The 57,671-nt window shown below is 26.3% G+C and carries 64 protein-coding genes, 1 pseudogene, 1 riboswitch and 2 other annotated features (2 of these 68 cut by a window edge); of the genes and pseudogenes, 45 read left to right on the plus strand and 20 right to left on the minus strand.

What is annotated here, in order from left to right:
• Positions 1-1,025, minus strand: partial view of an AI-2E family transporter gene (locus KGF46_RS05600; protein WP_227850327.1) — the 5' portion only. The gene continues 61 nt to the left of window position 1, outside the view; the window shows 1,025 of its 1,086 coding nt (coding positions 1-1,025); its start codon is at positions 1,023-1,025; its stop codon lies beyond the left edge, outside the window.
• Positions 1,026-1,216: 191 nt separating this feature from the next.
• On the opposite strand from KGF46_RS05600, the gene KGF46_RS05605 reads away from it, so the two are divergent.
• From KGF46_RS05605 to KGF46_RS05615, 3 genes are all read left to right on the plus strand, one after another.
• Complete coding sequence (locus KGF46_RS05605) at positions 1,217-1,933, plus strand: pseudouridine synthase (RefSeq protein WP_227827938.1); 717 nt, start codon at positions 1,217-1,219, stop codon at positions 1,931-1,933.
• A gap of 42 nt (positions 1,934-1,975) precedes the next feature.
• Positions 1,976-2,557: a class I SAM-dependent methyltransferase gene (locus KGF46_RS05610; protein ID WP_227827939.1), complete on the plus strand. Its 582-nt coding sequence runs from the start codon at positions 1,976-1,978 to the stop codon at positions 2,555-2,557.
• A 378-nt stretch (positions 2,558-2,935) separates the two neighbouring features.
• Positions 2,936-3,808 carry a MurR/RpiR family transcriptional regulator gene (locus KGF46_RS05615; protein ID WP_227435034.1) on the plus strand — a complete coding sequence of 291 codons (873 nt, stop codon included), beginning with the start codon at positions 2,936-2,938 and terminating at the stop codon, positions 3,806-3,808.
• Positions 3,809-3,994: 186 nt separating this feature from the next.
• Here the strand turns inward: KGF46_RS05615 and KGF46_RS05620 are convergent, their stop codons facing one another.
• Both KGF46_RS05620 and KGF46_RS05625 read right to left on the minus strand, forming a co-directional pair.
• Positions 3,995-4,195, minus strand: coding sequence for a cold-shock protein (locus KGF46_RS05620; RefSeq protein ID WP_021384215.1), 201 nt, complete (start codon positions 4,193-4,195; stop codon positions 3,995-3,997).
• A gap of 217 nt (positions 4,196-4,412) precedes the next feature.
• Positions 4,413-4,589: a hypothetical protein gene (locus KGF46_RS05625; protein WP_227827940.1), complete on the minus strand. Its 177-nt coding sequence runs from the start codon at positions 4,587-4,589 to the stop codon at positions 4,413-4,415.
• Between the two features lie 171 nt (positions 4,590-4,760).
• On the opposite strand from KGF46_RS05625, the gene KGF46_RS20285 reads away from it, so the two are divergent.
• Positions 4,761-5,297, plus strand: a complete 537-nt coding sequence (locus KGF46_RS20285; protein ID WP_413840398.1) for a hypothetical protein — start codon at positions 4,761-4,763, stop codon at positions 5,295-5,297.
• The gene (locus KGF46_RS20290; protein ID WP_413840396.1) at positions 5,234-5,677 is read left to right on the plus strand and encodes a hypothetical protein; all 444 of its coding nucleotides are present in this window, start codon (positions 5,234-5,236) and stop codon (positions 5,675-5,677) included. The genes KGF46_RS20285 and KGF46_RS20290 overlap by 64 nt, the downstream gene beginning before the upstream one ends.
• Before the next feature lie 48 nt (positions 5,678-5,725).
• Here KGF46_RS20290 and KGF46_RS05635 read toward each other — a convergent pair whose 3' ends face one another.
• Together KGF46_RS05635 and KGF46_RS05640 are read right to left on the minus strand one after the other, a co-directional pair.
• Positions 5,726-5,941, minus strand: a complete 216-nt coding sequence (locus KGF46_RS05635) for a helix-turn-helix domain-containing protein (protein ID WP_227827941.1) — start codon at positions 5,939-5,941, stop codon at positions 5,726-5,728.
• 10 nt (positions 5,942-5,951) lie between these two features.
• Complete coding sequence (locus KGF46_RS05640) at positions 5,952-6,419, minus strand: DUF2975 domain-containing protein (protein WP_227841609.1); 468 nt, start codon at positions 6,417-6,419, stop codon at positions 5,952-5,954.
• 139 nt (positions 6,420-6,558) lie between these two features.
• Between KGF46_RS05640 and KGF46_RS05645 the strand changes: the two genes are divergently transcribed.
• A complete protein-coding gene (locus KGF46_RS05645) occupies positions 6,559-7,047 on the plus strand; it encodes a DUF2975 domain-containing protein (protein WP_227840546.1) in 489 nt (162 codons plus the stop codon).
• 380 nt (positions 7,048-7,427) lie between these two features.
• On the opposite strand, the gene KGF46_RS05650 is transcribed toward KGF46_RS05645, so the two are convergent.
• Complete coding sequence (locus KGF46_RS05650; RefSeq protein ID WP_227827944.1) at positions 7,428-8,126, minus strand: alpha/beta hydrolase; 699 nt, start codon at positions 8,124-8,126, stop codon at positions 7,428-7,430.
• Between the two features lie 264 nt (positions 8,127-8,390).
• Here KGF46_RS05650 and KGF46_RS05655 point away from each other — a divergent pair, with 264 nt between their 5' ends.
• On the plus strand, positions 8,391-8,948 hold the full coding sequence (locus KGF46_RS05655; RefSeq protein ID WP_227827945.1) for a TetR/AcrR family transcriptional regulator: 558 nt from the start codon (positions 8,391-8,393) through the stop codon (positions 8,946-8,948).
• A 158-nt stretch (positions 8,949-9,106) separates the two neighbouring features.
• On the opposite strand, the gene KGF46_RS05660 is transcribed toward KGF46_RS05655, so the two are convergent.
• On the minus strand, positions 9,107-9,586 hold the full coding sequence (locus tag KGF46_RS05660) for a GNAT family N-acetyltransferase (RefSeq protein ID WP_227827946.1): 480 nt from the start codon (positions 9,584-9,586) through the stop codon (positions 9,107-9,109).
• Between the two features lie 300 nt (positions 9,587-9,886).
• Here KGF46_RS05660 and KGF46_RS05665 point away from each other — a divergent pair, with 300 nt between their 5' ends.
• From KGF46_RS05665 to KGF46_RS05710, 10 genes are all read left to right on the plus strand, one after another.
• Positions 9,887-10,645 (plus strand): N-acetyltransferase, encoded by a 759-nt coding sequence (locus KGF46_RS05665; protein ID WP_227827947.1) that lies wholly within the window; start codon positions 9,887-9,889, stop codon positions 10,643-10,645.
• 213 nt (positions 10,646-10,858) lie between these two features.
• Entirely contained in the window at positions 10,859-11,293 is a 435-nt protein-coding gene (locus KGF46_RS05670; RefSeq protein WP_227841611.1) for a hypothetical protein, read from the plus strand.
• Positions 11,294-11,324: 31 nt separating this feature from the next.
• A complete protein-coding gene (locus KGF46_RS05675; protein ID WP_227841097.1) occupies positions 11,325-11,519 on the plus strand; it encodes a hypothetical protein in 195 nt (64 codons plus the stop codon).
• 164 nt (positions 11,520-11,683) lie between these two features.
• Complete coding sequence (locus KGF46_RS05680; RefSeq protein ID WP_227827950.1) at positions 11,684-12,184, plus strand: GNAT family N-acetyltransferase; 501 nt, start codon at positions 11,684-11,686, stop codon at positions 12,182-12,184.
• An 80-nt stretch (positions 12,185-12,264) separates the two neighbouring features.
• Positions 12,265-12,478, plus strand: a binding site (T-box leader).
• A 266-nt stretch (positions 12,479-12,744) separates the two neighbouring features.
• The gene (gene argC / locus KGF46_RS05685) at positions 12,745-13,779 is read left to right on the plus strand and encodes an N-acetyl-gamma-glutamyl-phosphate reductase (RefSeq protein WP_227856363.1); all 1,035 of its coding nucleotides are present in this window, start codon (positions 12,745-12,747) and stop codon (positions 13,777-13,779) included.
• A 41-nt stretch (positions 13,780-13,820) separates the two neighbouring features.
• Positions 13,821-15,038 carry a bifunctional glutamate N-acetyltransferase/amino-acid acetyltransferase ArgJ gene (gene argJ, locus KGF46_RS05690; RefSeq protein ID WP_227850329.1) on the plus strand — a complete coding sequence of 406 codons (1,218 nt, stop codon included), beginning with the start codon at positions 13,821-13,823 and terminating at the stop codon, positions 15,036-15,038.
• A gap of 13 nt (positions 15,039-15,051) precedes the next feature.
• A complete protein-coding gene (gene argB, locus KGF46_RS05695; RefSeq protein ID WP_227861860.1) occupies positions 15,052-15,912 on the plus strand; it encodes an acetylglutamate kinase in 861 nt (286 codons plus the stop codon).
• 52 nt (positions 15,913-15,964) lie between these two features.
• Entirely contained in the window at positions 15,965-17,158 is a 1,194-nt protein-coding gene (locus KGF46_RS05700) for an aspartate aminotransferase family protein (RefSeq protein WP_255611308.1), read from the plus strand.
• A gap of 106 nt (positions 17,159-17,264) precedes the next feature.
• Positions 17,265-18,287: an ornithine carbamoyltransferase gene (gene argF / locus KGF46_RS05705; protein WP_227827954.1), complete on the plus strand. Its 1,023-nt coding sequence runs from the start codon at positions 17,265-17,267 to the stop codon at positions 18,285-18,287.
• Between the two features lie 124 nt (positions 18,288-18,411).
• Positions 18,412-19,020, plus strand: a complete 609-nt coding sequence (locus tag KGF46_RS05710) for a DUF4878 domain-containing protein (RefSeq protein ID WP_227841615.1) — start codon at positions 18,412-18,414, stop codon at positions 19,018-19,020.
• Between the two features lie 383 nt (positions 19,021-19,403).
• On the opposite strand, the gene KGF46_RS05715 is transcribed toward KGF46_RS05710, so the two are convergent.
• The 4 genes from KGF46_RS05715 to KGF46_RS05730 form a co-directional block, all read right to left on the minus strand.
• On the minus strand, positions 19,404-20,621 hold the full coding sequence (locus KGF46_RS05715) for a M20 family metallo-hydrolase (protein WP_227841092.1): 1,218 nt from the start codon (positions 20,619-20,621) through the stop codon (positions 19,404-19,406).
• Between the two features lie 211 nt (positions 20,622-20,832).
• Positions 20,833-21,471, minus strand: a complete 639-nt coding sequence (locus tag KGF46_RS05720; RefSeq protein ID WP_227827957.1) for an ABC-2 transporter permease — start codon at positions 21,469-21,471, stop codon at positions 20,833-20,835.
• Positions 21,471-22,334 (minus strand): ABC transporter ATP-binding protein, encoded by an 864-nt coding sequence (locus tag KGF46_RS05725; RefSeq protein ID WP_227841091.1) that lies wholly within the window; start codon positions 22,332-22,334, stop codon positions 21,471-21,473. Before KGF46_RS05725 ends, KGF46_RS05720 begins: the two co-directional genes overlap by 1 nt.
• Complete coding sequence (locus KGF46_RS05730; protein WP_227827959.1) at positions 22,331-22,705, minus strand: GntR family transcriptional regulator; 375 nt, start codon at positions 22,703-22,705, stop codon at positions 22,331-22,333. Before KGF46_RS05730 ends, KGF46_RS05725 begins: the two co-directional genes overlap by 4 nt.
• Before the next feature lie 423 nt (positions 22,706-23,128).
• On the opposite strand from KGF46_RS05730, the gene KGF46_RS05735 reads away from it, so the two are divergent.
• The 5 genes from KGF46_RS05735 to KGF46_RS05755 all read left to right on the plus strand — a co-directional run bounded on the left by KGF46_RS05735 (position 23,129) and on the right by KGF46_RS05755 (position 28,362).
• Positions 23,129-23,473, plus strand: a complete 345-nt coding sequence (locus tag KGF46_RS05735) for a replication/maintenance protein RepL (RefSeq protein WP_227840955.1) — start codon at positions 23,129-23,131, stop codon at positions 23,471-23,473.
• Positions 23,474-23,489: 16 nt separating this feature from the next.
• The gene (locus tag KGF46_RS05740; RefSeq protein WP_227827961.1) at positions 23,490-24,086 is read left to right on the plus strand and encodes a hypothetical protein; all 597 of its coding nucleotides are present in this window, start codon (positions 23,490-23,492) and stop codon (positions 24,084-24,086) included.
• Positions 24,087-24,122: 36 nt separating this feature from the next.
• Complete coding sequence (gene clpB, locus KGF46_RS05745) at positions 24,123-26,717, plus strand: ATP-dependent chaperone ClpB (protein WP_227856362.1); 2,595 nt, start codon at positions 24,123-24,125, stop codon at positions 26,715-26,717.
• 293 nt (positions 26,718-27,010) lie between these two features.
• On the plus strand, positions 27,011-27,481 hold the full coding sequence (locus KGF46_RS05750) for a methylated-DNA--[protein]-cysteine S-methyltransferase (RefSeq protein WP_227841616.1): 471 nt from the start codon (positions 27,011-27,013) through the stop codon (positions 27,479-27,481).
• A gap of 740 nt (positions 27,482-28,221) precedes the next feature.
• The gene (locus KGF46_RS05755; protein WP_227435245.1) at positions 28,222-28,362 is read left to right on the plus strand and encodes a hypothetical protein; all 141 of its coding nucleotides are present in this window, start codon (positions 28,222-28,224) and stop codon (positions 28,360-28,362) included.
• Here the strand turns inward: KGF46_RS05755 and KGF46_RS05760 are convergent.
• Entirely contained in the window at positions 28,359-28,730 is a 372-nt protein-coding gene (locus KGF46_RS05760) for a helix-turn-helix domain-containing protein (protein WP_227827964.1), read from the minus strand. The two genes, KGF46_RS05755 and KGF46_RS05760, sit on opposite strands and share 4 nt — an antisense overlap.
• Positions 28,731-29,381: 651 nt before the next feature.
• On the opposite strand from KGF46_RS05760, the gene KGF46_RS05765 reads away from it, so the two are divergent.
• Positions 29,382-29,639, plus strand: coding sequence for a hypothetical protein (locus KGF46_RS05765; RefSeq protein WP_227827965.1), 258 nt, complete (start codon positions 29,382-29,384; stop codon positions 29,637-29,639).
• Between the two features lie 272 nt (positions 29,640-29,911).
• On the opposite strand, the gene KGF46_RS05770 is transcribed toward KGF46_RS05765, so the two are convergent.
• Positions 29,912-30,589 (minus strand): VanZ family protein, encoded by a 678-nt coding sequence (locus KGF46_RS05770; protein WP_227827966.1) that lies wholly within the window; start codon positions 30,587-30,589, stop codon positions 29,912-29,914.
• Positions 30,590-30,820: 231 nt separating this feature from the next.
• Here KGF46_RS05770 and KGF46_RS05775 point away from each other — a divergent pair, with 231 nt between their 5' ends.
• The 6 genes from KGF46_RS05775 (at position 30,821) to KGF46_RS05800 (ending at position 36,349) form a co-directional block, all read left to right on the plus strand.
• Positions 30,821-31,120 (plus strand): hypothetical protein, encoded by a 300-nt coding sequence (locus tag KGF46_RS05775; RefSeq protein ID WP_227827967.1) that lies wholly within the window; start codon positions 30,821-30,823, stop codon positions 31,118-31,120.
• A 322-nt stretch (positions 31,121-31,442) separates the two neighbouring features.
• The gene (locus KGF46_RS05780; protein WP_227827968.1) at positions 31,443-31,688 is read left to right on the plus strand and encodes a DUF5071 domain-containing protein; all 246 of its coding nucleotides are present in this window, start codon (positions 31,443-31,445) and stop codon (positions 31,686-31,688) included.
• A 221-nt stretch (positions 31,689-31,909) separates the two neighbouring features.
• Positions 31,910-32,587: a TVP38/TMEM64 family protein gene (locus tag KGF46_RS05785; protein ID WP_227850330.1), complete on the plus strand. Its 678-nt coding sequence runs from the start codon at positions 31,910-31,912 to the stop codon at positions 32,585-32,587.
• A 156-nt stretch (positions 32,588-32,743) separates the two neighbouring features.
• Positions 32,744-34,399 carry a dihydroxy-acid dehydratase gene (gene ilvD, locus KGF46_RS05790; protein ID WP_227841621.1) on the plus strand — a complete coding sequence of 552 codons (1,656 nt, stop codon included), beginning with the start codon at positions 32,744-32,746 and terminating at the stop codon, positions 34,397-34,399.
• 358 nt (positions 34,400-34,757) lie between these two features.
• On the plus strand, positions 34,758-35,696 hold the full coding sequence (locus tag KGF46_RS05795; RefSeq protein WP_227827971.1) for a S8 family peptidase: 939 nt from the start codon (positions 34,758-34,760) through the stop codon (positions 35,694-35,696).
• 224 nt (positions 35,697-35,920) lie between these two features.
• Positions 35,921-36,349, plus strand: a complete 429-nt coding sequence (locus tag KGF46_RS05800) for a flavodoxin (protein ID WP_227827972.1) — start codon at positions 35,921-35,923, stop codon at positions 36,347-36,349.
• A gap of 213 nt (positions 36,350-36,562) precedes the next feature.
• Here the strand turns inward: KGF46_RS05800 and KGF46_RS05805 are convergent, their stop codons facing one another.
• Entirely contained in the window at positions 36,563-37,357 is a 795-nt protein-coding gene (locus KGF46_RS05805; RefSeq protein ID WP_227840964.1) for an HpcH/HpaI aldolase family protein, read from the minus strand.
• A 160-nt stretch (positions 37,358-37,517) separates the two neighbouring features.
• Between KGF46_RS05805 and KGF46_RS05810 the strand changes: the two genes are divergently transcribed.
• The 8 genes from KGF46_RS05810 to KGF46_RS05840 all read left to right on the plus strand — a co-directional run bounded on the left by KGF46_RS05810 (position 37,518) and on the right by KGF46_RS05840 (position 43,339).
• Positions 37,518-37,886: a MerR family transcriptional regulator gene (locus KGF46_RS05810; protein ID WP_227856361.1), complete on the plus strand. Its 369-nt coding sequence runs from the start codon at positions 37,518-37,520 to the stop codon at positions 37,884-37,886.
• A 314-nt stretch (positions 37,887-38,200) separates the two neighbouring features.
• The gene (locus tag KGF46_RS05815; protein WP_227827975.1) at positions 38,201-38,563 is read left to right on the plus strand and encodes a metal-dependent transcriptional regulator; all 363 of its coding nucleotides are present in this window, start codon (positions 38,201-38,203) and stop codon (positions 38,561-38,563) included.
• A gap of 11 nt (positions 38,564-38,574) precedes the next feature.
• A complete protein-coding gene (locus tag KGF46_RS05820; RefSeq protein ID WP_227861861.1) occupies positions 38,575-40,239 on the plus strand; it encodes a helix-turn-helix domain-containing protein in 1,665 nt (554 codons plus the stop codon).
• A gap of 62 nt (positions 40,240-40,301) precedes the next feature.
• Entirely contained in the window at positions 40,302-41,054 is a 753-nt protein-coding gene (locus tag KGF46_RS05825) for a sulfite exporter TauE/SafE family protein (RefSeq protein ID WP_227827977.1), read from the plus strand.
• 368 nt (positions 41,055-41,422) lie between these two features.
• Positions 41,423-41,557: a hypothetical protein gene (locus KGF46_RS19995; protein WP_255287792.1), complete on the plus strand. Its 135-nt coding sequence runs from the start codon at positions 41,423-41,425 to the stop codon at positions 41,555-41,557.
• A 267-nt stretch (positions 41,558-41,824) separates the two neighbouring features.
• A complete protein-coding gene (locus KGF46_RS05830; protein ID WP_227827978.1) occupies positions 41,825-42,118 on the plus strand; it encodes an autorepressor SdpR family transcription factor in 294 nt (97 codons plus the stop codon).
• Complete coding sequence (locus tag KGF46_RS05835) at positions 42,099-42,740, plus strand: SdpI family protein (RefSeq protein WP_227827979.1); 642 nt, start codon at positions 42,099-42,101, stop codon at positions 42,738-42,740. Before KGF46_RS05830 ends, KGF46_RS05835 begins: the two co-directional genes overlap by 20 nt.
• Positions 42,741-43,006: 266 nt before the next feature.
• Positions 43,007-43,339 carry a carboxymuconolactone decarboxylase family protein gene (locus KGF46_RS05840; RefSeq protein WP_227827980.1) on the plus strand — a complete coding sequence of 111 codons (333 nt, stop codon included), beginning with the start codon at positions 43,007-43,009 and terminating at the stop codon, positions 43,337-43,339.
• A 386-nt stretch (positions 43,340-43,725) separates the two neighbouring features.
• Here KGF46_RS05840 and KGF46_RS05845 read toward each other — a convergent pair whose 3' ends face one another.
• Positions 43,726-44,265, minus strand: a complete 540-nt coding sequence (locus KGF46_RS05845; protein WP_227842007.1) for a GyrI-like domain-containing protein — start codon at positions 44,263-44,265, stop codon at positions 43,726-43,728.
• Between the two features lie 237 nt (positions 44,266-44,502).
• Positions 44,503-44,706: pseudogene (locus KGF46_RS05850) on the minus strand (MerR family transcriptional regulator); the annotation flags it as partial.
• 570 nt (positions 44,707-45,276) lie between these two features.
• Here KGF46_RS05850 and KGF46_RS05855 point away from each other — a divergent pair.
• The 4 genes from KGF46_RS05855 to KGF46_RS05870 all read left to right on the plus strand — a co-directional run bounded on the left by KGF46_RS05855 (position 45,277) and on the right by KGF46_RS05870 (position 48,417).
• Positions 45,277-45,441, plus strand: coding sequence for a hypothetical protein (locus KGF46_RS05855; RefSeq protein ID WP_227435106.1), 165 nt, complete (start codon positions 45,277-45,279; stop codon positions 45,439-45,441).
• 291 nt (positions 45,442-45,732) lie between these two features.
• Positions 45,733-47,115 (plus strand): PLP-dependent aminotransferase family protein, encoded by a 1,383-nt coding sequence (locus KGF46_RS05860; RefSeq protein ID WP_227827982.1) that lies wholly within the window; start codon positions 45,733-45,735, stop codon positions 47,113-47,115.
• A gap of 281 nt (positions 47,116-47,396) precedes the next feature.
• Positions 47,397-48,098 (plus strand): AzlC family ABC transporter permease, encoded by a 702-nt coding sequence (locus tag KGF46_RS05865; protein ID WP_227827983.1) that lies wholly within the window; start codon positions 47,397-47,399, stop codon positions 48,096-48,098.
• Complete coding sequence (locus KGF46_RS05870; protein WP_227827984.1) at positions 48,091-48,417, plus strand: AzlD domain-containing protein; 327 nt, start codon at positions 48,091-48,093, stop codon at positions 48,415-48,417. Before KGF46_RS05865 ends, KGF46_RS05870 begins: the two co-directional genes overlap by 8 nt.
• Positions 48,418-48,713: 296 nt before the next feature.
• On the opposite strand, the gene KGF46_RS05875 is transcribed toward KGF46_RS05870, so the two are convergent.
• The 3 genes from KGF46_RS05875 to KGF46_RS05885 all read right to left on the minus strand — a co-directional run bounded on the left by KGF46_RS05875 (position 48,714) and on the right by KGF46_RS05885 (position 52,921).
• Positions 48,714-49,538, minus strand: a complete 825-nt coding sequence (locus KGF46_RS05875) for a hypothetical protein (protein ID WP_227827985.1) — start codon at positions 49,536-49,538, stop codon at positions 48,714-48,716.
• A gap of 271 nt (positions 49,539-49,809) precedes the next feature.
• Positions 49,810-50,577, minus strand: coding sequence for an ABC transporter ATP-binding protein (locus tag KGF46_RS05880; RefSeq protein WP_227827986.1), 768 nt, complete (start codon positions 50,575-50,577; stop codon positions 49,810-49,812).
• 10 nt (positions 50,578-50,587) lie between these two features.
• Positions 50,588-52,921, minus strand: coding sequence for an FtsX-like permease family protein (locus KGF46_RS05885; RefSeq protein WP_227827987.1), 2,334 nt, complete (start codon positions 52,919-52,921; stop codon positions 50,588-50,590).
• 496 nt (positions 52,922-53,417) lie between these two features.
• Positions 53,418-53,511, plus strand: a riboswitch (cyclic di-GMP riboswitch).
• 85 nt (positions 53,512-53,596) lie between these two features.
• Here KGF46_RS05885 and KGF46_RS05890 point away from each other — a divergent pair.
• Positions 53,597-54,079, plus strand: coding sequence for an SH3 domain-containing protein (locus KGF46_RS05890; RefSeq protein ID WP_227827988.1), 483 nt, complete (start codon positions 53,597-53,599; stop codon positions 54,077-54,079).
• Between the two features lie 245 nt (positions 54,080-54,324).
• On the opposite strand, the gene KGF46_RS05895 is transcribed toward KGF46_RS05890, so the two are convergent.
• Entirely contained in the window at positions 54,325-54,855 is a 531-nt protein-coding gene (locus KGF46_RS05895) for a PadR family transcriptional regulator (RefSeq protein ID WP_227827989.1), read from the minus strand.
• A 373-nt stretch (positions 54,856-55,228) separates the two neighbouring features.
• On the opposite strand from KGF46_RS05895, the gene KGF46_RS05900 reads away from it, so the two are divergent.
• The 3 genes from KGF46_RS05900 to KGF46_RS05910 form a co-directional block, all read left to right on the plus strand.
• Positions 55,229-55,723: an AAA family ATPase gene (locus tag KGF46_RS05900; RefSeq protein WP_227827990.1), complete on the plus strand. Its 495-nt coding sequence runs from the start codon at positions 55,229-55,231 to the stop codon at positions 55,721-55,723.
• 320 nt (positions 55,724-56,043) lie between these two features.
• A complete protein-coding gene (locus tag KGF46_RS05905) occupies positions 56,044-56,442 on the plus strand; it encodes a hypothetical protein (RefSeq protein ID WP_227850333.1) in 399 nt (132 codons plus the stop codon).
• A gap of 282 nt (positions 56,443-56,724) precedes the next feature.
• Positions 56,725-56,989 (plus strand) — a binding site (T-box leader).
• A 150-nt stretch (positions 56,990-57,139) separates the two neighbouring features.
• Positions 57,140-57,671: the 5' portion of a tryptophan transporter gene (locus tag KGF46_RS05910; RefSeq protein WP_227827992.1), read on the plus strand. Its footprint extends 20 nt past the window's final position; the window shows 532 of its 552 coding nt (coding positions 1-532); it begins with the start codon at positions 57,140-57,142; its stop codon lies beyond the right edge, outside the window.

Genomic DNA, 57,671 nt, shown 5'->3' on the forward strand with positions numbered 1-57,671 from the left:
ACTGAAAGAAAAACACCTATAAAACCAAAAAGAGACTGTCCTATTAAAATCGCAGAAATTATCCATATAGCTCCTATTCCAACTTGATTGCCCATAACCTTTGGTTCTATGAAATTTCCATCTAGTTGTTGTAATATAAATATAAATACGATAACCCATATGGTTTTTTGTGGACTGTATAAAATTGTCATAGCTACTGGAGGTATAGCTCCAATAAATGGGCCTAGATAAGGTATTATATTTGCTAAAAATATTATTGAAGCTAAAAATAAAGCATTTTCTATTCGAATGATAAATTGAAATCCTATAAATGCAATTATACCAATAATAAGAGAGTCTAAAATTCTACCAATTAAATAATCATAAAAAATATCATGGGTAGTTCTAAAAAATTCTATAATGTCATCAGCTTTGTTTCTAGCAGTAGAAGAATATAGTAATCTTTTAAATCCTAATGCAATTTTTTCCTTATCATATATAATATATATAGATAATATAAAGCCCATTACCATACTAAATAGCATAGATGATATGCTAAGTGTATAGATTAAAAAGTTTTTAGGAATTCTACTAATAAAATTACTAGCTTCTTTTAATGCATTATCTAAGCTATGTTGTATATGAGGAATTAGAGCTTTTAAAAAATCTATGTTTGACATATTTTTTTCTATAAAATTATTTATATAATCAGTGTAAATAGGCATTTCATTTATCAATCTATTTAATGTATTGGCTATTGAAGGAATTAGCAATCTAATACCAAAAGCTAAAATAATACCTATCAATATATAAGATAAAAAAATGGATAAAAGCCTATGTGTTTTAAATTTTATTTCAAAAAGCATTACAAGAGGATTTAAAAGCAAAGCAAGTAAAATAGCTAGTAAAAATGGACTAAAAAAGCTTAATAATCCTTCAATGCTAGATATAAAATCTGCTGGAGTATTAATAAATTTAAAAAATAAAATTCCAATAAACACGACTATTAAATAATATTTTACATTTTCTTTTGAAATAATAATCACTTCCTTAAAATAGTGTTTAATCAGCTATTACATATTAATAGTATGTGAAAAGAAATTACAATTATTTAGGAAAATTAAATAATTTTTTGGCTTGTTTTTAATTAAGGTCTAGTATAGTATAATAATGTAACAAAATTAACATTGATAAAAATATTAAATAACATATAATTTAAGATAAGAAAGGATTATGTATGAGAATTAATAAATATATAGCTTCTTGTGGAATTGCATCTAGAAGAAAAGCAGAAGAAATCATTCTTGAAGGAAGAATAAAGGTAAATGGAAATATAGTAAAAGAACTATCTTTTAATATTGATGAAGAAAAAGATATAGTAGAATTTGATAATAAAGCAGTAAAGCCAAGCGAAAATTATGTCTATATAGTATTGAATAAGCCAGAAGGTTATATAACTACTGTAAAAGATCAGTTTAATAGACCAAGTGTAATAGATATATTAAAAGATGTAAAGGAAAGAGTATATCCAATAGGAAGGTTAGATTATGAAACAAGTGGGCTTTTGATACTTACTAATGATGGAGATTTAACATATAAACTTACTCATCCAAAACATGAAATTAATAAAACTTATGTGGCAAGTGTAAAAGGAATTATAAATAAGGATGAAATAAGAAGTTTTGAAAAAGGACTAAAAATAGAAGATTACACAACAGCACCTGCTAAAATTAGAGTAACTAAGGAAAATAAAGAAAAGAATTATTCAGTATGCGAAATAACAATACATGAAGGAAGAAATAGACAAGTAAGAAAAATGTGTAAAGCTATAAATCATCCAGTTTTAAACCTAAGAAGAATTTCTGTAGGGAAAATAGTATTAAAAGATATAAAAATTGGCGAATATAGATATTTAACGGAAGACGAAATAAAATATTTAAAATCAATAAAATAGCATGAAAATGAAATGAAGTTAATAGCAGGGAGAAATGATATTATGGCATATGCAAAACATTTAACTAAAATTACAGATATAAATAAATTTTATTTAGAAAATATTATTAATAAAGGTGATATAGCAATAGATGCTACCATGGGAAATGGTTATGATACAAAGTATTTGGCTGAAAAGGTTGGAGAAGAAGGCTTTGTGTATGCATTTGATATACAAGAAGAAGCTATAAAATCTACAAGAAAAAAATTAGAAAAAGAAGGATATATAGATAGAGTAAAATTAATACTTGATGGTCATGAAAATATAAATAAATATGTAAAAGAAGAAGTTTCATGTGTTTTATTTAATTTAGGATATCTTCCAAGAGCAAAACATCTAATTATAACTAAACCAGATACAACTTTAAAAGCTATAAAGTCTAGCTTAGAAATATTAAAAGAAAATGGAATAATAAGTATTGCTATATATACAGGACATGATGGAGGTCAAGAAGAAAAAGATAGTATATATAATTTTGTAAATAATTTAAATCAAGATGAATTTAATGTTTTAGAATCTAAATTTTTAAATCAAGTCAATAACCCACCACAATTGATTTTAATTGAAAAGAAAAAATCACAATAAACACTAAAAAAAACTTGACAAGATTCTATTAAGAGTTAATATATATATTGTAACCTTTTAAAAATACTTTAAATAATAAGCATATGATAATTTGCTTTCGAAGTAAGAGATATTCTTAAATATGCAGAATAAAATATTTAACTTTTAAATGAGTAAAAATTGAAAATTTTAAAAGAAATATTGAACAAATCTTAAAAAATGCAAGGAAAAATGGTATAATAAATTTAATCGAAAATACTATGTGAAGTATAAGGTACAGAAAAGTTAGAATTTTATGAGTTTAAGAATCTGAGATAAAAACTAAAATAATAAAATTTTTAGAAAAAATAGTAGTAGTCATAAAAAGAAAATAGTTTAGATAACTAAAAGGAGAAAAAAATGGAAGAAACAAATGAAATGAAAGATAGTAAACATTTGATATCAAATATACAATCTCAATATACGAGGTTAAGTAAGGGTCAAAAACTTATAGCACAATATATTTTAAATAATTATGATAAGGTTGCATTCATGACTGCATGCAAATTAGGTGAAACTGTAGGAGTAAGTGAATCTACTGTTGTAAGATTTGCAAATGCTCTGGGCTATAGTGGGTATCCAAAATTACAAGCTGCACTTCAAGAACTCATAAAAAATAAATTAACTACAGTACAAAGAGTTGAAATGGCACATGATTATTCCGATGATTTTGCAATATTGAACAAAGTTTTAAAGAGTGATATAGATAATATAAGATCAACATTAGAAGAAATTGATGAAAAAGCATTTAAAGAAGCTTCGAATAAACTTTTAAAGGCAAGAAAAATATATATACTTGGTATGAGAAGCTCTTTTGTAGTAGCTCAATACCTAGGTTTTTACTTAGATATAATACTTGATAATGTCCATATAATTAGAATGGATATGGGAGATGCTTTTGAACAGATTGTAAGAATAAACGAAGAAGATGTTATAGTTGCAATTAGTTTCCCACGTTATTCAAAAAAATCTTATCAAATTGTCAATTATGCTAAGGAAAAAGGAGCACATGTAATTTCATTAACAGATAGTTTATTTGCACCAGTGGCAGCACTTGCAGACAATACTCTTTTGGTTAAGAGTAATATGGCTTCATTTGTAGATTCACTAGTTCCAGCACTTAGTATTTCAAATGCTCTTGCTATATCTGTTGGAATGAAAGAAAAAGAAGATATTAAACAGCACTTCGATGACTTAGAGCAAATCTGGAAGAGATATTCTGTATATGAGTAAAGCTTGTATATTAATAAGTAGGATTAATTATTAAAAGTCTCAAATCTAGCAGTGTTTGAGTAAAAATTCTATAAAAAAACTGACTGACATTTAACTGGCAGTCAGTTTTTTTATTTAAATAAGATTTTGCTTAAATTATCAATAAAAAAAGACCCTCAAAAGAGTCTTTCCCGAAAAATCTATATATTATAATATAGTTATATTTTCTGCTTGAGGACCTCTAGCGCCTTTAACTATATCAAAGCTTACTTGTTGACCTTCTTCTAATGATTTAAATCCTGAAGTTTGTATAGCTGAGAAATGAGCAAATACATCATCTCCACCTTCTATTGATATAAATCCAAATCCTTTTTCATTATTAAACCATTTCACTATTCCATTATTCATTTAAAAATACTCCTATTAACCTATATCAAGATATACTTGATTTAATTGTGTATTACTACAAATACTATTGTATCATAGATTAATAGAAATGTCTATTCAATTATATTTTTTAGTTAACATTTTTGGTTATTATTAATCTTAAAAATATATTTAAGAGCTTTGTATTAATATAAAAGTAGATAAAACTAAAAAGGGTTTTCTAGAAAATAAAGCCTATCTAATTATACTTACTTACCAATACCATAACTTGATGCAAGCAGGATTCTACCACATTTTCTCCATACTCTAGTATAAAATCATCTAACTGTGTATCTATAAAATCACAATAATCATATGAACTGCCAATATAAGCAGTTAACATATGTGTACATCTACCCATTTTATCTCTAAACATATATTATTATCCCCCTAAAAAACTTTCATAAAAACAAAAAGAAAATATCTTTTTGGCAACTGGCTGAATAATTTAGGAGTCCCCCTTAAATTTACTTACTTTCATTATAAAGAATACTTATAATAGTATATACATTTTGTAAATAATGAATATGCTAAAAGAGCTGGAATAATGTTTGATGAAAGTTTAAACCCTGATATACATTCACTAAGAATGACAATACTTTATGGATTAAAAGGAATAAGTGCTTATGGGCATCAGGCTAGAGAGCTTGTATATTATAATAATCAAGTAGATGAATTTTATTTTAGAGCACTATCAGCAATTACAGATGATGATATTTCTTTAGAGAACTTAATAACATTAACTCTTAAGACAGGTGATATGAGTGTTGCTGTAATGCAAAAATTAGATGAACCTAATACTACCATTTATAAAAACCCAGAACCTCATAAGGTAAATGTAAAGATAAAAAAAGGACCTTTTATAATAGTTTCAGGACATGATTTAAAAGATTTAGAAATGTTACTTAAACAAACAGAAGGAAAAGGGATAAATATATATACTCATGGAGAAATGATTCCTTGTCATGGATATCCAGAATTAAATAAATATACTCATTTAGTAGGTAACTTTGGAGGAGCATGGCAAGACCAGGAAGAAATTACTATACCGAGTTTGCTAAACAAGTTCCTAAAGATTGTATAATTTTAACACTTGCATGCGGAAAATATAGATTTAATAAGTTAAACTTTGGAGAAGTAGCTGGGTTTCCTAGGTTGCTAGATGTTGGTCAATGTAATGATGCTTATTCAGCAGTAAGAATAGCTTTAGCTTTAGCTAATGCATTTGATACAGATGTGAATAGTCTTCCTCTTTCAATAATATTATCATGGTATGAGCAAAAATCTGTAGCAGATTTATTAGCATCATTATCACTAGATATAAAAAATATTTATTTAGGGCCAAGTTTACTAGCATTTATAAGTCCAAATGTACTACAATATTTAGTTGATACATTTAATTTAATACCTATTAGTACACCTGAAAAAGATTTGGCAACATGTCTAAATGTTCCAGCAAAATAGTAAAGACTATAGGTGATAATCAAAAAGAGTGTTTTAGACACTCTTTTCTTAATCATCATCATCTTCTACATATTCAAGTATATCACCTGGTTGGCAATCTAAAGCTTTACAAATTTCATTTAGAGTGGTAAATCTAATAGCTTTTGCTTTACCAGTTTTTAAAATTGATAAATTAGCATTTGTAATATCTATTTTTTCAGCCAAATCTTTAAGTGATATTTTTCTTTTTGCCATCATTACATCTAGATTAACTATAATTGCCATAATATCACCTCTATATCGTTAAATCATTATCTTCTTTTATTTTTATAGCTTTATTAAATGTTTCAGCAATTACAAAACACATTAGTGCAAATATAAAAGAGATGACCATAAGTGGTGAAATTCCTCCACTATCAGCTCCAAAAACTCTTATATTACTGGTATTCAAACTATAACCATTGATACATTCAATTATAGTATTTATCAATAAGCAATATCCCATTATTTTAAATCTCTTTACATTTTCAAGCATGAAAGGTGAGTATTTAGTACTATTAATTATAAAAGTTAAGCATAAGATAACTATGAAATAGTTAGAAAAATACATTATTCTAACAACTAAAATAAATAATTTTTCAAAGTTAAAATCATATAAAAACATAGGTATCATACACATGAATAGTATACCAGATACACTTAAAATTACTAGTATAAAGTATAAAAATACTGATAGAATCTTGTTAAAAAGTCTTGTAATCATTAAATATCATCTCCTTAATATAATGTATATTATTGATTATAATATATAATTTATTGTTTTTCAATAATAAATTATTGACATAGAATATAAAAATATTATAAAATGTATATAAATAAGAATATTAAGGTGGTAAGTTTATATGAAAAAGAATATAAGTTCTAAAATATTGAATAATATTGTGCTAGTTGGAATAATTTTGACTTTATTATCACTTATTTTAACACCATTAGCACTGACAGCGTATTTTAAAAGTAGTTTGGAAATTACAAATACAAATATGCCAACTATAATGTCAATAGCTATATATATATGTGCTATTCCGTATGTTGTATCATTATTTATGTTAAAAAGATTATGTAAGCTAGTGGCAATAAATAATCCATTTTCAGAAGAGATACCTAAAAACTTAAAAAAAATATCCATCTGTGCATTTAGTGAAATTTTTATATTCAACTTTGTAGTGATAATATTATATTATTGTTATGATATATACTTATATGCAATTACTATAATACCTGTAGTTATAGTATCATTTGTTTCATTATCAATAGGATTTCTAGCTTTAGTTCTATCAATTTTATTCAATAAAGTTATTGAAATAAAAGATGAGAATGATAAAACAATATAATAAATTTATACACTAATATGTTTATTAAAAATATTTTAGGTTGATTTTATTAGATTTAATTTTAATTAATACTATAGCTGTAAAGTATATTAATAATACATAAGAGATTAGATTTTATAGATAATTAGATTTTATTAGTAAAAATAAGCTAAAAGTATACAACACAGAAAGAAAAAATAGTGATAGAATGTTCTATCACTATTTTTTCTTTCTATGTTAATTTGAGTATACAATACTTTTTTCTAGATTAAGAGTTTTAAAAGTATCTTTTATAATAATTAATTTATTGCTTACCTGCTTATTTTAATAATACTAAGATAAAGTGAATTGATATAGTAATTGCTCTAATTTATATGAAAACAGTAATGATAAGATTATCTTTACTTAAACAAAGTATTTATCCATTCATTTAATACTTTTAATTGCTCTTGTGTATTAAACCAATGCTCGCCGTTTTCTATAACTGTTAAATTGCAATTAAAATGGTGTGTAAATTTCTCTACCACACTTAGTTCTGTAAGTTCATCGTGTTTACCATATAGTATTCTTGTTGTAGTATTCCATTTAGTAATAGGATGTTTTTTGACATATTGTAGATATTCCCATGAGAGTGTATGACCAAATGAAGTTGGAATAATTAGTTCATGTTTAAGTTGTTCTTCTGATACATTTGCCCAAAGCATCATATTAGAGATAAGCTGTTTCATATCAAGAATTGGAGATACAAAAACACACTCTTCCAGATTCTCATTTTCAAAACTCAACATACTAAACCATGCACCAATACTATTTGCATATAATGAAATTTGATTCCAGTTAGATTTTGCATATTTCATTATAGTTAATAGCTCTGGAACAACATTCCATGGGTCAAACGAAATGTTTTCTTCTTTACGTTCTCCATGTTTAGGTAAATCAATACTTAAAACCTGCCATCCATGATTAACAGCAATATTAGCAAAAGTTTCGGCTTCTTCTTTATAACCACATTGTCCGTGTATGTAAATATACAATTTGTTTGACGAATTTCCCCAAAGAATTGAAGGAATTCCATGAATTTGAAAATATTTCTTTTCCATAAAAATCTCCTCTCAGTTTAATATATAGTATCTATTTATGTATCTATTAAACTATAAAATTATACTGTAATATTCTAATTTAATTATCTATAATACTAATTTAATTAGTTATAATACTAATATAATTAGTATTATATTAAACTAAAATTAAATTGTCAACATTGCATTTAATATAAAGTGTTTTATAAGTCTTAATTGTTGACGAAGCTAATTAGATTAGTTAAACTAATAAAGTAATTAATTTTAGTTGAGAGAGGTATAATCATGCGTGTTAGTAGAGATATAGTAATACAGGTAGCATCTGATATAGCTGATAAAGATGGGCTTAACAAGCTTTCTTTAAAAGTTGTTGCAGAAAAACTAAGTATACGTACACCATCTTTGTATAATCATATAGAGAGCTTAGATGATTTATTGAGAGAGATTGCTCATAGTGGAATGAGGAAAATGAATAAACAGATGGAGAAAGTTGCTATTGGTGATTCTGGAGATACAGCTATAAAATCTGTAAGTATTGCATATTTTAACTTTATAATTGCTCATCCTGGGGTTTATGAAACAATTCAATGGGCTATTTGGCATGGAAACAGTGAAACATCAGAGATATTTGAAGACTATAAATCGCTATTAGAAAAACTTATTCTTTCTTGTAATTTAAGAACAAAGAATATAGATGAAGTATTAAATTTGTTGATGAGTGTGATTCATGGATACTCAACTTTGCAACTTGGAAAAGCTCTTTTAAATTCAGAAGAAGCTATAAAAGGTCTATCTGACACTATTGATACTGTACTATTAGGTGTTCATAAAAAGTATGACTAAGTATATCACTAAATATTAATGTCTTTGTTAGTAGATTCTTTTAAAGTATATTACTTAAAAATTTAAAGAGAAATAGTGTAATTTTAAAATTTAATTTAAAAGCAAATCAACTTTAAAAACTTTAAGTGGATTTGCTTTTAATATATTTTTTTATTAAATTAGTTTGCTATTGATAGCTTCATTGGAGTAAAACGTATGCCATTGACAATCTGTTCAACATTAGTATCTTTAAATCCTAATTTATGGTAAAATTCAATAGCATAAGGTGATGAATTTACAGTTATTTCAGTTAAATCATCTTTGTTTTCAGTAAAATACTTTACACCTACAGCCATTAATTTTTTTGCAACACCACGTTTGTGATAATTTTTATCTACAAATAACATACATATATGATTTAGGTCTCTGATAGCTAAAACCCCAATTAACTTTTCACAATCAAAACAGCCCCAAAAGAAAATAGATTTTTCTTTGACTTTTTCAATAATAGAGTTATATTCTATAAATTCATGGAATGACTCAATTCCCTCAGCACAATAATCTGGAGACTCAAATTCTTCAAATACATTCCAAATTAAATTTAATGCATTTCTAATATCATGCTCTTTTAATTCTCTTATTAGGTACTTTTCATACATTATAAACAACACCTCTATTATTAAAAATTTTCTTATAATTATATACCTTAAATATATTTATTTCAATATAAATTATTTTATTAATTTTTAATTTAAAGATGATTAATAAAATAATCTATATACAATATACTTAGAACATAAAAATTTATTTAATTTTACATACAATTTAATAATAAAAATAAATTTGAAATAATCTAAAATGAAAATATATATGACATATAAGTGTCATATATATAATAGTACAATAAAGATATACTATATACATGAAAACTATTTTGTAAAGAGAAAAGGAGAGACAATATGCAGATTATAGATATAAATTTAAACAATATTGACAATGAACATATATGTTGTGCAATTACTGAAAAAAAGGGAGAAAACTGTGTTTCTTCTAAAAAATCTTGGATGAAAAGCAATTTTGATAAAGGCCTTGTATTTAAAAGGTTAGATGAAAGAGGTAAAGTTTTTATAGAATATATTCCAGCAGAAAATGCATGGTGTCCTATTACTGCAAATAATTATATGTATATTAATTGTTTCTGGGTATCTGGAAAATTTAAAGGACAAGGATATTCTAATTTATTACTACAAAAATGTATTGATGATGCAAAGTCAAAAGGAAAATATGGGCTAGTTGTACTTTCATCTGAAAAAAAACTACCTTTTTTATCTGATTCTAAGTATCTAAAATATAAAGGATTTTATCTGGCAGATACATCAGAACCTAGTTATGAACTATTGTATTTTCCATTTACTAATAATGTACCTATTCCATGCTTTAAAGATTGTGTAAAACAAAGCAAACCAAAGGAGAATGGGATAGTTTTATATTATAGTAATCAGTGTCCACATACTGCAAAATATGCTCCTATTTTGAAAAAAATTGCGAATGCTAGAGGTATTGAAGTAAATCTTATAAAATTTGAAACAGCAAAAGAAGCACAAAATGCTCCTGCGCCATTTACTACATATAGTCTTTTTTTCAATGGGAAATTTATAACTAATGAGATATTTTCTGAGAAAAAAATCGAAAATTTTTTAGATAGTAAAGGTTTTTAAAACTCAATTAAAATAAGATATAAATATTGTAATTTTAAATTGTGATATTTTATAATTTAATGTATTTTAGATGTCTATTAAATTCTAATCTATATACTTAAGGTATCCCATGAATTTACTATTTATTATGATTATTGTGGTATAGTGTTGAGTAGATGAAATTTTGTTAAATATTGGAATGTAAATAAAATATATTAAGAGAGGGTAATTATTATGAATAAAAGTATTAACACAAAAATTATATCTGCTGGAATGGTTATATCTATGTTAATTACAGGAACTGCATATGCACAAGAAAATTCAGAAACTAGTAAAGATAATTACAGTATTGATAAAAGTAATATAAGAGTTGAAAATCCAATAGATATACATAATTTGTGTGGTGGATGGGCAAATATTAGGTTGCTAAACGAAGATGACTTGAAAGTGTTTAATGAAACTAAAGGAACATTGCTAGGTGTTGAATATGAGCCACTTATTGTTTCTACTCAAATTGTAGCTGGAACAAATTATAAATTTATTTGTAAGGCTGAGACAGTTTCAAGTACACCTAAAAAGTATTTAGCAGAGGTTAATATTTTTAAACCTCTTCCTTTTGAAAAAAATAATAAAGCAATAATAAAAAGTATTAATAAAATTAATGAATAAAAATATAATAAATTATAGTAGGGAATTCTCAATGGATATAGTATCTATTTTAACCAATATAGACATAAAGAAGTTGAATGACTTTTATAGTGGAAAAGTAACTCTACATTATGATGAGTTAATACTTATAAATAGTGTCATTATAATGTCATTTGCAGATACATTTAAAACTACTAAGTATAGTCATGATATGATAATTAAGACTCGCAAAAAAGATATTGAGTAGTAAAATTTATAGCCTGCTAGAAAATATAGAACTAATAAATGAAAATTCATGTAATAGACGAGGTTTTATCATATTAAAAAGAAAATCAATAGAAAGACTATTGTTGTGTCTGATTAAGAGTTCTTTGATAACAATTTTAGTCCTTCTCTTAAAAAGGAGAAAAAATGATATTAAAAACAAAAAGATTAACTTTAATTCCACTATCACTTCGTCAACTTGAACTTTGGACTTCCAATAATGCAGAATTAGAAAAGGAATTGGATTGCATTTATTGTGCAGAACCAATGATTGGGTTTTTTTATGATATTGTAAAAAGACAATTAGATATTGCTAAAAAAGATGAAAAAAATATATTGTTTTATACATTTTGGTTTATTATGCTAAATGAAAACCGTACAATTATAGGATTAGCTGATTTTAAAGATGTACCAAATTCTTATGGTGAAATTGAGATTGGTTATGGCCTAGGTGAAGATTATAAAAAACAAGGATATATGACAGAAGCTGTTAAAAAGATATGTAGTTGGGGATTAAGTCAACAAAATGTTTCTTCTGTGATAGCTGAAACTGATGCAGACAATACAGATTCACAAAGTGTTTTATTAAGATGTGGTTTTAAGTTATATCGTAACTCAGATACAAAATGGTGGAAATTAACAATCTAGAAAAAATTTCCAAAAGTTTATAAATAATATTGACAAACTACTAAAAATAAATTATTATATAAAACAACAAGAAAAGAAATTGAAATCCTATGAAAAAGAAAGTAGCATAAAAGGATTTGATAGAGAGCTAGGGATGGTGGAAGCCTAGTAATGAATTTTATTGTGAATAGAGCTTTGGAGGAAGTTACCAGAACTAGGAGTATGGTAATTGGTGAGTCTCGCCTTAAGAGATTAGAGTGGGTAAGATTATCTTATCAATTAGAGTGGTAACGCGGGTGTATATTCGTCTCTTGGTCTTTGACCAAGAGGCTTTTTTAATTTTAAATATAGATTTGCAAATACTTTTTAATTTATAAGAATATTTATTATAATTATAATTTTACCAATAAGAGTGGTACCGCGGAAATTCGCCTCTTAGCATTATCAATGCTAAGGGGCTTTTTATTGTGAGTTAGATAGTTTTAAATTTATAAATTATCAAATGATTATCAAATAATAATATCAATCTAAAAAAATAATTCAAAATATTCTTAAAATAATTGTAAAACGGAGGGAATAAAATGAGTAAAATAAAAGCTGGGATTATTGGAGCATCTGGATATGTTGGTGTAGAATTACTAAGATTATTAATAAATCATGAAGAAGTAGAAGTTACAGCTATAGGTTCAAATTCATACATTGGCAAAAATATAGTTGATGTATACCCAAGTATAGGTTATGAAAACAGTATGGTATGTATAGAAAACGAAAAAGTCATTGATATGTGTGATGTTGTATTTACTGCTCTTCCACATGGGGTAAGTGAAAAATTTGCAATAAAAGCAATCGAATCTAAAAAGAAAGTCATAGATTTAGGTGCTGATTTCAGAATAAAAGATGAAGAAATATATAGTGAATGGTATGGGGTATCTTTTATAGATAAAATTTTACACAAAAAAGCTGTATATGGATTAAGTGAGATATATAAAGAAGATATAAAAAATGCTGATATAGTTGCAAATCCAGGATGTTATCCTACTAGTATTTCTTTACCACTGATGCCATTATTAAGCTCTAAGTTAATAAAAAATAATAATATAATAATTGACTCTAAATCAGGTCTCACAGGAGCTGGTAGAGAGTTATCAACAAGTAGTCATTTTACAGAAGTTAATGAGAATATAACTGCATATAAAATAGGAAAACATAGACATACTCCAGAAATAGAACAAAATCTAAGTGAAGCGTATAAAGAAAATGTAGATGTAGTTTTTACACCAAATCTAATTCCAGTAAATAGAGGGATACTATCAACTATATACTGCATAAAAGAAGATAATGTATCTATAGGTGATATACATAAAAAATTGACTGATTATTATGAATATAAAGATTTTGTAGAAATACTCCCATTAGATAAGATAACCTCTTTAAAAAATGTTATATATTCAAATAAATGTGTAATATCAGTACATGAAAATAAAGATACATTAATAATCTGTTCAACTATAGACAATATGATTAAAGGAGCAGCAGGGCAAGCCATACAAAATATGAATATAATGTTTGGAATTGAGGAGACTACAGGATTAAAGCATATTGCACCATCATTTTAGGAATAGAAAAATACTAAACTCATATAAGTAGGAGGATAAAAATGGAGATTATAAAGGGTGGAGTTACAGTTCCAGAAGGGTTTGTTGCTTCAGGAATTCACTGTGGCTTGAGAAAAAATAAAGAAAAGAGGGACTTAGCTTTAGTTTATTCAGATATTTTATGTGATGCAGCAGCAGTAGTTACTCAAAATAAAGTTAAAGGAAATCCAGTTTATGTAACACAGGAGCATATTAAAAATGGAAAAGCACAAGCGATTATAGTGAATAGTGCTAATGCTAACACATTTAATGGAAAAGAAGGTCTTATAAATGCATATAAAATGGCTAAATTTACTAGTGAAAAATTAAATGTTAAAGAAGAGGATGTTTTGGTTGCATCTACTGGTGTTATAGGAAAACCATTAAATATAGATTTAATAGAAAAAAATATGGATGAATTAGTGAGTAATCTCAGTAAACAAGGTCATATTGGAGCAAGAGAAGCGATTATGACAACTGACATTATAAAGAAAGAAATAGCAGTAGCAATAATGTATGGAGATAAAAAAATAACTATTGGAGGTATGGCAAAAGGCTCAGGAATGATACATCCTAATATGGCAACAACATTGGGATTTATAACTACGGATGCAAATATCGATAGTGCTCTCTTAAAAGAAGCTCTAAAGAGTGCAGTTGATAAAAGCTTCAATAGAGTTAGTGTAGATGGAGATACAAGTACTAATGATATGGTAATGATTTTGGCAAATGGAAAAGCGAAAAATGAGAGAATGGATGAAAAAGATGAACATTATCAAGTATTTTTAAGTGCACTTACATATGTTTGTATAGAACTTGCTAAACTTGTTGCTAAAGATGGAGAAGGATGCACAAAATTAATTGAATGCTATATAAATGGAGCACTAAGCGAAGAACATGCAGTAAAGTTAGCAAAAACAGTTATATCTTCTTCCTTGGTAAAGACAGCTGTATTTGGAGCTGATGCAAATTGGGGAAGAATATTGTGTGCTTTAGGTTATGCGGGTGAAGAAATAGATATGGAAAAAGTAGATATTATTTTTGAAAGCATGAAAGGATATATAGAAGTATGTAAACAGGGAAATGGGTTAGATTTTAACGAAGAAAAAGCGAAAAAAATTCTTGAAGATGATGAAATAAGTATATTAGTAGATTTGAACATGGGAAATGCTAGGGGAAATGCATGGGGATGTGATTTAAGTTATGATTATGTAAGAATAAATGGAAGTTATAGAAATTAGGAGGAAATGCTTAATGATTGATATAGAAAAAGCAAATACGCTGATAGAAGCTTTACCATATATAGAAAAGCATCAAGGAAAGACTATTGTAGTTAAGTATGGTGGAAGTGCAATGAAAAAAGATGGTTTAAAAGAGTCTGTTATGGAAGACCTTGTACTTATGAGTTATGTTGGAATCAATATAGTTTTAGTACATGGTGGAGGAGCAGAAATCAATAAAATGCTCGCTAAAGTAGATATAGAAAGTAAATTTGTAAACGGGCTTAGATATACAGATGAAGAAACCATGGAAATTGTAAAAATGGTTTTAGCTGGAAAGGTAAATAAAGATTTGGTAAATAAGATACATATAAAAGGTGGAAGAGCAGTAGGGCTTTGTGGGATAGACAATAATATGATTTTATGTGACCCATATAAAAATTATGAACTAGGATTTGTTGGAGAAATAAAGAAAGTAAATGTTGAACTTATAGAATCTTGTTTAAAATCAGGATATATTTCAGTAATTGCAACTATTGGAGTTGGAGATAATGGAGAGACTTATAATATAAATGGAGATACAGCAGCATCAGCTATAGCTAAAGAATTAAATGCAGATAAGTTGATACTTCTTACTGATGTGCCAGGTCTTTTAAGAGATCCAGATGAAGAAAAGTCATTGATAACAGAAGTTATACTAGAGGATGTTGATAAGCTATTTGATGAAGGTATAATTACTGGTGGCATGATACCTAAAATACATGGATGTGTAGACGCTTTGAATAATGGGGTAAATAGAGTTCATATTTTAGATGGAAGAGTTCCCCATTCTATAATAACAGAGTTATTTACTGATAGTGGGATAGGTACATTAATAAGAAAAGAAAATGAATAAGAAGATACGTTAAATATAAAGAAGATTATAAACTTAAGTGAGGATGATAAAAATGAATATAAATAACAATAGTATAGTTTCAAAATGGGAGGAATATTTCATAAATACATATAGCCAACCTGATTTTATTATAGACTATGGCGAAGGTAGTTGCTTTTTTGATACTAAAGGCAATAAATATATAGATTTTACAAGCGGATATGGAGTATCCTCTCTTGGATATAGTAATAATAATCTAAAAACTGCCTTAAAGAACCAAGTGGACAAATTATTACATACATCAAACTTATATTTCAATGGTCCAGTATTGTCTGTAGGAGAAAAAATAATTAATACAAGTGGATTGGATAAAGTATATTTTTGCAACTCTGGAACAGAAGCAAATGAAACTGCTTTTAAAATAGCAAGAAAGTATAGTAGTGATAAATATGGTAAGGGAAGAGGGACAATTATAAGTTTAAAGGATTCTTTTCATGGTAGAACAATGATGTCTTTGATGGCAACTGGCATGGATAAGTATCATAAATATTTTTATCCACTTCCCAAAGGCTTTAAATATGTAGAAAAAAACGATATTGAAGATTTTAAAAATAATATTGATTCAACTGTTTGTGCAGTAATTCTTGAAGCAGTTCAAGGCGAAGGTGGAGTTAATGTTCTTGAAAAAGATTATATTTTAGAACTTGTAAAAATATGTAAAGAAAAAGACATAGCAGTAATTTTTGATGAAGTTCAATGTGGTATAGCAAGAACAGGTAAACTGTTTGGATATGAATATTTTGATGTAAAACCAGATATTGTTACAATTGCAAAAGGTTTAGGAGCAGGAATACCAATAGGAGGAGTATTAGTAAATGAAAAATTTTCAAAAGTTTTAGGTAAAGGAGATCAAGGTACAACATTTGGAGGTAATTTATTAGCTATGGTGGCAGCTTCTGTTGTGTTAGATGAAATATCTAAAGAAGGATTTTATGAAGATGTATTAGAAAAAGGGGATTATATAAGAAAATCTATTGAAAATTTTAATAGTACAATCGTAGTAAAAACAAAAGGTATGGGCTTGATGATAGGAGTAGAAACTACTATTGAATCTAACATTATAGAAGAAAAAGCTAGAAAAAAAGGATTACTTGTTTTGACTGCTGGAAAGAATGTACTTAGATTTTTACCGCCTTTAACAATTAGCTATAAGGAGATAAATGAAGCTCTTGAAATTTTAAAAGATATACTACTAGAAGTTAATTAAGCTTTTAGAAGATATATTATTAGAATAAGAATGAAGGCATATAAAAATATATGAAACTAAAGATTGAGTAGCATTTAAATAAATTTACAAAAAGGGGAAAATCAATATGAATAATATAAGTTTAAAAGGAAAGAGTTTTTTAACATTAAAGGATTTCACTAAAGAGGAAATTAGATATTTATTAACTCTATCTAGTTATTTAAAAACTAAGAAGAAGGTTGGTATAAAAGGAGATTTATTGCAAGGCAAAAACATAGCATTATTGTTTGAGAAGACATCAACAAGAACTAGATGTTCGTTTGAGGTAGCTGCTCATGATGAAGGTGCTCATGTAACTTACCTAGGTCCCAATGACTGTCATATGGGTAAAAAAGAATCTGTATCTGATACAGCAAAAGTTTTAGGAAGATTTTATGATGGTATAGAATTTAGAGGATTTAAACAGGAAACTGTTGAAAGTTTAGCAAAATACTCTGGAGTACCTGTTTGGAATGGCCTTACAGATGAATATCATCCAACTCAAATACTTGCAGATTTTCTAACAGTAACTGAAAATGTAGATAAAGATTTAAATAAAGTTAAATTTGTGTATGTTGGGGATGCTAGAAATAATATGGGTAACTCGTTGATGATAGGATGTGCTAAATTGGGAATTCATTTTGTAGCACTTGCTCCTAAAGAGCTTTGGCCAAATGAAAAGTTAGTTGAAGATATGAGAGAGATATCTAAAAAGTCTAAAGGAGATATATTGTTAACTGAAAATATTGATGATGTAAAAGGTGCTGATGTTATATATACAGATGTATGGGTTTCTATGGGAGAAGAAGAACAATATGAAGCGAGAATAAATCAACTTAAAGATTATCAAGTGAATATGGATATGATAAAGAAAACTGAAAATGAAAATGTTATATTTTTACATTGTCTTCCAGCTTTTCATGATTTAGAAACTAAAGTTGGTCAAGAAATTTATGAAAAGTTTGGATTATCAGAATTAGAAGTTACTGACGAGGTATTTAATTCCAAGTATTCAAAAGTATTTGAAGAGGCAGAAAATAGAATGCATACTATAAAGGCTATTATGGTTTCTACTATGACTGATGTAAATATGAATAATAATTTAATATAAATATTTTTTAATCTAGGTTTATGTTTTGATAAAAGTGATAAATATTCTAAATATATTATTAAAAATCCTCATTATATGTTAAAATAACTTATGTATCAACAAATTAAGAGGGAGGATTTGAGATATGAAAAAAATCATATTACTTTTAACAACTTTTTTATTAGCAATATCTTTGACAGCATGTTCAAGTGCAAAACCAGAAGATACAATCAATAATTTTTTTAGTAGTGCAAAGAAATTTGACTTTGAAGGTATGAACAAAGTTATGGAAAATAATGATGAAAAATATAAGGATATACTAAAAGAATTAGAAACAGAAGACCCAAGTGCACAGTATGTTTTAGATTATCTAAAAAATAATGCATCTAAAATAACATACACAATAAAAGACAGTGAGATTAAAAATAATAATGCAAAAATTCAAGTAGAGTGTAAGTTTGTAGATTCAACACCATTACTTAAAGAAATAATAGCTGAAGCATTTACAAAGATGCTTGGCATGAGTTTTTCAGGTCAAGATTTAACAGATGAGAAAACAACTGAAATGTTAGTGTCAATCATGAAAGAAAAGCAAAAAAGTGTTGAAGAAACTTTTGTAACAAAAACTGTAGAGTTTGAATGTACTAAGAAAGATAATAAGTGGATAATAAGTTCAGCTAATGATGCTCTGGCTGATGTATTATTATCTAATCTTGTTACAGCAGGAGAAGAATTTTCTAACTCTATGAGTTAAGTTGAATATTAAATTAGAAATATAATAAAAAATGAATATATAATATTTATAAGGGATATCAGTTTTGGTATCCTTTATGTTTTTTAAGGTAAATAAATAAAAATCAATAGAAATATTAAAAATAATTTGAATGTTTATTTCCACTATTAGAAAGATATCTATTGTATAATATATATGATTTAAAATGAGCTAATTATGAATAGAATGTATAATTATAAGTAAGGTATATAGCTAATGGAAATGATAGATTTGATACTCTTGATGGGATACCAACTTTTATATATAAATAGAATTAGAAGGTAGCAATTATGGTTAGTTGCTACCTTCTTCATGTTTATTTTCATTTTTTTTAATACATCAGAATAGAGAGTATTATCATAAAATTATCTTAGATTAAGATTATCTAGTATTTTTAAAAATATTTTTACCGCAATATCTAAATCATTCACAGTAACATTTTCATTAGGATTATGACTTATACCTTCAGTACATCTTATAAATACCATACCTATATCAGTTATATTATCCATTTCTTGAGCATCATGACCAGCGCCACTATAAATATAAAATGGGTTGAGATTTAAATCTACAAAACTTTTTTCTATAACTTTTGTTATTTTATCAGAACATGGTACAGGAACATTTTCAAAAGAGAGTTCACTTGTATAGTTAAGTTTTCTATTTTGACATATACGAGTTATTTCATCAAATATTTTTATTACTGAAATATCAAGAATTTCTTGTGAACATGAGCGTACGTCAAGAGTAAAATCAACTCTTTCAGGAACTACATTTGATGATGATGGATAAAAATTCATCTTTCCAATTGTAGCAACTAAATCAGGAGTTATCTTAGCTATATTTTCAATTGCTAATACACATTCACAAGCACAACATCCAGCATCAAATCGCATATCCATTGGTAATGTTCCAGCATGACCAGATTTGCCATTTACTGATATTTTAAAACTCTTAAATCCTGTAATACTTGAAACAATCCCAGCAGGAAGAGAGTTGTTTTCTAAGACAGGCCCTTGTTCGATATGGAATTCTAAATAAGCATCAATATCTTTTCTAGGGTGTAAATTTATTAAATTTTTAGTATCAAATCCAAATTTTGTCACAGCTTCTTCAAGTGTAATTCCATTTTCATCAACAGATTTGAGTAGCTCCTTTTTAAAAGTACCAGCAAAAACTTTACTTCCCATTAGAGATGTTTCAAATCTTGTACCTTCTTCCTCAGCAAATGCAACTACTTTAACATTAAATGGGTAAGATTTATTATTATTTATAGCTTCCTCAAGTCCAATTAGAGGAACAATTATTCCTAGCATTCCATCAAATATACCTCCGCATTTTACACTATCTTGATGAGATGCAACTACTAATGTAGGTGCGTTTAAGAAAGTAGATTTATATGTACCTATAACATTTCCAATATCATCAATTTCAACATCAAGATTCAAACCTTTCATCCAAGAACTTATTAATTCAATCGATTTTTTATGCTCATCAGTTAATATAAGTCTTGTAAGACCTGTTGTTGTTGAACTTATTTTTCCTAATGTTTGTAAATAATCCATACATCTTTGTCCTAACATATGTACCCTCCTAAAAATATAATTGTCAACTAAATTTATCAGATAATTATATTATATCAGTATATTTGGAAAATAATAGGATGTTATTAAACAAATAAATAATAAAAAAATAAAAAGCCTAGTAGAAATAAAAAATAAAAATACCATCAACTTTTACCTCGATAGTATTTTTATAAAATTATTTAAACATAAAAACTGGTGTTAATATATTTTATACTTCTTTTTTACAATAAATTTTTGTAGAAATAAAATATGAAATTACAAACAAAAAAATAGCAATAAATGGAAGAGAATAAACTAAAGTATTAAGTATAATCTCAATAGAGATACTTGAATTAAATCTTTCCAAAAGGCTTTTAAATCCTAATAATACAGCAGTAGGAAGTAAAAAGCATGCAATCATTAATAAACGAGCTTTTTCTGTACCAAATTTATAAATAAGTGGTAAAATAAGGCTGGCAAAACATATTGAAATTGATAAAATTAATCCTGTAATAACTAAAGTCTCATCTAAAACAAGTGTATTTTTAAAATATCCAATAACGATGCTAATAATAAGTGAGAAAAATACACCTATAAAGCTAAATATTAACATAGTTAAATATTTACTTAATACAATAGCATTACGTTTGATAGGCATTGTAAGTACATAGCTATCCCATTTATTTAAATCATCATATGAAAATGTTGAGACAATCATTGTTGTACATAAAACTATAATAACACCCATAAAACTATTGTTATTTCCATCTCCCACAGAAGATATATATCCAAATACAATCATAAATAAAATCATAATTTTTATATTGCCTTTTAAATTAAGTAAGTCTTTTAAAATTAGTCCCTTCACTATTTATCACCTCTCACATAAAATAACATAATTTCTTCAATTGTTGTATTGTCAACTATAAGATTTGGATGTTTTGTAATAAATTTGTACTTGTCTTTAAGTAGTACTTCATATCCAAACTGGCTTTTACGATAATATGAATAATCTTCATTTGTAAGTTTAGCAAAATCATTAGAACTACATTTTAAGATACCCATAGTATCGATTAATTCATCTTTGCTTTCGCTAAATATAATTTTTCCCTTATGTATAAATGTAATATAATCTGCTATTTTATCCAAATCACTTGTAATATGTGAAGATAAAATAATAGAATGTTCTTCATCCTGTATAAAATCTAAGAATATATCCAATATTTCTTCTCTTACAATAGGGTCAAGTGAACTAGTTGCTTCATCTAATATTAATAACTTTGGTTTATGAGATAAAGCTACAGCAATACTAAGTTTCATTTTATTACCTTTTGAAAATTCTTTAATTAGTTTATTATTTGGAACTCTTAATTTTTTTAAATATTCTTTAAATAGTGTATCATCCCAGTTTTTATAGATATGGCTCATAATTTTTGAGATATTATTTGTATTTAAATTCTCATGAAAGTTGCTTCCTTCAAATACCACACCAATTTGTTCTTTGATTTCTTTTTCATTTTTTATGTTATCAAGACCAAAAATTTCGATATTTCCACTATCATAAGATATTAAATTTAAAATTGATTTTAATGTAGTAGTTTTTCCTGCACCATTTTCACCTACAAATCCCATTATAGAGCCTTTTGGTACTGAAAAAGATACATCTTGTAATGCAAAATTTTTGTAAGCTTTGTTTAGGTTTTTTATAGTTATTGCGTCCATAATTATCATTCTCCCTTATATAATAAAAGTAAAATATCTTTTAACTCATCATATGTAATACCACTACTTTGAGCTGTATCAACTGCTTTTTGTAGGTATTCTTCAATTAAACGAAGTTGTTCTTCTTTAACAAAATCCATATTTTTGCCAGATACGAAACTACCTTTACCAGTAACTGTTTCAATAAATCCATCATGTTCTAAATCGCTATATGCTCGCTTTGTAGTAATTACACTTATTCTAAGTTCTTTTGCTAATAATCTCATACTTGGAAGAGCAGTACCTTCTGGCAACTCTCCACTTATAATCATACTTTTAATTTGTGTAGTAATTTGTTCGTATATTGGCTTGCCACTTGAATTACTAATAACTATATTCAATTAGACACCTCCTTAAATTGTATATATAGTATATATACATTATATAAATATATGTATACTATGTCAAGTAAGCCTACAAAAAAAATAATTGGAAATATTATGCATTCAATAGTTTTACTTTATAGAAAGACTATTTTATTGAGCATATTAAAATTTTTTAAAAAAATTTACAAATATTATTCGAAAATCTTACCAATAAATTGAAAATGCTAATTTTAAGAAATAATAAAGTTTAGCTTCTGGCTAAATAAAAGTTTACTTTATAGATAAACTTTTGCTGTTTTTGTTTTTGACATACATATTTTTTTGTAATATATTTATATTATCAATTAGAGATAAGGAGAGTGAGAAGAGATATTTAATTTAGAGAAGGCATTAAAAAAAGATTTAAATCAAGAATATACAGAGAGTAGAAATTTGATTATGAACAAAAGTAAATATATGAATGTTTGCTTTAAAAATTATATCAAAGTGGCAGAAGGAATGTATACTAAGAGAGATTTAATTCCAATAAAATTAATAAATTCTATGGATAAAAATAATAAGATTAGAAAAACATTACATGAATTATCTTGTGAATTTGAATATCCAAAGACTTCCTTGTCTTCATTGTTTACAGAACTAAAAAAATTAGATTTTTTACAGAGAGTAAAAAATGGTGAGTATATGATAAATCCACATATAGCATATAAAGGAAATAGAGCTGATAAAGAAAGTTTATTAGAAGAATATAATCAGATAAAAAGACCTAATAAGGTTAGTAAATAAGGAAGAAGGTTTTTATATGAGTTTAAAACTTGATAGAAATGTTCTACAGTGGTTTGATTATGTATTTGAAAATGAAGAAACTAGTTTGAGACATTATAATTTTGAATGTACATTAAAAGAGATTAGCCCCACTAGTTTAAACAAAGTAGCATTTATATTAGAAAAAAATAATTCTGAATACTGGAAGTTGTATTTTGAAATACCAGCCGAAGTTACTTTGAAACTTAGACAAAACATTCATCCTTTATTTAGAGAGTATATATACGAACAAATATCACTGTATAACGATAATCAAATTTACAATTTTGTAAATTCAAATTTATTAAAAGTGTTTAATAATATTGCAATTTACCAATATAATCTTTTAGAAAATCTATATACTATTGATTTTAGAAAGAGTTTTATAGAGAAATGCCAGTATTTGTTAATAGGTGAAAAAAGACTTATAGATGAAGACTTATATCTAAAAGCAAAATCAAAAGAAGTGTTTGATTTTTTTAACTCAGATGGAACCTTTAATCTGACATTAAGTTTTGACATACAAAAAAATGAAAGTTTGCTTGATAGTCTTTTGGAGCTTAGAAAATCAATAATCATAAATGAGAGAATTTAATTTATTTGGATATAATATTAAAATGGAGGGATTTATATGGACGTAGAAAAAATGACTTTAAGAGTTCAAAAAAGTTTAAATGAGGCTTATAATGAAGCAGTAAAAAATCATAACCAACAAGTAGATGTAATTCATCTTTTTTCAGCACTTATTAATCAAGAAGATGGGTTAATACCAAATATAATAGAAAAGATGAATATATCAATAGATTCTTTAAGAAATACTGTAAACCTTGAAATGGATAAACTTCCAAAAGTATATGGAGAAGGAGCAGATTCACAAGGAGTGTCAGCTACTAGAAAAATAAATGAAGTACTTATAAAAGCAGAAAGTATTTCTAAAGAATTTAAAGATTCATATATAAGTGTTGAGCATGTTATGCTTGCAATGATGGAAACAGAATCAAAATCAGTTGTTGGTAAAATATTGAAACAATATAATATAAATAAAAATGACTTTTTAAACGTTTTATCACAAGTTAGAGGTAGTCAAAGGGTAGAAACGCAAGACCCAGAAGGAACATATGATGCGCTTGCTAGATATGGAACAAATTTAGTAGATTTAGCTAAAAAAAATAAGTTAGACCCTGTAATTGGAAGAGATGAAGAAATAAGAAGAATTATAAGAATTTTATCGAGAAGAACAAAAAATAACCCTGTATTAATTGGTGAACCAGGTGTAGGTAAAACTGCGATAGTTGAAGGCTTAGCAGAAAGAATAGTAAGAGGAGATGTACCAGAAGGATTAAAAGATAAAATAGTATTCTCTCTTGATATGGGTGCATTGATTGCTGGTGCAAAATATAGAGGAGAATTTGAAGAAAGATTAAAGGCTGTCTTAAAAGAAGTTCAAAGTTCTGATGGAAAAATCATATTATTTATAGATGAGATTCATACTATAGTTGGAGCTGGTAAAACAGAAGGATCAATGGATGCAGGTAACCTGATTAAGCCTATGCTTGCAAGAGGAGAGTTAAATTGTATTGGTGCAACTACTTTTGATGAATACAGAAAATATATAGAAAAAGATAAAGCACTTGAAAGACGTTTCCAACCTGTAATTGCAGAAGAACCTACTGTTGAAGATACAATATCTATACTTAGAGGACTTAAAGAACGATTTGAGATACATCATGGAGTAAGAATTCATGATAATGCTATTGTAGCAGCAGCAAAACTTTCTCATAGATATATACAAGATAGATTTTTACCAGATAAAGCAATAGATTTAATAGATGAAGCTGGAGCTATGATTCGTAGTGAAATAGATTCATTACCAACAGAATTAGATGTGGTTAGAAGAAAATTATTTACACTAGAAACTGAAAGAGAAGCTTTACTCAAAGAAAATGATGATAAGAGTAAGTCAAGACTAGAAGACATTCAAAAGGAAATAGCAGAGTTAAAATCTAAAAATGATGAAATGACTGCTAAATATGAAAAAGAGAAGAGTCAAATATTAGATATTAAAAATTTAAAATCTCAATTAGATGAAGCTAAAGGGAAAGCTGAAAAATATGAAAGAGAATATGATTTTAATAAAGCAGCGGAGGTTAAATATGGTGAAATACCTAAATTAGAAGAGCAAATAAAGAAATATGAGGAAAGTATGAATGATGGTTCTGAGAATTCACTTTTAAAAGAAGAAGTTACAGAAGAAGAAATATCTAATATTGTATCAAAGTGGACAGGTATACCAGTAACTAAATTAGTTGAAGGTGAAAGAGAAAAGCTACTTAAGCTAGAAGATGAACTTCATGAGAGAGTTATTGGACAGAATGAAGCAGTTACAGCAGTTTCAAATGCAGTAATACGTGCAAGAGCTGGTCTAAAAGATGAAAGAAAACCAATTGGTTCATTTATATTCTTAGGACCTACAGGAGTTGGAAAAACTGAACTTGCAAAAACTCTTGCTAGAAATTTATTTGATAGTGAAGATAATATAATTAGAATTGACATGTCTGAATATATGGAAAAACATGCTGTATCAAGATTAGTAGGACCTCCTCCAGGATATGTAGGATATGAAGAGGGGGGACAACTTACAGAAGCAGTTAGACGTGCACCTTATTCTGTAATATTATTTGATGAGATAGAAAAGGCACATGAAGATGTATTTAATATGTTTTTACAAATATTAGATGATGGTAGACTTACTGATAATAAAGGTAAGACTGTAGACTTCAAAAATACTCTTATAATAATGACCTCTAATATAGGAAGTAATTATTTATTAGAAGCAGGTGGAAACATAACAGATACTACTAACAGTCTTGTAATGAATGAGATGAAGCATCGATTTAAACCTGAATTTCTAAATAGAGTAGATGATATTATAATGTTTAAACCTTTAGACCAAGATAATATCAAGAAAATTATAGACATATTTATGGAAGATTTAAAAAATAGATTAAAAGAAAAAGATATTTCTATTGAAGTTACAGATTCAGCTAAAGATGTTATGGTGAGAGAAGGTTATGACCCTGTGTATGGTGCAAGACCTCTTAAGAGATATATAGGAAATACATTAGAAACTATAATTGCAAGAAAACTTATTGCTGGAGATATATATAATGGCTGTACTATAGTTATAGATGGGAAAAATGAAAATATTGAAGTTTTAGTTAAGTAATAAAAGTCAGTAGAGCAAAATGTGCGGTTTGATACATTATGCTCTACTGACTTTCTTGTTGATTAATTTTGATTAATTTTAATTAATTTATAGATTTATAGTTTTAAGAAGGAAAATATAATTATTTTTATTATTTATGTAATATAGGATTATTAATTGATTTTATATAAAATAACTATTTTTAAGAGTATTAAAGTTTTTTTTAATAAAAGTTGATAAAATATATGATATAAATAAGTAAAACTATTAATATAACTGAAGGTAAAAATAAATGTGGAAGGATATAGTATTTAATGAAAAATATATTTTACTATGAAACTAAAATTGGGAAGATAGGAATATCAGAAGAAAATAATTATATTACAGATTTATTCTTTGGTATGCAAGAATTATCTTGTGAAAAATACACAGTCAAAGAGACTGAAATTATAAAAGAAGCAAATAAACAGTTAAGTGAATATCTAAATGGTGATAGAAAAAAATTTGATTTGCCATTACATCCATCAGGAAGTGAGTTTAGTAAACAAGTGTGGAGTGAACTTTGTAAAATTCCATATGGAGAAACAAGAACTTATCTAGAATTAGCGAATACAATTAATAGATCTAAATCATATAGAGCAGTGGGATTAGCCAATAGTAAAAATCCTATCTCTATTTTTATACCTTGCCACAGGCTTATTGGTTCTAATGGAAGTTTGAGAGGTTATTTGGGCGGAATAAAAACAAAGGATTATTTATTAAAACTTGAAAGTGAAAATAAATAATAGAATTATATAGTAAGTACATATTGAAAAATAATACTTATAGTGAAAATTAACTTTATCTTCACTAATAATTAAGTTCCAATAATTAAATCATGAAAACTTAAACTCTCAATAATAAAAATGGTCTAAAGCTGAATAAATTTTACTACACAAATATAAATAGAATAACATAAATTTATTTGTTGAAAAGAAAAAGCAGCAGAGAATAATAGTGAATTTGATACTATTTACTGATGATTTTTAAGGAACTAAATAAAAGAGAAATACTATTTTGTGAGAGAATTTTGAAGCACAGACAGATAAATCTATTCGCCCCTTAGAAAGTAGATTTTAATTATGTTTATAAATGGCAAAAAAATACTGAAAATGATAGTTAGTAAACTATCATTTTCAGTATTTTTTATAATTTATCAAGTACTAAAAAGTAGATTAAATAAACATAAAAATTTATATATTTATACAAAATTTTATAATAAGAATTATCTTAAAAAATATATAAAAACATAAAAATTATACAAAATTCTACAATAATAGATTTTTTTGTTATAATTACGAGTTTTTTATTGCATCTCTAGAATAAAAGTATTATTATATAGTTAAGATAATTATCCAAGAAAATTTTGGATAATAGAAAAATATTTTATGAAATGGAAAAATTATAATTACATAATTTTTATTAAAAATTTGTTGGGAATCTTTGAACAAAATTAAGAACATAGGTTCGCTGGGGGATGGTGCATGTGGAAAAATCAAATACTACTATTATAAGAAAGGAAAAAATTAAAGACACAGGAATTAAATTAGATTTTTTATTGAGTGTAGATATTGATTTTTATGAACTGTTATTAGAAATCTTGGAAAAAGTAAAAGAAGAGAATTAGTTCTCTTCTTTTAAAAATCTCTTTATATAAGCATTATCAATCATTTTTTCTATAGCTTCTCTATCTTCTTCCTCAAGTGAATATATCTTTTCTAAAAGTTGTTTTGTTTTTTCACTAACTGATAAACTTTCTATTATTAATTTGTCTTCTCTATTTATTTTTGTATTTTCATTTATACCTAATAAATAATCTGTAGATGTCTTCAGTGCTTTTGCTAATCTTACTATTATTTCACTTTTAGGTTCTCGCAGATTATTTTCATAACGTGATAAACTAGCTTCAGTTATACCAACTTTAGTAGCAAGTTCCTTTTGATTTATATCCAACTCTTTTCTTAACTTTGCTATTCTATCTCCTAAACTTTCCATATGTACATCACTCCTTACCGAAATTATAAGTTATTTTACTAAAAAGTAAAATAAAATTACCAAAAATATATAAAAAAAGATAAAAGAGAAGAAAAAAGATTGATAATTACCGTTTGTATATATATAATATAAATTATACAAGTGGTAATTTATGGAGAGGTGATATGTTGGATACAAAAAATCAAAATTAAAAATGATGCTATTAAAAATAAATCAAAAAAGTAATAAAAATATTAAAAATAAATCTTATAATACATTTATTTGAAGGAAATATAAAACTAAGTTTATAAGAAAAGAGATGTGCACTTTGTAAAAATATTGAGTTTTGATATAAATGATTTAAGATGCAAATGATTTGAATAAAAATTTTTATTAATACAATTACCAAATGTATAAATCAACATGAGAAGGGTGGTAAGGATAAGTTTTACTAAGTGAAATAGATTATATAATGGTGTTGGAATAATTAACAGATGATTTATCATGGAAATAAAAAAGAGAACTAATTTAGTAAATATTTTAGAATTAAAGAAATTCACAAAAGAGAAAGATGATATATAAGTATGTAATGGTAAAAGTTTTAATTATGTCAAAATAGTATATAACAAGGAAATGATTTTAAAATAAATTAAATATATTGGAGAGGTTGAAATGATAATAATTAGAAGCCAGGATAAAACTAATTTAATGAAAGTTAGTAAAATTGAAATAAATGATAATCAAATATATGTAACCTTTGAAGATATGTATAATACTAGGAAGATAGGAGATTATGAAAGTAAAGAGAGAGCAATACAAGTATTAGATAAGATACAAAATTTTATTGAGAATGGTACTGAGTATGATTATATAACTGCTAATAAAGTTAGATGTAATGTAAATCGAATATTTCAAATGCCAATTAAGTAAGGCGATTATGTTAGGCTGTTAAGATTTGAAAAGTATTTTAATAATTTTGTTGAAGGTAATTATAATTAAAAGTTATAGATTATTTTAAATATTGTTTTTGCAACAATAAAATATAAAAGGGAAAATACGTATTATCAATAATATAAAAAGATTATTTTTAAATATATTATCTTTAAAGAATAAAATACCCCATTCTTAATGTAATAAGAAGGGGGATTTTATTTATACATAAATATTAAAATAAAATGTAAATTTAATATATATTAAACTATCTAATAAGGAATGATATAAAAATTATACAATAGAAATTCTCCTAAGACAGCTAATATTAAGTACATAATAGTTTCATTTTTAGGAAGATTAATAGCTTTTCTATTTGTATCATCATCAGCTTCAACAGCAATTTCATCTTTAACAGTTTGTTCATATCGATATGAAAAGAGAGTCTTTTTACTTATATAATTAAATAAATTATTTATACATATCCATATGAAATATCCCAAAATAGCACCTAGAGTATTCATCATCAAATCATCAATATCTGTAGCTCTATGATTGAATAATTGACAAATCTCAATTGCTAATGAAAAAACTAATCCAGTCCATAATATACTAATAAAATTTCTAAATCTTTCCCAAATCAAAGGAAGTAAAAATCCTAAAGGCATAAACATGATGATGTTTAGAATATAAGTTAAAGCACCACTTGAACTAAATGGAATTAAATTTATTTCATCTAGCCTAATAATTTCATCATATCTACCTATATCCCATATACTTCCAATACCTGCTTTGCTAAGTGCTAAGTAAATATAAAATAAAAAAACATAGACCCATATTAGATGTGTTATTAAACTCCTCTTTTCTTTTAAATTTACTTTTCTTATAACAATTATTTGGTATATTAAACAAGGTAATATTGCACAAAATAACGGATAAAGTGTCCACATAATTGTAATTTATCTCCCTTCAAAATTTATATTTTTAACCTCATAAATACTATCTTTATTGTAATCTTTAAAAATAAATTTTTCTTTAATAAAACCTTAAAAATTTATTAACTTATAAAATAGAATCTTCTACACCTAATATGTAAATATTTAAAAATTTTATCATATGTATAAATATTATAAATATATGGAAATAATAATAGTATATATTGGTAAAATAGGAGGAATTGTATGAAATGGATTAAATGGTATAGTATTACATGTATATGTATTTTTGCTCTTATAACTTTTTTTATGTTAATATTTCCAAATAAAGTAAGAATGCTTGATTCTTCATATGCATATAGTCTTATTGAAAAAAAAGTGCCAAATGGTGCTAGCTATCAAGGATACAAGAAGAATCAAATTGATGGTACTACTACAATTTATTATAATTATAATAATTCAACTCATGTAGTGAAATTATCACACCCTGAATATAATTCGAGAGAGATTAACTGGGATAAAGTTTCAAATATTATATTTGATTAACTTAAAATAACATTTATTATTTTGAAAATTTATTGTATATAAAAATAGGTCATTTTTATAATATAATAAAATGGATATGTTTAAGAAGATTTTAATTCTTTAAAATCTAGAAAGAATCATGGTCATACTACTATAAACTGTATATCTAGCAAAAGGCAAAGTGGTGCTTAGATTAATATCAGTACTTATATACAAGTATATTAAGTTATAATTTGTTTGACATTTATACATGTAGATATTAGAATCTAAACATAAACGATTTTTGTCTATTTAATTAGGGGAGATAAGAAAACTATTGTGTGTTGGATTGGAGAAATAGATTATGAAAAATGTCGAAGAACTACTTCCAAAAGATAAGTTTGATAACTGTAATATTGAAAAATTAAAATTATTATCTGATGAAGAGATAAAACCTATTTGCCCTAGGCTTTTAGAATGGATACAAGATTACAATTGGTCTGTTGCAAAAGATATATTGTCTGTATTGGCATTACATCAAGAAATTATTACTCCACTGATAATAGATATTCCTAAAAACATTCTCTTAACGGAATGTTTTTTTATTTAGCTTAATTGTGCAATTTGTTGATATTTCTTAGATTTTTTGTAATTAGTTAATAAAAAAATGTATTATAATAATATTATCGAAACTTGAAAATCTGACAAAGAGATAATATTATAAGAAGTGGTGAAGAAGTTATTTAGATGGAATAAAAATAAAGGGTTATTTATTAAAACTTGAAAAAGAAAATAAATAATAGCGATATACAATAAATACATATAGAAAGGATGATACTTATTATAAAAAAGAATTTGAAAGGAATTGTTACAGCACTTATCATTGTTATTTTTATACTCATTTATTATACATTTTTTAGAGATATTACAGCAGAGCAGATACGTCAATATGTGCAATCATATGGAAACTATGCACCCTTTGTATATATATTGATTTTCTCAATCTTACCAATTACTTTTTTTCCAGTTCCAGTCTTAGCATTGGCTGGAGGATTAGCATTTGGATTGTGGAAAGGAACACTTTATACTATAATAGGTGCAGGTATTAATAGTGCAATTATGTTTATGATGGCAAAGGTATTAGCTAAAGATACCATAACTAAGTTTTTAAAAAATAAATTATCACCATCTTTATGGGAACTTTTTATGGAGGCAGATGAGAAGAGAGGATTTTTTATTATATTTGTATTAAGATTGATACCAATTACTCCATATAATCTTATAAACTATGGAGCAGGACTTACTAACATAAAGTTTAGTAGTTATATACTTGCAACATTTATTGGTATTTTACCAGGAACATTAGTGTTCTTAAATATAGGAGATAAAGCTATTGATGTTACTAATCCTTCTTTTATAATTTCTATAGTGTTGTTGCTTTTATTAATAATAGCATCTTTAATATTGGCAAAAAAGATTTCTCCAACTAGTATATCCAAGAGAGAATAAGCATTTAATTTATTTGTGTAAGATATTAATATAAAATCGTAATAATTTTATATTAATATCTTTTAATATTTTTTGGATTTTTTGTAATTAATTGATATAAAAATATATTATAATAATATTATGAAAATTTTAAAAATATAAGAAAGAGGTAATACCATGAGAAGTGATATAAAAAAAGGAATAGAAGGAGCTCCAAAGAGAGCATTAATGTATGGAATGGGTCTTACTAGAGAAGAAATTGAAAGACCACTAATAGGTATAGTAAATGCACAAAATGAAGTGATTCCTGGTCATCTTCATCTTGATGAAATAGCAGAAGCAGCAAAAAATGGAGTGAGAATGAGTGGTGGATTACCATTAGAATTTCCAGCTATAGGAGTTTGTGATGGTATAGCTATGGGGCATGTTGGAATGAATTATTCACTTGCTTCAAGAGAATTAATAGCCGATTCTATAGAGGCAATGGCGATGGCACATGGTTTTGACGCTTTAGTACTTATACCTAATTGTGATAAAATAGTGCCAGGAATGTTAATGGCTGCTGCAAGACTTAATATACCAAGTGTTGTTGTAAGTGGAGGTCCTATGCTTCCAGGAAAAGCAAATGGAAAAGTATATGACTTTAACTCTGCAATGGAAGGTGTTGGAGCTTGTAAGGATGGAACAATGAGTGAAGAGGAACTAGAAGTGTTGGCAATGAATTCTTGTCCTGGTTGTGGTTCATGTTCTGGACTTTTTACAGCTAATAGTATGAATTGTTTAACAGAGGCACTAGGTATGGGTATTCCATATAATGGCACTGCTGCTTCACATTCAGGAGAAAGAAAAAGAATAGCAAAATATGCAGGTATGTATGTCATGGAACTTCTTAAGAATGATATAAAGCCTAGAGATATTTTGACAATAGATGCTTTTAAAAATGCAATAACTGTAGATATGGCAATGGCTGGTTCTACAAATACAGTGCTTCATTTACCTGCAATAGCCTATGAAGCAGGAATAGAACTTAATTTAGATTTATTTGATGAAATAAGTGAAAAAACTCCTTGTTTAACAAAATTAAGTCCAAGTGGTAAGCATCATATCGAAGATTTACATATGGCAGGCGGAATACCAGCTATAATGAATGAACTTTCAAAGATAAAAGGAATAAATTTAGATTGTAAAACAGTAACAGGCAAGACTATAGGAGAAAACATAAAAAATTGTGAGATAAAGAACGAAGAAGTAATACATACATTAGAAAATCCGTATAGCAGTCAAGGAGGCCTAGCAATTTTAAGAGGTAATCTTGCTACAAATGGAGCAGTTGTAAAAAAATCAGCAGTAGCAGAGGAAATGTTGGTTCATGAAGGTCCAGCAAGAGTTTTTAATTCAGAAGAAGAAGCTGTTAGTGCTATATTTGGCAAAAAAATAAATAAAGGTGATGTTATAGTTATAAGGTATGAAGGTCCAAAAGGAGGGCCAGGAATGAAAGAAATGTTATCTCCTACCTCAGCAGTTGCGGGAATGGGACTTGATAAGCATGTAGCACTTCTTACTGATGGTCGTTTTTCAGGAGCTACCAGAGGGGCATCTATAGGACATATTTCTCCAGAAGCTATGGAAGGTGGTTTAATAGGAATAGTTGAAGAAGGTGATATAATTTCTATAAATATAGCAGATAAAAAATTAGAATTAAAAGTAAGTGATGTAGAAATGGAAAAGAGAAAATCAAAATTTAAGCCTTTGGAACCAAAAATAAAGCATGGATATTTAAGTAGATATGCTAAACTGGTTACATCAGCAAATACAGGGGCAGTTTTGAAATAGTAAATATATTAAAAAAGTAGAGAATATTAAATACTAACAGGATATCTTAAAAGGTTTTTACCATAAATAAGATATCCTATTTTATTGTTTCAAACGTATAAAATATTTTGTATCTTATAAAAAAGTAAATTCTCTATGAAAGTAAATCTGCATATGTAAGCAAATCTTTATTTTGATATAGCACATAAATTTTATTTTGTAGACAATAAAATATGACTCCTAAAAATAAAAAACACATCATAAATATAAATAGATGAGTATAATCATGTAACTATAAATTAAATTATTAATTTATAGTTTATCATTTTAACTTGTTTATAATTTTTTATATGCAATAAAATTTTTAGGGGGATACATTATGAATAAAAAAATGAAGTTAATTCCATATGAGATAAATGAAAATCTAAGAGGAACAAAGAATAAATTTCCATATGGTATAAAACAAATGAATGCTAAAGGAATGTGGGAAGAGGGCTACACTGGTAAAAATGTTGTAGTTGGTATAATAGATACAGGTTGTGATACATCTCATCCTCTATTAAAAGGGAAAGTCATTGGAGGGGCAAATTTCAGTGATGATAGTAATGGAAATAAAAATATATATGAGGATTTTAATGGACATGGAACACATGTAGCAGGTATTATAGCAGCATCTAATTATAATAATGAAGTTATGGGAGTAGCACCAGATTGTAAATTATTAATAGCCAAAGCATTAAATAAAGATGGTATTGGGACGTATCAGAGTATAATTAATGCTATCAACTTTGCTGTAAGTAGCAAGGTGGATATTATATCTATGTCTCTAGGAGGGAATAAAGATGATAAAAATCTAAAAAATGCTGTTTTACAAGCAGTAAAAAATAATATTCCTGTAGTGTGTGCAGCTGGTAATAATGGAGATGGGGATTCTAGTACAAGTGAATATAGTTACCCAGCAAGTTATCCTGAAGTAATAGAAGTAGGTGCAATAAATGAAAACTATTTAGTTGAGAAATTTAGCAATTCAAATAGTACAATAGATTTAGTTGCACCAGGAAGAAATATTTTATCAACTTATATGGATAATAAGCTTGCTATTATGAGTGGTACTAGTATGAGTGCACCCTATGTAACAGGTTCAATGGCATTGATTAAAGAGTGGGCAAGAGAAGAATTTGAACGAAATTTTGATGAAGCTGAGTTGTATGCACAGTTAATAAAGTGTACAAGGGCACTTGGTTTGCCTAGAACAGAACAAGGAAATGGTTACCTATATTTAAATCTTTATAAATACAAGGGTAATACTAAAAGATAGTATTTGTTTGCTAATGAAAAATAAAGACTATGTATTTAATAGATAAATGATAAAAATTATTTAATGAGAAATATTATCGATAAATATTGATTTTTAAAACTACTCATGATATTATATATTTAGAAAAAATAAAGAGATTTCAAATAAAGAAATCTTTTATTTTTTAAATATTAGTTAGCTATAGCTAACTAATATATTAATTAAAAATATCATAGGAGGTAAAAATGAGTAAAATATATATTGTTTATTGGAGTGGAACAGGAAATACTGAAAAAATGGCAAATTTTGTAGCAGAAGGTGTAAAGTCAAAAGGTAAAACACCAGAGGTTTTAGATGTAAGTTTATTGAAACCAAGCGATTTAAAAGGAGAAAATAAATTTGCACTAGGTTGCCCATCTATGGGAGCAGAGCAATTAGAAGAAGGTTATATGGAACCATTTGTATCAGAATTAGAATCAATGGTATCAGGTAAACAAATTGGATTATTTGGTTCATATGGTTGGGGAAATTGTGAATGGATGAGAGATTGGGAAGAACGTATGCAAAATGCTGGTGCTACGATTATAGGTGGTGAAGGAATCACAGCAATGGAAGATCCAGATGGAGAGGCAGAGGCTAATTGTATTGAATTAGGTAAAATGTTGGCTGAATAAATTTGTATGCTATAAAAAGCTAATTTTTAAAAACTAATGATAATATTAGTATACATAAAGCTAAAAAATATTAATAGTATGACATATGTGATGAATATTCTATAAAAGAGAAAATAGTTAATGTTTTGACTTCAAGATATATTCAGTACTGCCGGATAATAATTTTTTATTTGTTATCTGGCAGTATGTTTATTGTACAAGAAATACAATTATTTAATGATGTTTTTCAACTGGTACAACTTCATCATAAAAAGACCATAATTGATTGATAGCAGAAGTGATAAAGGTTGTATCTTGTGCAAAGCAAAGCATATTTGCACCAATATTGACCCATGTTTCAACGCTTGTCTTTTCTATTGTTGGAAAGACGATAAAAGGCATTTTATATTTTTTACATATCTCAGCAGCATGAGTAATCATATTTTTTATTTCTGGTCTATCCATATCTCCAGCAAAGCCAAGATCTAAAGATAGGTCGCCAGGACCTAGTGCTATAATATCAACACCATCAACCTGAACTATATCTTCAAGATTGTCATAGCCTGATTTTTGCTCAATTAACATCATTTTCAATGTTTCTTTATCTGCGTTTTTAATATAGTCTAAATAATTCATACGCCCATAATAAGAAGCACGTTGAGGATTACATCCTCTTATACCTTTTGGTGGGTAGGTACAAACTGATACTGCTTTTTGTGCGTCTTGTACTGTATTAATAAATGGAAATCCTATGATATCTGTTCCCATATCCATTATGGCTCTAACAAGAGCAGGGTCACTATTTCCTAATCTAACTAAAGAAGCAGCACCGCCAGCATGTGCCGCTATCATATGTTGCTGAATGTCTTTACGGTCTAAGGCTCCATGTTCTCCCTCAATCCAGACAAAATCATATCCAGATAGCCCTACTAATTCACTTACAGCTGAATCAGACAGTGAAACTGCAATTCCACAAAGTACTTTTCCTGCATTTAAATTTTCTTTAATCATAGTTGCATATTTTTCCATTTATATCATCCTTTCTTTTACCAGTTGATTTTTACACTTCAAACTATACAACTTCAACCTAACTTGAAGTCAATACTTTTTTATTGACTACTGATTGACTATTATGAAAGGAATTTTTATAATGTTATTATTCATTTAAAATTTTATGGAGGTAAAGAACATGCAATATTCCATGACTGAGGTATCAAAAATAACCGGAATTTCTCCATCAGCAATCCGTTTTTATGAAGAAAAAGGCTTGCTACTTCCTATCAATAGAAAACCAAGTGGTGTTCGTTATTTTTTAGAAGAGGATATAGAACGCCTAGTCTTTATTATAGAACTTAAAAAGGCAGGCTTATCTATAAAGGATATATATGAATGCTTTCATTTCTGTGATATGGGAGATGATACAATAGATAAAAGAATTTGTCTATTTGAACAACATAAACAGAATATTCAAAATAAAATACATGTGTTGGAACATTGTATGGAGCAAATAGATGAAAAAGTAGCCTATCTAAATGAAAAAAAGGTAGTTAAGAAATAATTTTTTGTGTTCTTTTTATAACTTTGTTGTCTGTTTATGTATGTAAAGTCTTGCTTTTAATGCTTTTCTTACACTATGTATCAAAGTCTAAACTGGTTTTTATTTTGTCTGAGGTTTCTCTATGTAATAAAAAAGAAAATTATGATAAGATATATTAATGTAAGTGGTAAAAATATTTATGAGTATAAAAGTGAGTATTTTTTATTATATATATGAACAATCTAGATTATGATGTTAAAACATACAGTTATACTTTTTTAATTGGTATGATAAAAATATTAGAATTGAATTGTTATTGCTTGGGGGAAGTAGAAATGTATGAATCAAGAGAAAATTATTTAGAGACAATATTGATTTTGGAGAAGAAAAATGGAATTGTAAAGTCTATTGATATAGCAAAAGAACTAAATTATAGTAAAGCAAGTGTAAGTAGAGCTGTAGGGATTTTAAAGGAAAGTGGTCTCATTGTAATGAAGTTTGATGGTGAAATTATTTTAACTGAAAATGGTAGAAAAAAAGCAGAAGAAATTTATGAAAAACATATTTTAATTACTAGATTTCTAATAAATACATTGGGAGTTTCATTCAATATAGCTGAAAAAGATGCATGTAGAATAGAGCATGTTATAAGCAATGAGACGTTTGAAAGAATAAAAAAATATTTAGACAAAAACTAAGAGGTGAGCTTATGGAGTATTTTAGTGAGTCGAGTAAATATGAAGTGCAAAAATTTAATTGGGGAGAAGTTACATGGATACATGAGCCATCAAAAACACAATATAATAGACTTAGTGCTGGAGTTGTAAAATTTTTTCCAGGAAATTGTCAAGAAAAACATTTTCATTTAAGTGAAGAACAACTTTTATACGTGATTCAAGGAGAAGGAATACAAATAATTGATGGTAGAAAGATTAATATAAAGAAATCATCAATAATCTATTGCCCACCATATTCAGAACATGAAATTATAAATACTGGTAAAAATGATTTGATAATATTAATTGCCTATGTTCCCTATAAATTTTCAAGCTTAAAACAATTACCAATCATGTTTTCTGAGAATAATATACAAGAGTTAATTAATATAAATATAATTGAAAATATTGCAAATCAAATATCTAATATACTGAAGCTAAAAATATCTATTTATGATTCAAAACACGAAAAAATATTTGAAACTAATGGAGAAGTTAAGTTTTGCAATATTTGCAAAAACATAAGAACATGTAATAGAAAACTTAATAAAAATATAAATAACGATAATTTTACTAAAATATATAATTGTGATTATGATGTTTCTAGCCTAGAGATACCTATAGTATTAGAAGAAAATATAATTGGATATATAGAATGTGGAAATTTTATAATATATAAATCTATTGATATAGATAAAAAGTTATCGATATTATCAAATAACTCAAATATAGATATAAAATATATAAATAAAATTTACAGTGAAATCCCATTAAATCCTAAAAGTAGATTATATGTATTAAAAGAAAATTTACTAATGGTGACTGATTTTATTCAGGAAATAGCAAAAAGAACATTCTTTGAAAACCAACTTAGTATAAAAGATGAGGAAATATTAAAGAGTAGAAAGGAAAATATAAAACTTGAAGATGCACTTAAAAGGGCTAATTATAAGCTATTAGAAGAAAAGTGCATTATAAGTCCTGTAGGAATTAGTATACTTAATACTGACTGTGTAGAGTATCCTTATGAATTAGAATTTTCTCTTGAGAAAGAAATTAAAAATATGAATTTAGAAGGCATTTGTAAATTAATAGAGATAAATAAGAAAATACATAATAATATTAAAAGTATTATTCAAGAGGTGATACTTGTATTATCTAGAACAGTACTTAGAGATTTAGAAGATTTAAATCTTATCTATTACATAAAAAATAAATATACTAAAAAAATATCACTTGTAAGTAGTGATAAAGACTTATGGAATATATTACTTGAATTTTCTAAAGAATGTATTGACATTAATAGAGAATTTTGGAGAAAAGATAAAGTAAATTTAATTGAAAAGATAAACGAATATATACAAAAATATTATAAAGAAAATATAAATTTAAATAGCATATCTGAGATGTTTTTTATAAGTCCAAATTATTTAAGTTCTATTTTCAATGAAAAGAATAAAATTTCAATAACTGAGTATATAAATATTCTTAGAATAGAAGAATCTAAAAAATATTTAAAAAATGGGAATATGAGTATAGCTGATATTTGCAAGAAAGTAGGATTTAATAATAGCAGTTATTTTTCACAAATATTTAAAAAATTTAATAATAGCACTCCAAATGAATATAGAAAAAATATATTGGACAATAAAAATTAAGAAAGAATTGTATGAAGTATATATTGTAAAGGAGATTGAAATAGAATGTATGGAGGAATTTTATGTTTGTAATTATTTTTTTATGTATAGGGGGCTTTATAGCTGCTTTTGTAGATTCTATAGCAGGTGGAGGTGGACTTATCAGTATGCCTGTTCTTATGGCTATTGGAGTACCAATACATCTTGCTATTGGTACAAACAAATTTGCAGCATCAGCAGGTTGTATAAGTAGTGCTTATAGGTATGCAAAATCTGGCAAAACTAATAATGAACTCTTAAAAAAATTAGTTCCATTTACTATTATAGGCAGTATTTTAGGAGTAAAATGTGTATTATCAATAAATGAAAATATACTAAATGTTTTAGTTGTATTGATGATTTTAATAGTGGCAATTTATACTTTTGTTTCTAAAAATTTAGGTCAAGAAGACAGATTTGAAGGTATTAATAAGAAAAATTTGAGATTAGGAATGCTTATGGCATTTATAATGGGTTTCTATGATGGTTTTTTTGGGCCAGGAACAGGAACATTTTTAGCTTTTGGATTTATAAAAATATATGGATATGATTTCTTGCATGCTTCAGCAAATACAAAAATATTAAACTTGACAAGCAATGTAACTTCATTATTATTATTTATGATAAATGGTCAAGTATATTATAAAATTGCTGTGTTGTTTGCATTAGTAATGATAATAGGGGCTTATGTAGGTGCTAAAGTTGCAATAAAAAATGGTTCAAAAATGATAAAACCAATATTTTTAGTAATGGCATTATTTATGGTCACAAAGCTAATGTACCAAACATTGTTTTAATTGGATAGTTTTATCTTTTATAATTATTTGTATATTATATAAAAATCTACAACCACTGTAATTAGATTAGTTGTAGATTTTTTATATGATATTAACTATTAAAAACTTCAAGTATTTTGCAGTTTCTAAATGCTTATTAGAGTATATATCAGAATATATATTTCAAGTTATTTTAAGATTTTCATTAGGTCAATGTTGTATAAATATGAATATATACAAATTTTACAAAAATTCTAATTATCTTCTAATACAGTTCATATATAATACATATGGAAATTGTAATATTAGAATAGAAAAGTTATATAGTATAAAAATATAACTTTAATCTATGTATATGAAATATATAATAATTTGTAGGAGGAATATATATGAACATATCAAGAAGAGCTATGAAAATAATTGAACTGGCACAGAGAATTGCTAATAAAAGAGGTGTAACAGTACAAGAAGCTTGGAATGATGCCGTAAGAGAATACAGAGAAAAGTATGAATATGTTGCATAAATAGTGCACGTTATATTTTAAATATAAGAAAGTTTGTAAAATAAAAGGGCTTAGAGTTTTATTTCTAAGTCTTTTTATTTTTTTTGAAAGTAAAGTATTTAAATAAGAGTAATCTATGAGTGAGATTGCTTTATTTAAAACTAATTCTAAAAATTTATATAATAATTTCAATAACTATTTAGAAAAAAATCTAAATAGTTATTGAAATGAATAATTAATTATGTTATATTGTATTTAGATGAAATTCTAAATAGAGAGGTGATATTGTTGGGTTTTCCAGAAACGTTTAAGGCTCTTTCTGACCCTATAAGAAGAGAAATCTTACTTATGCTAAAGAGTAACAGGATGTCAGCAGGAGAAATTAGTGAAAAATTTAATATGACAAATGCCACAATCTCTTATCATCTATCACAATTAAAAAAGGCAGGGCTCATATTTGAAACCAAGTATAAAAACTTTATTTTCTACGAAATAAATACTTCAGTTTTTGAAGAAGTTATGCTTTGGTTTTCACAATTTATGGAGAAGGGAGAAAAAGATAATGAAAAAAATGATAAATAAACAATTTGTTTTATCAACTTTAGTATGTTTTATACCATTTATTGTATCAATTTATTTTTATAATAGATTACCAGATCAGGTTGCAATTCATTTTGACAACTATGGAAATCCAGATAATTATGCTCCAAAAGTTATAGCAGCTTTTGGTGTACCATTATTAATGCTATGTATTCATATATATACATGGTTTAGACTTGAAAATGAACCAAAGAAAATAGGATTTTCAAAAATACTTCAAAGTTTTTCAAAGTGGGGAGTTGCTATACTGTCAGTTATTTTACAAGTGATGATGATTATGTATTCAATAGGAATTACTTTAGAGACAAACTTTTATATAGGATTATTTTCAGGAATATTGATTTTCTTTATTGGAAACTATATTCCTAAATGTAAACAAAATTATACATTAGGAATAAAATTACCATGGACTCTTAATAATGAAGAAAATTGGAATAAAACACATCATTTAGCTGGGTGGATTTGGATTATTGGTGGAATATTGTTAATTATTAATGCATTTATTAATATTCCTTTTTATAATACTTTCATAATAATTATGATTGTAGTGATACCATTTATTTATTCTTATTTTATATATAAAAATTCAGCTAAAAATAATTAGGATAGTTATATATTTTTATAAAACTTAGTTAAATATTATATATTTCAGAGCTAAAACAGACAATTAAAAACTTATTAAGGTATTTATTTTAGCTCTGAAAATTAATTAATATTCAAAGTGAGAAATCATCATTGATTATATATTCTAAGGTCATTTGCAAATCAAGCTATGTGTTATAAATTGAAAATTCATATTTAATATTGAAAATACAAGTATGATGTGATAGTATAATCTATAAAAATTATTTATAAACACAGGAGGTAGATATGAATCTTGAAGAAATGAAAGAATATAGAAAATTATATAATAATAAACTAAGTGAAACAGATGAATTTTTTAAAGTATTTGGAAGTCTTAATGATAAGACTTATTCAGAGGGAGCCATAAGTAAAAAAAATAAAGAGTTGATGGGATTAGCAATTTCTATTTTAAGTCGTTGTGATGAATGCATTTGCTATCATATAGAGGGATGTGTCGACTCTGAAGCAAGTAAGGCTGAAATTATAGAAGCAATAAAAATAGGTGTAATTGGTGGTGGCTCTATTACATATCCAAATGCAAGATTTGCAATAAAAATCTTAGAAGAACTTAATATATAATTTTTGTACATAGTTATTTGTATTAATACGAATATATTAATTTAATAATACTATTGAGTATGTTTTAATATAGCATATACTATTACATAACAAATACTTATATTATTAATGTAACTTTAATATTTTACATATTGGAATTTTAGAAAGACTTTAGATAAATTTTATTAAATTTAAATATATTGATTCCTTAAAGTTGTAATAAAAAAATAGATAAACTATATAGTTTATCTATTTTTTATTATAATCTTGTCTAATTGTCAATAGTTAGAATGTTAAATAAAAGACATATTTCTTCTTTTCAAAAATAATCTTTCTCTATCATAATTGTTATCTCACAGTCATATAATCTTTTTGACAAACTAGTATTATTATGCTGATATTTTATCTTATTTTTCCTTAATAGGTATTAGTAAATCAAGTTGTATATCTTTTACCTCATGGTCTGTATTTTCTATATGGCTAAAATAGTTTAAATGTTCTTCTAAAAGACCACACATATGTTCTTGGTCTTGTAAATCACCTGCAAATTCATATTTCTCACTGTTATTCACCCATTCAAGAAGTGCATCCCATTCAGCAAAATTGCCAAAAGCAATCATATGTGCACCATATAACCCTCCTGCAAATTGCTTTCTTTTAAGTGGTGCCGAAATCTCCATATTATCTGGAATTGTCACCCATGCTTCATAACCATGATAGCCTGTTTCATCTATTGGATTAGGATGATTGAAACCATAACGTCTTAAATCTGGTTTAATTTTATTCAAATTGTTTTTACGCACGAATTCATCAAGCATTGTATTTGCATGAAGTTCTGGGTCATCACCAATATAATGAGCGGAAGCAATAGTAGTTGGTGGTAGGTATACTATACGTACATCATTGAGTTTTGATAATCTTTCATCTGCTTTATTTAACTTATTCATACCTTGTTCCTCCTTAAAATTAATACTAACAATATTGAGTGATTCAATAGCTGATAACAATGTGTCATTTTCAGAAATAATAGTTTTGAGTGGTAGTTCTGTAACTTTAATTAGTTCTTTGATAAAACAAAAGAGAATATCCTTGATTGTAGAAAGAGCCGTAATTTCTTCATCCAATTCATTTATGTTTTGACGAAAGATGTTAATAGCAGTAATTGCATTTTTATTTTCTAGAATTATTTGAATTTGACGTACAGGAATTCGCAATTTACGCAAAAGCATAATCTGCTCAATTCTAGAAATTGCTTCTTCATCATAAACTCTGTAAGAATAACCTTCACGACGAAAACTTTTAATTAATCCAATTTGTTCATAATAGCGTAGCATTCTAGTGGATATACCCATATTTTTAGATACTTGGCTTATAGTTATTGTCCTCATTATACTTCCTCCTTACAGTTTTAGTATAAACTACGACACGGTGTCAAAGTCAACAATTAAACATTAAAATTATTGATTGTCTTAATTTAATCAGTTTAAATATCTCCTATTATACTTAGCCATCTGTAAAATTAAATAAGTCTCTATGGTAACATCAAAAACTTTCAAGATAGCATATGTCAAAGACATACAGAGATTGTATCTATTAATATCATATCAGTTTGAAATTTTTCTGTTATTAACTATTTTATTTTTTACTTACTTTGAGAAACAAAATAGTTAGTGAATCTTATGTATATATCAAAGCTGCTACACAATAAATAATTTTTATTATTTTTACTGTAAAACTTTTGGAAAGAGAAGTATTGATTTTTTTATTTTATTACTGAGTTTCCTACAAATTAAATTGTATATTTTTATTCATAGGGTAGAATAAACTAGTTTTGTTAAGGATTTTGAAGGGAAAATAAAGTTAAAAAAATAAAGGCACTAATTTGTCTAACGTTTATTGGTGAAAAATAAACATATAGAAGTTATAATAAATATATAAAAATGTATGAGAGGTGTTGTATGTTTGGTAAACAAAAGGAAAGTGTTAGATTTCTAGAGTTTAATGATGTAGCAGAGAAGTTTGGAGAGAAAAAAGCTGTTGCAATTTTTGATGCAATAGCTGGAAAAAAATCTAAAGAACATATTATCAAGGACATAGAGAAATTAGTCAAAAACGAAGTGTAGATATTTATAAGGTATATTGAGCTTGAGGGTAGCTCTTTATGCCTTCTTTTTTATTGTACAAAAATAATTAAATATTCTAGTATTCATTTAATTATGGTTTGTACTACTTTTATATTGACAAGAAAGTTCTTTAAATATATGGTGTATATATTAAAATAAATTTAAAGGTAATTATGAAATACAGCTATTGATTAATTTGTTTAGGTTGGAGATTTGTATAATCACTTTCTTAATGAATTTATTGCCTTAGATAAACAAAACAGTCAAATTAGTAATGTGAGGTGAAACTTTATGCCAATTAATTCTTTTGAAAATTATCCTATGAATTGGAAGCCAAAACGACCATCAAGAGGGAAAATACTATATAAAGCTATTGCAGAACAATTAGAAGAAGATATTAATAATGGAACTTTGTTGCCTGGTACTAAATTACCACCACAACGTGAATTAGCAGACTTCCTAGATGTAAATGTAAGTACTATTTCTAGAGCCTTTAAAATTTGTGAAAAGAAAGGATTAATAAGCGGTGTGACAGGAAGTGGAACTTTTGTAGCTTATGATATACGGTCAAATTTATTTTTGATGTCAAGTAATAAAATTACATTCATTGAAATGGGTACAATGAATCCAGATTGTGCATTAGAAGAAATGAGTACTTTATTTAAACAAATAACTAAAGAATTGGATTTTAAAACTATATTTCAATATGGACAGAGAGATGGTGCTGATTGGCAAAAAGAAGCTATAGCTAAATTGATTTCCAAAACTGGATTTAAAACCTCTTCTGATAGCTTACTTCCTGCAAGTGGAGGACAAAATGCAATTGTAGCTATTTTGGCAGGTCTGTTTCAACATGGAGATAGAATAGGTGTAGACCCATTAACTTACCCTGGAATAAAGACGGCAGCCAAAATGCTTGGAATACAACTGATACCAATTAAACAAGAAAATGGAGAGATTAGTGAAGAAGGTTTATTATATGCCTGCAAGAATGAAAACATCAAGGGAATATATATAATACCAGATTATCAAAACCCAACTACACATATAATGTCAGAGGCTGGACGAAAAATGATTGCACATATTGCATCTAAATATAATCTAATTGTGATTGAGGATGCTATTCATGGTTTACTTAATGAAATATATTTGAACCCAGTTGCTAATTATATACCTAATCAGACAATTTATATTACAAGCTTATCAAAAATTCTTGCACCTAGCTTACGTCTTGCATACATTGCTACACCTAAAAAGTATAGAGAAGCGTTATCAAGTGCTTTATATAATATTAATCTGTCTCAATCATATTTTTTAACAGAAATAGCTTACCGTATGATTGCATCAGGAGAAGCAGATAAATTAATTGAGGCACGCCGTAAGTCTGCTAGGAGAAGAAATGAGATTGTCAATCAATATTTATCTGAGTATAATATTTTAGGAAATGATGAATGTATATTTAGATGGTTAATACTACCTGATGATATAATGGCAGAAAAACTTGAGTTACAGGCACTCAAAGAAGGTGTACAAGTTTATGCATCTGAGCGCTTTGCAGTTGGAAAAGAAAAACCTATTTCTGCAATAAGAATAGCTGTATGTGCTACAGAAAATATAGAAGAACTTAAATCTGGTTTAAGTGTATTAAAACGATTACTGAAAGAAAAAAGATAATTGTATTGCACACAATATTTTAATTGTGTGTAATTTTTTTTGCTGTTACAATAAAAACATAATAGATAATAGATTTATAAGAATTGACATATATCATTGCCTTATAACAAAAAGTAATTATAGATTAATAGTATTTCAAAACTAATTTATTTTTATTTATTATAGTAAAGCTTATATAGTTAATTCAAATTTATTTTTAAGTATAATTGCAATTATATGATTAATCTATTTTATATTTTAATAATACTCAATATATTAAAAGTTAAAAGGAGTGATTTATCATGGAAAGAACTCAACAACTAAGAGAAAGTTTTATTGCCTCTATACCCATATTTTTGGGCTATATACCAATAGGTATAGTAGGAGGAATACTACTGCAGAAATCTGGTCTTTCACCTTTTCAAATAGCATTGATGGTAACTTTGGTATTTGGAGGAAGCTCTCAATTTATTGCAGCTTCAATGATTTCAGCTGGTGCAAGTATAACATCCATTGTATTAACCACATTTATTGTTAATTTGAGACATTTCTTAATGAGTTCCAATTTAAATATGTATATAAAAAATAAAAGTCCAAAGTTTATATTGCCATTTTGCCATACCATAACTGACGAAACTTTTGCAGTTAATTATGAAAAATTTACTACTGGAAATTGGACTGACAGAAATGCAATCTATCTCAATTTTTTTTGCCTAGTTTCATCAGTCTTAGCTAACTTTATTGGGGCATTTTTAGGAGAAACAATATCTGTAGATAGTTCTATTTCTGGATTTATACTGACTTCTATGTTTATAGCATTAATAGTTTCTCAAATAAAAAACAAAATTTATGTTTTAGTATTTATATCATCAATTATTATTTCAATTATTTTATATGTATTATTTAAGAGTAATTTAGTAATTATAGTCGCATCAATTTTAGCATCTTTAATTGGGTTCTTTGCAGAAGAGGTGCATTATAAAAAGGAGGAATCTTATGAATAATAGTAATTATATATTTTTTATTATAATAGGAATGTACATTGTTACATATCTTCCAAGAGTTTTTCCAATGTTAATCTTTTCGAAAAAGGATATGCCTGAGTCTTTGAAAAAAATAATGAAATTTATACCTGTAGCAATACTTACTTCTTTAACAGCGAAAGATGTATTTTTTAATGGAGATAATCTATATTTATCTGTAGTAAATCCTAAAATTATATCTTTTCTAATTGTACTTCTTGTTGCATACAAATTTAAATCTATTGGAATTTCTATTGTTACGGGTGTGGCATCTATATACTTATTTGGATTTATTATGTAATATTTAACCATTAATATATACAAATTTTAAAATTATAAATATTTATAAATACATATTGCTTTAGATTTTATTATCTAACATAATTATATATTTTTAGTATTTAGTTGTTATGTATTTTAAATTTAATTAATTACTGTTTTGCGTACAAATATAGAGAACTTATTGCTTATATATTAACTTTTATATAGCAATAAGTTCTTTTTTATAATTAATTTATAAGTATTTTAATTTAATAGGGAATATTATATAAATACATAATAATATAGAAATTAATTTATTTTGTATAAATTAAATAGTTACTCTAAATCATTTTTTATTGTATCTAAGTTATATTTTGCATCATCATTATTTTGATTAATATCTAATGACTTATTTAAAAATTTTTTTGCATCATCATATTTTTTATTACACATTAATATAACTCCCTTTAAATTGTATGCATCACTTGCTTTCTTTTTATAGTTAGAACTTTTTTTATCTAAATATTTTAAGCAGTTATTAATTGGAAGTAGAGCCTTATCATAGTCATCTAAATACATATAGTTAGATGCTTCTATATAGTAAAGATCTGAATTGCTAGGATCAGCATCAGTTGCTTTTTTTAGCAATATAGCAATTTCCTTAAAAGATTCTTCTGAAAATTTTTCGAGTTTTAGATATACAAAATCAAGGTACCTAGAACTAAGGTTACTTTTAAAATTTTCATGCCACAATAACTTATATCGATTGTTTTCAACTACAAAGTATCTATCAATTTTTAAAGATTTCTTTTTTCTAGAAAGCATATCTTTCATATCATAAGTTTCTTCTAGTTTAATAAGATTCTTATATTCTTTTTTATCATATTTATACTTTTCTATATTCTCTTCTTTTCCTAATTTATAGCCGATTACTTTTTTGGTCTCGATTAATACATCCTGATACTCTTTAAACCTTTCAAGACCAACTTTTTTCTTGGTGTCTTTGCTTAGTAAATCATATGCTGTTTCATAATCTCCAGAATTTACTCTATCAGTATACTTTTTTGCTACTTCACTAGCACTTTCTCTTGGAGAACATCCTGTTATTAATATTGCAATTAATACTATTAATATTAAAGGTACTCTTTTAATAATGTTCATAATATAATCCTCTATAATTAAATATTTATTAATTTTATTTTATCATCAAACATTGGATAAGTCATCAGCTTTAATATATATGTGAAGTAGATAGTTTAATAAAATGTTGTATATCTTAATTTAGATATATGAAAAATTTCTTATAAATAATTAAGGATTTAAAAAGTTATACTTATATTATTTTCTAGATCCTCTAATAATAGATTTCTTTACTCATAACCATTTTGATTTTATACTACTAGTAACATCTGTTTTATTCGTACTAATATTTCTAAAAACCTAATTCTAATAACCAGTTTGTAAGTTTGTTTTCTCTTTCTTTTAAATTGTTATTATATTCATTAAATTTTCCTAATATAATTTCTCCTATGATTACACCATCGGACATAAATACTACTCGTTCTGTTTTTGCTGCAACTTTGGCATCATGAGTCACAAGCATAATGGTCGTACCAGAGTGGTTGATATCTAAAAGAATATCCATCACTTCATTTGTTACTTTAGAATTAAGTGCACCTGTTGGTTCATCTCCAAATAAGATTTCTGGAGTATTAATTAAAGCACGGCATATAGCTGCTCTTTGAAGTTGACCACCAGAAACCTGAGTAATATCTTTATCTTTGATTTCTGAGATATTTGTCTTCTCCATAAGTATTTTTGCTCGCTCATTAATTATTTGGCGGCTTTCTTCCTTTCTCAAGTAGGCAGAAAGGACTATATTGTCAAAGATATTTAAATTTTTTAGTAAATTGCTTTGTTGAAAGATAAATCCCATTTTTTTTAATCGTATCTTCGATAATTCTTCCTCAGACATATTAGAAATCATTTCTCCGCAGAATGTAATGTTTCCAGATGTGAGTTTATCCATACCACTTAAGTTATAAAGTAGAGTTGTTTTTCCTGAGCCAGAAGCTCCCATAACAGATACAAACTCTCCATGTTGAATGGTTAAATCAATTCCTTTTAAAACTTGATGTATATTCTCTTTGCTGATGACATATTCTTTACTAATTTTTTTAGCTTCTATAATATTATTCATAATATACCTCTTATTCTATGATAGACATAATTTTTATTTTTTTGATTGTCATACTGATTGCTGTGATAGCAATAGATACAGTTATAATTAAAGTTATTGGACAGATTATATATACAATTATTGGATTTGTTATAAATTGTAAATTGGATATACCAGAAAGAAGTAGCCCTGCTATTTTTTGACCAATTGTATTTGATGCAATAGTTCCTAAAATAATTCCAGTTGTAAGGACTAATAATGCTCTTGCAATATATTGAGTTCGTATATTTTTAGTAGAGAAGCCTAAACTAAGCATAATTGCAATTTGTGATGTATCTTTAGCAATCAACATTTTAAAAAACATTGCTGTAATAAATCCAGAAATCGAAATAGATAGAATAACAGCTAGCTTTATAACAAGTCTTAATTGGCTAATAACAGAGCCTAATGTCTGACTTACATAATCGTCCATATTTGTAACTTTTGCGGGATAACAATTCATTCTATACTGATTTAATTTATCTGTTAAATTAACTCCAGGTTTCATATTTAAATTTATGACATGCCATAAAATTGTATCTTCTTTGTAAGGTAGCATCGCTTTAGCAGTCTTACCACCATATGTAACATCTTGATAAATTCCACTAACAGTAAGGATTAGCTCATTATCTTTTTCTGAAAAAATAGATAAATTATCTCCAACACTTTTCCCTAATTCATCAGCATTTATAACAGATAGAGCAATCTCATTTTCATTTGTTGGTGCAGAACCCTTTACATATTCAAGTGGAAAAGTTGAAAAATCTCCATTTTCTATTTTCATATTTTCTATCGTCCCATCCTGGTTCATTACCTTATAAGAACTCGTTATAAAGGAAGCATACTTTTCAACATCATTGTCACTTTCAATAACCTTCAATATAGAATTAAGATGGTTTTGAGTTTCATTTGTATGTTGTAAATCAATGCGAATATCACTTTGACCAGCTCCCATATAAGTAATAAATTCTGGAGACTGAATAGTATTTAGAAAATTAAGTGGTACAATCATAAGGAAGATGCAGACAGCATAAACAAAGCAGAGTAAGCTATAAATGGTAAATCTTCCAGTTACTTCATTTAATCCTAAAAAGAAATTAACATTTGTTATTTTACTTTTGTATAGTTTTATATTATATCTGTTTCGTTTAGTGGTCATTGAAGTACCTGTTTTTAATGCTTCTACTGCTGATATTTTATTAAATCTTTTGAGTATTAGATTACAAAAGAATATAACTGCTATAAATACAATAATTGCACCAATTAATGGAATAAAAATAGCAAAAGCACTTTTTTCTACTTTGCCCATATAAAGATTGATATTTTCTGTAAAAAAAGTTCCAATAAATAATGAGGTTATATAACCAAAAAAACTTGCTGAAGATGCAATCAATATATATTTTGCCAGATACAACTTTCGGATATTACCACTTTGGATACCAATTGCTTTCATAACACCAATTTCACGATAATCTTCCTCAATAGTTGCAATTAGTGTGAATCGTAAGCATAAAGTAGCAATTATAATAAGTAGAACACTAATTAAGATAATAATTGCAACTACAATTCCATCAGATAATGCATTTAGCACTTGATAAAGAGAATAAGTTATTGATGTTCCTGTTTGTGGAAGATTAGTTGATTGATATAACGTTTCAAATTCACTAATTTTATTTATATCATTTAATAGAAACTCAATCAGGTACTCACTTTCACCCAAGTTAGCATGTAAAGTATTCCAATCATCATTACTGATTAAGAAACGCTTTGAAGTAACAAGGGAAGGGTTCATTTGTACATCACGTACAAAGTCTTTTATTGTAAATTCCATGAAGAAATCACCATTGACTATTTGTATCTTATCTCCAACATTTAAATTATTTTGTTTCATGTAATAGACAGGAACCCCTATTTCTCCATTTTCTACTTGAAATATCTCATTATCCATGTCTAATAAAAAATCGAACTTACTATTTTGCCTCACAAAACTATTTTCTAAAACACTGTCAGACTGGCTTTTTTTATCATTTCCTAGAAAAATATTCCTTCCATTGATATTTAAGAGTTCAACAGTTTGTTGTTCTTTTACAGACGGAGTTGAAGCTGTAAATTCATTGATTGATTTTTGGTTTAATTCTCCAGAATACATTTGAACATAGTGAGGTGCACGAGATTGTCTAAACAGGGAAGCCATAGAACTAGTAAGTTCCATAATAATATTTGTAGCACTAGATATTAACATAGCTGCCAGTAAAATAAATATGAATAATGCGGCTGTTACTACTTTATTTCTTGTTAAATCTTTTTGTAATATTCTTTTTAACATATTTCATCCTCGTTTCTTAAAAATTTCTAAAAATTAAAAATAGCATAAGTATAGCAATGTAAATAACTGAAGTAAGTAAACTGAGTTGAATATAAAAAAGCTCAAGTAAGTGTATAATAAGTTATTTTTTATTAATGCTGCATATTGATAAGAGATAACAATAGTTACCACTATTTTCATCAAAATTTCTATTAAGTAGTCTTTATATACTTTCATAATCATACAAATATATAGACATGTTATAATTATATTTGGAAAATAGACTGACCGTCGGTTTATAATAATGATACAGTGTTATACTTCTTTTGTCAAGTAAGCTTTAAAAAAATTATATGTTAGGTAAATCACTATTTTATAGATGACTTATAGAGAATAATAATTTATTTAGTAATATAAAGATATTTTTTATTTATTATTAATTAAAAATTGAATTTATATTTAATTAATATAAAGTTTGAGGGAATATTATTTTTTAAATATTTAATTTGTGTTATTATTCAGATATAGGCAATATTAGATAAATCTAATGACGCAAAGCTATAGGGACTAAAATCTTTATATAATAAAGGTCATGTCAGCCAGTTGCCAAAAAGATAATAATTATTTTTGTTAAATTTATTTTTTAAGAGTTAGGTATTTTTAATAACTTAAAATTTGGCAAGAGGAGGGCTTGAAATGATATCTGAATTAATGTTAAAAAACTTTGATGAATCTAACCTCAATTTTAAGACTAAGATTAAATTGAATTTAAGAGAGAAACCAGATATAAACAGTATGAAATTAAAAAGCATACCAGAAGGAAAAATGGTTAAGTTAAATTGTGTAGATGGAAAATGGGCAGAAGTTGAAAGTAATTATGACAAAGGTTGGTTACTCTATAAATATTTAGAGAAATTGAGCAACACTAAAAGTAATAATATTCTAGAAAGCAGAAAAAGAAATTACATAGGAAATATAAAAACTAATGGTTTAAATCTAGAATTAAGAAATGACAGAACAACAGATTCAAAAATAATAACTACAATTCCTGATGGTTTTAAAGTTGAAGTCTGTTATAGTGTTGGAAAATGGTCAAGAATTAATATCCACAAAAATGGGAAAAGATATTCCGGATATGTATATAGTCAGTATGTAGAAGAATATTCGACTTTGGCATAATCATATATAATAAGCTTTATAAAAAAAGAATACTATAAATGCAAGTTGTCATAAGGCTATATGAAAATATATTGAGAAATAGCTCTTATACAATAACTAAAGGCAATAAATAAAAATGAATATAATATAGATTGGCACTTCATATGAGGTGCCCTTTCTATATCTATGAAAGAAGAGTAAATGAAATAAATACAAAACAGTAGACTATGAATTATATGTGGAAAGACATTATTTACAGTTTTTGTTTAACCTTTATAAACAGCTAATAATCTTTTTGTCCCAGAAATCTCTGCTAATACTATATCAATCATACGTTTTACATTAGCAACATGAAATTCACTAACTTCCTTTTTCCAATCATCATCATCTTTTTGCTTAATTCCTGTTAGATATTGATTTAAAATTTCTAATCGTTTTTCTAAAAGATTTTTTCTTTCTTCTTTTCCTAGGCATTCAATAAAGAATGCTGTAATAGAAAAAATATTAGTGTCATAATCGAATTTCAAAATAGAATTTCTCAAAGTATCATGAAATTCTATACTTCCTTTTTCTGTGATTGTGTAAACTGTTTTGTCTGGCATATTACCATCCTTTTTAACAGTACCTAAAATCAATTCTCTTTTTTCTAAAGTCTTAATTGTAGTATATACGGTTGAGTCTGCGATATTAAACCAGTACTTTACATTCATGTATTCTAACACTTTTATAATTTCATAGGCATTAAGAGGTTTTTCATTTATTAGGCCTAAAAGCATTGTTGCTGGTTTTGATAACATTACAATTCACTCTCCTTTTTGATATTTATTATTATATAACTATATATATATTAGTTCTATATTAAACTACTATTATCTAGCAGTATTATTGTATCATGGAATTTTGATAAAAAAAAGCATGAATATGGATTATGCTACAAATTAATAAATGTATAAAGTTTAATTTAATTATTTCAAGAATTTAAGTGATAAAAAATGATTTATAAGTTTAATTTTCTACTTAAGCCATTTGGGAATGAATATAAGATAACTAAAGACAACAAAGCAATTGTATATGGTGTGAATAATATGATAGATGTTAAAGTATGATTTTTATATGTTGATGTGATAAAATATGACTAACAAATAAATTGAACTTTGAAAGGTGAAATGAATGAAAAATATTTATATTATTGGTGGTACAATGGGAGTAGGCAAAACAACAGTATGCCAGTCTCTAAAATTAATCTTGAAAAATAGTGTTTTTCTTGATGGTGATTGGTGTTGGGATATGCATCCATTTCAAATTACTGGTGAAACGAAAAAAATGGTTCTTTCAAATATTTGTTCATTGTTGAATAACTTTATAAAATGTAGTGCTTTTGAGAATATTATTTTCTGTTGGGTAATGCATGAACAAAGTATTATTGATACTATTATATCTTGTCTAGATATATCGGATTATAGAATAATAAAGATTTCTTTAATTTGTGATGAAACTGTACTGAGAAAAAGGTTGAAGAGAGATGTAGATGAAGGTTTGCGTTTTACTGATGTAATAGAAAGAAGTGTCAACTATTTACCATTGTATGAAAGATTAGCAACAACTAAAATTAATGTTTCTAATAAGTCTGTCAAAGAGATTGTTGAAGAGATATCTGAATTGTAAAATTTTAGTTTTGAATCTAATGTTAATGACAGTATAGTATTGTTGAACATTCCTCTGTTGATTGAGAAGTGTAAAAAAGGAATTTATTACTTACTTCTATTTGTGCAAGTCCTACTGTTCTAGTTGGATGAAGAATAAGGGTGAAAAAACATATAAAAAATATAGTCAAATTTTAATATTTTTCTAATATTATTAGAAGTATTTTTAATAAAAAAATATATCTAATATAAAATAAATTAGAAATTTGAAAAAATTTGTAGTTTTTGAGTGAGTATATATTATAATAAAATAGATATAAATTTTTTATGAGGGGAAAAGAAATGAAAAAAAAGAAAAAATTGATTAGGGTAATCATATGTTTTTTACTGTTAATCAGTATTGTAAATCCACTTCAAGTAGAAGCTGAAATTATTAACGATTTTAGTACATCCGTTTACTCAACACAAACGAACTATACATCTAGTAATGCTAAGTTTAGGACTATTAAATCTAGAAAAAGACATAGAAGTAGTAGGTCAAATAAAAGTAAAATAAAACTAAAAAAACGAAGTACAAGTAATAGAAAGTATAGAAGTGGAATTAGAAATAAACATAGTAACAGAAATATAAAAAGACACAGTATAATATCAAAGTTGATATTGTTAGTAATAGTGATATTTATCATTATAGCTATAGTAATAGTAATATTCATTAAAAGAAAGAAGAAAAGATTTTATTAAAATATAAAAATAGAATTAGTAGAGTTTTATTAAGAATAATTCAAAAATTACATAAAAGAGCTAGATAAATGATAGGAAAATGAATTAAATTATTGAAAATAAAATTTAAAAAGTTTGAATTAGGTATAAAATTTTAAGAAAGAAATTAGTATTGATTTTTATTAGTATTATTTTTTAGAAAATAGTTTTAGAAGAGGTATATTTAAAAAATTATAAAAATATATTGACATTTTTTAGGAAAAGTAATATCATTATTTCAATGGTAAAACAATATATAATAAATTAAATCCTATGACAAGGAAGAGTAGTTAAATTTAGGTTCAATATAGAGAGCTAAGGATGGTGGAATCTTGGCAAGAAAAAATTTGATGAATGGGCCTTAGAGGAGTAAATCAAAATCATATTTTTGAGAGTAGACTTTATCGTCAGTCGCACGTTATAGCGAATAGGGTATGTAAGTACCTGATAATGAGATATATAAAAATTGAGTTTTATATTAAATTTTTATATAATTTAGGTGGCAACGCGGATAATCTCCGTCCTATTAATTTAGGACGGAGTTTTTTTATTTTACGAAAAATTCGATATGTAGAAGGTGGTGAAATAGATGTTATGAATTTCTAAAGCTAAAGAGGATGATTTAGAAGACTGGCAAAAAAATAAATTAAAAATTAAAAAATTAGGAGGAAATACAGAAATGAAAACAAATACAAAAAAACTAACTTTAAATGCAATACTTTTAGCAATAGGATTACTAATACATCAAATTACACCTGCTATAGGATTACCAATGAAACCAGATATACCACTAACAATGTTATTTGTAATATTAGTTTTAAATAGAGATGACTATAAAACTTGCTTAATAGCAGGAATAGTAACAGGTATATTTACAGCGCTTACATCAAGTTTCCCAGGAGGTCAAGTTCCTAATATAATAGATAAAACCCTTACAGCAAATATAGTATTTTTATTAATATATGTTAGCTATAGAATGCCTTTTATAAAAAACTTATCCAAAAAAACACAGGATACTATAGTAGTTTCAATTATAATGCCAATAGGAACACTTGTGAGTGGAGCAATCTTTTTGTTAGCTGCTCAAGCTATAGTTGGTCTTCCAGGAGCTTCTTTTGCAGCTTTATTCTTAACAATAGTATTACCAACTGTTTTAATAAATTTAGTTGCAGGAATATTTTTATTCAAGATTGTTAATTTATCAATAAGAA

Source organism: Clostridioides sp. ZZV14-6153 (assembly GCF_020657855.1).
Classification (GTDB): Bacteria; Bacillota; Clostridia; order Peptostreptococcales; family Peptostreptococcaceae; genus Clostridioides.

Excerpts from the sequence above, each read along its gene's own strand:
- KGF46_RS05780 (WP_227827968.1), top strand. The coding sequence starts at position 31,443 with ATGAAAAATGTCGAAGAACTACTTCCAAAAGATAAGTTTGATAACTGT.
- KGF46_RS05820 (WP_227861861.1), top strand. The coding sequence starts at position 38,575 with ATGGAGTATTTTAGTGAGTCGAGTAAATATGAAGTGCAAAAATTTAAT.
- KGF46_RS05710 (WP_227841615.1), top strand. The coding sequence starts at position 18,412 with ATGAAAAAAATCATATTACTTTTAACAACTTTTTTATTAGCAATATCT.
- KGF46_RS05895 (WP_227827989.1), bottom strand. The coding sequence starts at position 54,855 with ATGTTATCAAAACCAGCAACAATGCTTTTAGGCCTAATAAATGAAAAA.
- KGF46_RS05635 (WP_227827941.1), bottom strand. The coding sequence starts at position 5,941 with ATGGCAATTATAGTTAATCTAGATGTAATGATGGCAAAAAGAAAAATA.
- KGF46_RS05900 (WP_227827990.1), top strand. The coding sequence starts at position 55,229 with ATGAAAAATATTTATATTATTGGTGGTACAATGGGAGTAGGCAAAACA.
- KGF46_RS05785 (WP_227850330.1), top strand. The coding sequence starts at position 31,910 with ATGATACTTATTATAAAAAAGAATTTGAAAGGAATTGTTACAGCACTT.
- KGF46_RS05865 (WP_227827983.1), top strand. The coding sequence starts at position 47,397 with ATGGAAAGAACTCAACAACTAAGAGAAAGTTTTATTGCCTCTATACCC.
- KGF46_RS05610 (WP_227827939.1), top strand. The coding sequence starts at position 1,976 with ATGGCATATGCAAAACATTTAACTAAAATTACAGATATAAATAAATTT.
- argC (WP_227856363.1), top strand. The coding sequence starts at position 12,745 with ATGAGTAAAATAAAAGCTGGGATTATTGGAGCATCTGGATATGTTGGT.
- KGF46_RS20290 (WP_413840396.1), top strand. The coding sequence starts at position 5,234 with ATGGCAAGACCAGGAAGAAATTACTATACCGAGTTTGCTAAACAAGTT.
- KGF46_RS05740 (WP_227827961.1), top strand. The coding sequence starts at position 23,490 with ATGAGTTTAAAACTTGATAGAAATGTTCTACAGTGGTTTGATTATGTA.
- KGF46_RS05905 (WP_227850333.1), top strand. The coding sequence starts at position 56,044 with ATGAAAAAAAAGAAAAAATTGATTAGGGTAATCATATGTTTTTTACTG.
- KGF46_RS05885 (WP_227827987.1), bottom strand. The coding sequence starts at position 52,921 with ATGTTAAAAAGAATATTACAAAAAGATTTAACAAGAAATAAAGTAGTA.
- KGF46_RS05880 (WP_227827986.1), bottom strand. The coding sequence starts at position 50,577 with ATGAATAATATTATAGAAGCTAAAAAAATTAGTAAAGAATATGTCATC.
- KGF46_RS05645 (WP_227840546.1), top strand. The coding sequence starts at position 6,559 with ATGAAAAAGAATATAAGTTCTAAAATATTGAATAATATTGTGCTAGTT.
- KGF46_RS05805 (WP_227840964.1), bottom strand. The coding sequence starts at position 37,357 with ATGGAAAAATATGCAACTATGATTAAAGAAAATTTAAATGCAGGAAAA.
- KGF46_RS05625 (WP_227827940.1), bottom strand. The coding sequence starts at position 4,589 with ATGTTTAGAGATAAAATGGGTAGATGTACACATATGTTAACTGCTTAT.
- KGF46_RS05715 (WP_227841092.1), bottom strand. The coding sequence starts at position 20,621 with ATGTTAGGACAAAGATGTATGGATTATTTACAAACATTAGGAAAAATA.
- KGF46_RS05660 (WP_227827946.1), bottom strand. The coding sequence starts at position 9,586 with ATGTATGAAAAGTACCTAATAAGAGAATTAAAAGAGCATGATATTAGA.
- KGF46_RS05815 (WP_227827975.1), top strand. The coding sequence starts at position 38,201 with ATGTATGAATCAAGAGAAAATTATTTAGAGACAATATTGATTTTGGAG.
- KGF46_RS05875 (WP_227827985.1), bottom strand. The coding sequence starts at position 49,538 with ATGAACATTATTAAAAGAGTACCTTTAATATTAATAGTATTAATTGCA.
- KGF46_RS05845 (WP_227842007.1), bottom strand. The coding sequence starts at position 44,265 with ATGAATAAGTTAAATAAAGCAGATGAAAGATTATCAAAACTCAATGAT.
- KGF46_RS05760 (WP_227827964.1), bottom strand. The coding sequence starts at position 28,730 with ATGGAAAGTTTAGGAGATAGAATAGCAAAGTTAAGAAAAGAGTTGGAT.
- argB (WP_227861860.1), top strand. The coding sequence starts at position 15,052 with ATGATTGATATAGAAAAAGCAAATACGCTGATAGAAGCTTTACCATAT.
- KGF46_RS05700 (WP_255611308.1), top strand. The coding sequence starts at position 15,965 with ATGAATATAAATAACAATAGTATAGTTTCAAAATGGGAGGAATATTTC.
- KGF46_RS19995 (WP_255287792.1), top strand. The coding sequence starts at position 41,423 with ATGAACATATCAAGAAGAGCTATGAAAATAATTGAACTGGCACAGAGA.
- ilvD (WP_227841621.1), top strand. The coding sequence starts at position 32,744 with ATGAGAAGTGATATAAAAAAAGGAATAGAAGGAGCTCCAAAGAGAGCA.
- KGF46_RS05765 (WP_227827965.1), top strand. The coding sequence starts at position 29,382 with ATGATAATAATTAGAAGCCAGGATAAAACTAATTTAATGAAAGTTAGT.
- KGF46_RS05735 (WP_227840955.1), top strand. The coding sequence starts at position 23,129 with ATGAACAAAAGTAAATATATGAATGTTTGCTTTAAAAATTATATCAAA.
- KGF46_RS05725 (WP_227841091.1), bottom strand. The coding sequence starts at position 22,334 with ATGATAATTATGGACGCAATAACTATAAAAAACCTAAACAAAGCTTAC.
- KGF46_RS05825 (WP_227827977.1), top strand. The coding sequence starts at position 40,302 with ATGTTTGTAATTATTTTTTTATGTATAGGGGGCTTTATAGCTGCTTTT.
- KGF46_RS05855 (WP_227435106.1), top strand. The coding sequence starts at position 45,277 with ATGTTTGGTAAACAAAAGGAAAGTGTTAGATTTCTAGAGTTTAATGAT.
- KGF46_RS05795 (WP_227827971.1), top strand. The coding sequence starts at position 34,758 with ATGAATAAAAAAATGAAGTTAATTCCATATGAGATAAATGAAAATCTA.
- KGF46_RS05810 (WP_227856361.1), top strand. The coding sequence starts at position 37,518 with ATGCAATATTCCATGACTGAGGTATCAAAAATAACCGGAATTTCTCCA.
- KGF46_RS05650 (WP_227827944.1), bottom strand. The coding sequence starts at position 8,126 with ATGGAAAAGAAATATTTTCAAATTCATGGAATTCCTTCAATTCTTTGG.
- clpB (WP_227856362.1), top strand. The coding sequence starts at position 24,123 with ATGGACGTAGAAAAAATGACTTTAAGAGTTCAAAAAAGTTTAAATGAG.
- KGF46_RS05770 (WP_227827966.1), bottom strand. The coding sequence starts at position 30,589 with ATGTGGACACTTTATCCGTTATTTTGTGCAATATTACCTTGTTTAATA.
- argF (WP_227827954.1), top strand. The coding sequence starts at position 17,265 with ATGAATAATATAAGTTTAAAAGGAAAGAGTTTTTTAACATTAAAGGAT.
- KGF46_RS05800 (WP_227827972.1), top strand. The coding sequence starts at position 35,921 with ATGAGTAAAATATATATTGTTTATTGGAGTGGAACAGGAAATACTGAA.
- KGF46_RS05655 (WP_227827945.1), top strand. The coding sequence starts at position 8,391 with ATGCGTGTTAGTAGAGATATAGTAATACAGGTAGCATCTGATATAGCT.
- KGF46_RS05860 (WP_227827982.1), top strand. The coding sequence starts at position 45,733 with ATGCCAATTAATTCTTTTGAAAATTATCCTATGAATTGGAAGCCAAAA.
- KGF46_RS05615 (WP_227435034.1), top strand. The coding sequence starts at position 2,936 with ATGGAAGAAACAAATGAAATGAAAGATAGTAAACATTTGATATCAAAT.
- KGF46_RS05640 (WP_227841609.1), bottom strand. The coding sequence starts at position 6,419 with ATGATTACAAGACTTTTTAACAAGATTCTATCAGTATTTTTATACTTT.
- KGF46_RS05835 (WP_227827979.1), top strand. The coding sequence starts at position 42,099 with ATGAAAAAAATGATAAATAAACAATTTGTTTTATCAACTTTAGTATGT.
- KGF46_RS05680 (WP_227827950.1), top strand. The coding sequence starts at position 11,684 with ATGATATTAAAAACAAAAAGATTAACTTTAATTCCACTATCACTTCGT.
- KGF46_RS05620 (WP_021384215.1), bottom strand. The coding sequence starts at position 4,195 with ATGAATAATGGAATAGTGAAATGGTTTAATAATGAAAAAGGATTTGGA.
- KGF46_RS05750 (WP_227841616.1), top strand. The coding sequence starts at position 27,011 with ATGAAAAATATATTTTACTATGAAACTAAAATTGGGAAGATAGGAATA.
- KGF46_RS05775 (WP_227827967.1), top strand. The coding sequence starts at position 30,821 with ATGAAATGGATTAAATGGTATAGTATTACATGTATATGTATTTTTGCT.
- KGF46_RS05840 (WP_227827980.1), top strand. The coding sequence starts at position 43,007 with ATGAATCTTGAAGAAATGAAAGAATATAGAAAATTATATAATAATAAA.
- KGF46_RS05890 (WP_227827988.1), top strand. The coding sequence starts at position 53,597 with ATGATATCTGAATTAATGTTAAAAAACTTTGATGAATCTAACCTCAAT.
- KGF46_RS05665 (WP_227827947.1), top strand. The coding sequence starts at position 9,887 with ATGCAGATTATAGATATAAATTTAAACAATATTGACAATGAACATATA.
- KGF46_RS05675 (WP_227841097.1), top strand. The coding sequence starts at position 11,325 with ATGGATATAGTATCTATTTTAACCAATATAGACATAAAGAAGTTGAAT.
- argJ (WP_227850329.1), top strand. The coding sequence starts at position 13,821 with ATGGAGATTATAAAGGGTGGAGTTACAGTTCCAGAAGGGTTTGTTGCT.
- KGF46_RS20285 (WP_413840398.1), top strand. The coding sequence starts at position 4,761 with ATGTTTGATGAAAGTTTAAACCCTGATATACATTCACTAAGAATGACA.
- KGF46_RS05670 (WP_227841611.1), top strand. The coding sequence starts at position 10,859 with ATGAATAAAAGTATTAACACAAAAATTATATCTGCTGGAATGGTTATA.
- KGF46_RS05870 (WP_227827984.1), top strand. The coding sequence starts at position 48,091 with ATGAATAATAGTAATTATATATTTTTTATTATAATAGGAATGTACATT.
- KGF46_RS05605 (WP_227827938.1), top strand. The coding sequence starts at position 1,217 with ATGAGAATTAATAAATATATAGCTTCTTGTGGAATTGCATCTAGAAGA.